Genomic DNA, 49432 nt, shown 5'->3' on the forward strand with positions numbered 1-49432 from the left:
TAAAAACCGCACGTTTTACGTGCGGATTGTTATTAGGCATAATTTGTATGCGTTATTGCGCTTTTACCGCAGCGATTGCCACCATATTAATAATACGGCGAACAGACGCGACTGAGGTTAAAATATGCGCTGATTTTTTCAAACCCATTAAGATAGGTCCAACGGTTGTCGGCGTTGCCGTACCTTGTAATAGATTTAGGCTGATACGTGCGGCTTCCATATTTGGCATTACCAACACGTTTGCCGCACCTTTGAGTGGGCTGTCCGGCATCACGTCATCACGGAGCTGTTGTGATAAGGCAACGTCACAGTGCATTTCGCCGTCAATAGTGAGTTCCGGTGCGCGTTCTTTCACTAAATGTAAAACGTTACGCATTTTGACCGCACTTGGGGTATTGTTGCTGCCGTAATTAGAATGTGAAATTAAGGCAATCTGTGGCTCAATACCAAATAGACTGACTTCTTTCGCTGTCATGAGCGTAATTTCTGCTAATTCTTCCGCTGTCGGATCGTTGTTCACGAAGGTATCGGCAAGGAATAGGTTGCCTGCCGGTAGCACTAAGCCGTTAACGGTCGCCGCCGTATGTACCCCTTCTTGCAAACCAATAACGTTTTTGAGGGTTTTTAAATGGTCGGCATAATGTCCCACTAAACCACATAACATGGCGTCGGCATGACCTAAATGTAACAACACGGCACCGATAGCCGTTGGGTTATTAAACATTTCCCGTTTAGCAATATCCGGCGTGACGCCTGCACGTTTGAGCATGTCATAGTAAGTTTTGCAACATTCTTGATAACGTGCGTCATTTTCGATGTTAATTAACTCAAAATCACGCCCCGCCTGAATATGTAACCCGAGTTTTTTAATGCGTTGTTCAATGACGCTTGGGCGACCGAGTAAAATCGGATAAGCGATGCCTAAGGTCGAGATTTCTTGCACGGCATGTAAAATTCGAGTTTCTTCACCGTCGGTTAATAGCACACGTTTCTTGTCTTGTTTGGCTTGAGCAAACACCGGTTTCATAAACAAGTTGGTTTTATAAACGAACTGGGTGAGTTGTTCGATGTATGCATCAAAATCTTTAATTGGACGGGTTGCAACACCGGAATCCATCGCGGCTTTTGCCACAGCAGGTGCGATACGCACGATTAAACGCGGATCGAATGGTTTTGGAATAATGTATTCCGGGCCAAACGTGAGTTCGGTATCACCATAAGCGGATGTCACCACATCGCTTTGCTCTGCCAAGGCTAAATCGGCAATGGCACGCACTGCGGCAAGTTTCATTTCTTCATTGATGGTGGTAGCGCTGACGTCTAATGCCCCGCGGAAAATGAACGGGAAGCAAAGTACGTTGTTGACTTGGTTCGGGTAATCGGAACGACCGGTGCACACAATGGCATCCGGACGGACGGCTTTTGCCAATGGCGGTAAAATTTCCGGTTCTGGGTTGGCGAGTGCCAAAATTAACGGATGTGCCGCCATGGTTTTAACCATGTCTTGTGTTAATGCGCCGGCAGCAGAACAACCCAAGAAAATATCTGCATTCGGAATCACTTCGGCTAACGTACGCTTGCCGTTATCGTCAATCGCATACAGCTTTTTGGTTTCATCCATGCGATCATCACGGTTTTTATAGATCACGCCTTTGGAGTCGCAGACGGTGATATTTTCCCGTTTCATACCGAGGGAAACTAATAAGTTTAAGCACGCAATCGATGCCGCACCGGCGCCGGAAGCCACCAGTTTTACATTTTCAATTTTTTTATTGACGATGCGTAAACCGTTGAGTACCGCCGCAGCAGAAATAATGGCTGTGCCGTGTTGGTCATCGTGGAAGACCGGGATTTTCATTCTTTCACGCAATTTACGTTCAATATAAAAACACTCCGGTGCTTTAATATCTTCCAAGTTAATGCCGCCGAAGGTGGGTTCAAGAGACGCAATAATATCGATGAGCTTATCTGGGTCGTGTTCATTCACTTCAATGTCGAAGACGTTGACGCCGGCGAATTTTTTAAACAATACGCCTTTCCCTTCCATCACCGGTTTACCTGCTAACGCCCCGATATTGCCTAAACCGAGCACCGCCGTACCGTTTGAAATCACCGCCACTAAGTTGCCACGAGAAGTATATTTATAAGAATCTGCCGGATCTGCTTGAATGGCCAAACAAGGTGCCGCTACCCCCGGAGAATACGCAAGCGCTAAGTCGCGTTGGGTTGCAAGCGATTTGGTGGGCGTCACTTCAATTTTTCCCGGAATCGGGAATTCGTGAAAATCTAATGCCGCTTTTTTAAGTTGTTCATCCATAAAAATATCCTCTTTTGAATAAATGCGTTGGAACAAGTTCGTTTTATTATAATGAAAATGGAAGAGAATTCTGTGATATTTCACACATTCTTAACAATTTTTACGCACCATGAAACTGTTGTCAGGCGCGATAATGTCTTTCGGTCAGTGAGGTGCAGTAAAGTGCGGTGACTTTTTCTGTTCTTTTTTACGAAAAAAATTGACCGCACTTTCTTCAAGTGCGGTCGGCAGTTTAACGCTTAGTAAAGCACGGCTTTTGCTTCTTCTGAATCAATATTGTCTTTGGTGACAAAAACAACACCGGTATCAATGAATTTATCTACTTTTTCGCCTTTGATAATTTTATTGATCGTATTGACGCCTTTATAACCCATTTGGTAGGAAGATTGCACAACAATGCCTTCCAAGGTGCCGTCACGGACGAAATTTTGTAGATCTTGGTTTCCATCAAAACCAACAGCGACTAATTTTCCGGCAAATCCACGTTCTTTAATGGCGCGTGCCATCCCTACCGCAGTGGGTTCGTTTGCACCAAAAATTGCAGTTAAATCCGGATTGGAAGTCAGGACATCAATGGTTTGATTTAATGCTGTAACCATGTCGGATTGAGAATAAAGCGGTTCCATCAATTTGATGTCATGTTGTTTTTTCACTTCATCCATAAATCCACCATTCGGTAAATGGTCGGTCCAATGGCGTTGACCTTGGAAACCGGCAGCAATCGCGTTGTGACCAAGTGCTTCTTCGCCAAAGTTTAATTTCGCCAATTTCGGATTTCCCACCATCAAGTCACGGGCGATAATGGTCATTTTCACCACATTTTCCCAAAGTTCGGCGCGTTCTTCCGGTGAGCGTTGATTTTCCGGGCTGTTGACGTCAATTCCGTCTTTGCAATATTGTTTCACCCAAGAAAGCGCTAAATCCACTTCTTCCTGATCGTAAATTTTGCGATCCAAGCGGCGTTTGATTTCGGTCATGTCCACATATTCGTTACGCATGCCGAGGTATTCTTGGAAGAATTGTTGATTGACGATAGAACCGGCGATCCCCATGGAAACAGACCCGATAGATAAATAGGATTTGCCACGAATGGTCGCAACAGCAAGACCGGCACGCGCGAAGCGTAACAATTTTTCTTTTACATCGGCAGGAATGCGGGTGTCGTTTGCTTCTTGCACTTCAGTGCCGTAGATGGAGAACGCCGGTAAGCCTAATTGAGAATGGCCGGCAAGGGCAGCGGCAAGATAAACTGCGCCTGGGCGTTCGGTGCCGTTAAAGCCCCAAATGGCTTTTGGCATGTGCGGATCCATATCAATGGTTTCAGAACCATAGCACCAACAAGGCGTAACAGTAATGGTTAACCCTACATTATTGAGTTTGAATTTTTCTGCACAGGCGGCTGCTTCTGCCACACCGCCAATACAGGTGTCTGCAATCACGCATTCTACGAAAGTGCCATCGGTATGACGAATATGACTTTGTAATAATTCTGCGACCGATTTCGCCATACGCATGGTTTGATCTTCAAGGGATTCACGCACGCCCAAACGACGACCATCAATGGTTGGGCGAATACCGATTTTGACTGGAATAGATTTGAATTGACTCATTTTTTAACCTCTTTAGTGAATTAAAAATAAAGTACAGCGATGTGACTAAATCTTGCTTAGCTTTATTTTTCATGAAAAAAAGAGATTCGCCTACCGTTTCTGAAATTTTGTGTGAAAAGCGTGAATAGGATCACAAAAGAACGGGCAATTTATCAGGGTAAAAATGACCGAATTGCTATTTTTATCTCTAAAACGGGCAAAACGGTCATTTTTCAGAAAAAATTAAACGGTAATCAGCACGTTATGTTCTTGGCAATAACGTTGCAAGTCTTCGGAAGGAAATTGATCAATAAATAAGATATCGATTTGCGCCAGTTCGGCGAGTTTAATCAGATTCTTGCGTTGCAGTTTAGAGGCGTCCGCTAATAAAAACCTCTTGTCGCAGGCATCCATCATTTTTCGTTTAACCGAGGCATTGAGTTCATTCGACTCCCAAATATTGCCTTCATTATCAATGCCATTGCAGGAGAATATACCGAAATCGATGTGTAGCCGTTTTAAAAGTTGTTCCGACAACGGCCCATAAAAGGCATCGTATTTCACGGAATACATGCCGCCGGTTGCGATGGTGGTGATGTTGCTTTTGTTCGTTAACGCCGTAATATTGTGCATGGAATTTGTCACTACCGTGCAAGGAATATCGGGCAACATTTGCGCAAAATGCCAGCTGGTGGAACTGGCATCTAATCCGACAATCGCACCCTCAAAAAGATATTCAAGGGCATTTTGTGCGATGGCTTTTTTGGCATCGGCGTTGTTTTTCTGCCGATATTGAAATGAACTGCCTAAGTCATTCGTTTTGCAAGTCACGGCAGCACCGTGAATGCGATGTAATAATCCTTTATTTTCCAGTGCGGTTAAATCACGGCGAATGGTTTCTACGGCAACGGAAAGCATTTCCGAGAGTTCCACCACACTGACTTTCCCTTTTTGATTGACATATTGCAGAATTAATTGATCTCTTTTTTGCATCATAAAAGTCCAATCGGGCAAATAGGGTGTTTGCATTATAGGCACTTTTAAATTATTGCAAAAGTAAAAATAACGAAGAAAGTGACCGCACTTTTAGCCATGAAATCTAAAAAAAAAGAATGCCATAAAAGCATTCTTTTGGAGACATTTGATGGGATTACTTATTAATTAAACTCAAAAATTCTTTTCGGGTTTCACGATCTTCCAAGAACACGCCGCCGAAAGCTGATGTTACCGTATAGCTGTTAGCATCTTTAATGCCGCGACATTTCACACAAAAATGCGTTGCTTTGACATAGACGGCGACATCTTCCGTTTCTAAGATCGTTTGAAATGCCAATAAAATTTGCTCCGTTAAGCGTTCCTGTACTTGCGGACGTTGAGCAAAAAATGCCACAACACGATTAATTTTTGATAACCCGATGACCCATTTTTTCGGGTAATACGCCACGGATACCATGCCATCAATGGTCACGAAATGATGCTCACAGGTGCTGGTTAACGTCACATCATTGACTAATACCATTTCGCTGACTTTCATACGATTGGCGATATTAGTGATTTTTGGAAAGTTGGCATAATCCAAACCACTGAAAATTTCATCAACGAACATTTTGGCAAGGCGGGCAGGGGTTTCTTCGATGCTATCGTCACGTAAATCCAAACCGATTAAACGCAACACTTCACGCATATGTTGTTCAATGTGTGTGCGACGTTCATCTTTGCTTTCGTCCAACACAATCATGGGGGTTTCGATTCCTTTCTGACGCAGCGCCTCACGCACTTTCGCTGCTTCAGGTGAAATGTGATTCATTTACTACTCTCAATTAAGGCCGGTCAAAATAATGCGGCATTCTAACAAACTCTCCGATAATAATAAAATGAGAATAATTTTAGCGGAGGATGAAAATCTCTCTCGGTGAGGGGCTGTTTGACTAAGCCGTATTCAGCGTGATGTTGATAAAAACACCTAGATTTACAACTCACAAATTTTATCACGCCCATTGTCGCACCGTGATATGATGGTTTCTCTCAATGCAGGTAACAGCTGATTTAATCGGTTGAGCCTAAAATAAATTCGCTATTTAATGAAAAGTGAGCCGCTATGCGTTATTCCATTCATGATTTTGTACAATTAATCGCTCGGCTACGGGATCCGGTGAACGGTTGTCCGTGGGATATTAAACAAAATTACACCTCAATGATTGCTTGCCTCAAAGAAGAAACTTACGAAGTGATTGAAGCCATTGAGCAACATAATACAGAAAATCTAAAAGAAGAACTGGGTGACTTGTTATTGCAAGTGGTCTTTCTTAGTCAATTGGCGACAGAAGATCATCACTTTACCTTTGATGAGGTTGTGCAAGCTGTGGCGGAAAAAATTGTACGGCGCCATCCTCATGTTTTCGGCAACACACAAGCCAACAACGAAGAAGAAGCCTTACAAAATTGGAATGCGATGAAAGCCTTGGAACATCAACATCAAGGGCATACGTCCTTATTGGATAATATTCCGCACGCATTTCCTGCCTTGATGCGTGCAGAAAAATTACAAAAACGTTGTAGCAAAGTTGGGTTTGACTGGACGGACGTTTCCCCTGTTTTTGCTAAAGTGGAAGAAGAATTGCAGGAAGTCAAACAAGAAATCGCACGTTCTCCACAAGATCCGGCAAAAATTGAAGAAGAAATCGGTGATCTCTTTTTTGCCACGGTGAACCTCAGCCGACACTTGAAATGCTCGGCAGAAGAAAGTTTGCGTAAAGCCAATCAAAAATTTGAGCAGCGCTTCCGCCGTGTTGAGGCCAAGCTTGGCGCGCAAAATCGGACGTTGGCGGAAGCTTCATTAGAGGAAATGGATAGATTGTGGGATGATGTGAAACGGGAAGAAAAACACCGTTAAAATCCACCGCACTTTACGATTAATTTGACGTTTATCTTTATTATATGAATATCCTGATTATTGGCCCGTCTTGGGTGGGCGACATGGTGATGTCGCACAGTTTGTATCAACAATTATGTCTTCAATACCCTCAATGCCACATTGATGTCATGGCGCCGAATTGGTGTAAACCTTTGCTGGCGCGTATGCCGGAAGTTCGCCAAGCAATCGAAATGCCACTGGGACACGGTAAGTTTGCGTTATGTGAACGTTATCGTTTAGGCAAAGCCTTACGCCAGCGTTATGATATGGCGATTGTTTTACCCAATTCATTAAAGTCCGCGCTGATTCCGCTGTTTGCACAGATTAAGCATCGTCGGGGATGGAAAGGTGAATCCCGTTATTTTCTGCTCAATGATTTACGTCATCATAAACAACGTTATCCCATGATGGTGCAACGTTATGTTGCGCTTGCGTTTGAGCGCAATGCGGTTCCCTCTGCAACCGAAATACCGATCTTAGCGCCGAAATTAACGGTAAATCCACAACAGCAAGCCGCCACTTTAAAACAATTTGAAAAACAAACCGCACTTTTAGGCACGCGCCCGTTGATTGGATTTTGTCCCGGCGCAGAATTTGGCCCGGCAAAACGTTGGCCGCATTATCACTATGCAAAACTGGCTGAAATGTTAATTGAACAGGGCTATGCCATTGTGTTATTCGGCTCGGCAAAAGATGTGGAGGTAGGTGAGCAGATTCGCAATACATTGCCGGAGGCGTTACAGCCGTTCTGTGTGAATTTAGCCGGACAGACCAGCTTGGATCAAGCAGTCGATCTGATTGCTCATTGCGCCGTGATTGTGAGTAATGACAGCGGATTAATGCATATTGCGGCGGCAACCTCACGCCCGCTGGTTGCCCTTTACGGTCCGACCAGTCCGACCTATACGCCACCGCTTTCCGACAAAGCCATTATTCTGCGGAAAATAGAAGGCGGCTTGCTTAAAGTACGTAAAAGCACGGATAGCGCGGAAGGTTATCATCAAAGTCTGATTGATCTTTCTCCACAAGATGTGATGGAGGCGGTACGTTCTTTACAAGCATAATCGTTGTTTTGATTAATAACTGAGAACTATTTGCATTTTATTTTCAATCTCCTAGAATGGCTTCGTTCATGCACAATTTAACCTTGTGCAGAACCTATCATTTATCTGAAATTATAAAAGGAGTTTTTTATGAAGATTCGTCATTTCCAACTTGCCACCCTCGCTGCGGCAATTGCCTTCTCCGGCATTGCAGCAGCCGATATCACGGTTTATAACGGTCAACACAAAGAAGCCGCCAAAGCGGTTACTGAAGCATTTACCAAAGAAACCGGCATTAAAGTCACGTTAAACAGTGCCAAAAGTGAACAACTTGCCGGCCAATTAAAAGAAGAGGGCGACAAAACCCCGGCAGATGTATTCTATTCTGAACAAACCGCGCCATTTGCGATGTTATCTGAAGCCGGTTTGCTTGAGCCGCTTTCTGCTGACACCATCAAACAAACACAACATAAAGGCGTGCCGGTTGCACCGAAAAAGGACTGGATTGCCTTAAGTGGTCGTTCTCGCGTGGTGGTTTATGATAAGAACAAACTTTCTGAAAAAGACATGGAAAAATCCGTGTTAGATTACGCGACACCAAAATGGAAAGATAAGATCGGTTATGTGCCGACTTCCGGTGCATTCTTAGAACAAGTCATTGCTATTACCAAATTAAAAGGCGAACAAGTGGCGTTAAACTGGCTAAAAGGCTTGAAAGAAAACGGCAAACTTTACGCGAAAAATAGCGTGGCATTACAAGCCGTTGAAAATGGTGAAGTGCCGGCAGCGTTAATTAACAACTATTATTGGTATGCGTTGGCAAAAGAAAAAGGCGAAGATAAATTAAACTCCCGTTTATACTTCATTCGCCACCAAGACCCGGGCGCATTAGTGACTTACTCTGGTGCAGCGGTGTTAAAAGGCTCCAAAAATAAAGAAGAAGCGAAAAAATTCGTCGAATTCTTAGCCAGCAAAAAAGGCCAAGAAGCGCTTGTGGCTGCTCGCGCAGAATACCCATTGCGCACTGATGTGGTTTCGCCGTTTAATATGGATCCTTACGCAAAATTAGAAGCACCTGAAGTGAGTGCGACAACGGCGAAAGATAAAGAAAACGCGAACAAATTAATTGAACAAGCCGGTTTGAAATAAGCTTGTTATCACGGCATCTCATGCGAAGAGATGCCGTGAGTTCACGCACAAAAGTGCGGTCATTTTGCTCTCTGTTTTTGACAAGCCGGAGAATCCAACTGATACAGGGAATGTGATTCTCAACAGGTAACGCATATTACGCGTTTGTGCTGTTGGAATGAGAGCCCTTATTCTTCAATTAAACGGCGCAATAAACTGCCGTCAAACAATGCACGTTTCACTAAGGCGAAAGCCCCTATCACATCTTCATTGCTAAGCTCTGATGCGACTAATGGCGTATTTTGGACAAATGCCGGTAAGGCATGGCTTTCCAAAGTACGACGAATAGCCGCAAATAAGACATTTTTCGCCTGCGTAATTTCACCGGAAATCACGATTTTTTCCGGGTTAAACATATTTACGCTCATCGCCAACACACGCCCGATTTGCGTACCAACGTGTTCGATGAGTTCTGTGGCCACCGCATCTTGCTTATTGCTGGCTTTACAAATAGCTTCAATGTCATGAGCTTCCAAAGAAAGCCATTTACTTTGGTAACCGTCTTCCAATAACTCCGACATTTTATTTTCAATCGCCGAGTTGCTGACCACCGTTTCCAAGCAGCCCACATTGCCGCACATACAACGTTTTCCTAACGGATCCACCTGAATATGCCCAATTTCGCCCACATTCTTTTTATAGCCGGAAAAGAGTTCGTGATTAATCACAATTCCCGCACCAACACCGCGATGAATACGCAATAGCAACGAATCGTAACAATCTTTGGTTACACCAAAATAGTGCTCCGCAAGGGCTAAACTACGCACATCATGTCCGATATAGGTAGGTAAATTGAAACGTTCGGCAACGTGATTTGCCAAGTCCCAAGGCGTAGTTAATTCAAAGTGCGGAACCTGTTCAATCATGTTGCTTTTCGTATCCACAAAGCCGGGAACCGTGATACCAATCGCAATAAATTCACTGCCACGTTTTTGGTTTTCTTGAATAAATTCATCCAAGCGTTGAAATAAAAACTGTTCAAATGCTTGTGGCGTTGGGTAATTCTCAAGCGTAAAGACGGATTTATTCACTAATTTAGCGGATAAATCCATAATGGCTAAGGTTAAATGTTCCCGCCCGATACCCACTAAAATCGCACGAAAATGTTTATGCTCTGCCACAATCGAGGTTGCCCGACGCCCACCGGTCGATTCTTGTTGTTCTACCTCTTTAATTAAACCGCGAGCAAGTAAATGGCGGGTAATTTTAGTCACACTGGCCGGAGCTAGTTGGCTCATTTCAGAAATTTGAATACGGGAAATCGGGCCTTTCTGATCGATAAGCTTATACACCACTGCGCTATTCATTTGTTTCACTAAATCAACGTTCGCGATTTGAGGACTTTCTCGCATTTTTTTCTCCCGCAAAAGTAAGTTGAGTGATGTTAAACGGCATTTAAATACCTTTGGAACGACTATTCATCGTCCATTCCCAAGGCTTTGGAAAAGGTTTGCAGCCCCACTGCATTACCGTTTTTTACCATGGTTTGCATGGCTTTTGTTGGCGCATGAATTAATTTATTCATTAATTTATAACTTAATTCTTGTAGCACTTGTTCTGCCTCTTCGCCTTGTTGTAAGGAAGCGATCGCTTTTTCCAGTAAATCTTGGCGAGTCAACTCCGCCTCTTCCCGATAGCGACGAATCAAATTAGAAAATTGATGGACTTTCAACCATGCAAAGAAATCCGCACATTCTGCCTGAATAATTTCCTTTGCCTGCTCAGAGGCTTGTTCCCGCTGGCTTAAATTATGTTGAATGATATTTTGTAAATCATCCACCGTATAATGATAAACACTGTCTAATTCCGCCGCACTTTCTTCAATGTCACGCGGCACAGCAATATCCACCAACAACATCGGACGATAGCGACGCATGATTTGCGCCTTTTCAACCATGTTGCGGCTCATCAGAATATGCGGGCTACCGGTAGAGCTAATCACAATATCCGCTTGATTTAAACCTTGCTGTAATTGTTCTAGCGGCAGGATTTGAATATTTGCCGTGGAATCCAATTTCTCCACGAGGGTTTCTGCGCGGGCTAAAGTGCGGTTGGAAATCACCATGTTTTTTACGCCATGGCGCAATAAATGACGGCACACCAATTCAATAGTTTCCCCTGCGCCCACTAATAAAATGGTTAATTCGCTCAGCGATTCAAAAATTTGGCGCGCTAAACTGCAAGCAGCGTATGCCACAGATACCGCACTTTCACCAATATTGGTTTCTGTACGCACGCGTTTTGCCGTGGAAAATGTTTTTTGAAATAAACGGGATAACTCACCGGAAATGGCTTGCTGTTCTTGTTGGTAGTGTTGCTCGCTCATTTGATAAGCTTGCTTCACCTGTCCCAAAATTTGTGGCTCGCCTAAAATCAATGAATCCAAACCACAAGCCACTTCCATCAAATGATTGACGGCCGGCAGGTTTTCATAAGTGTAAAGGCAACGCTGAAGCTCGGCTAAGTCCAGTTGATGAATTTCGGCAAACCATTGTATGGCTTGGCGAATCCAATGTTGCGTTTCTTGTGGCGGGACGGTTTTATTGTGCAGATAAACTTCAGTTCGGTTACAAGTGGATAAAATCACCGCACTTTCGGCTAATTCAATTTGCCGAATATGGCGCAAAGCAAAAGCACGTTTTTCGTCAGAAAAAGCAACTTTTTCCCGTAAGGCAACAGAGGCGGTTTTGTGATTAATACCAAGAACTAAAATCGTCATAAAAAATACATGAAAAATCACCGCACTTTATGATGTTGACACAACAAATACGGCAACATTTATCCCACTAAAATAGAAAAAATAGACATAAAAACGGGCTATATTCTAGCTGAATTGCCCCTACTTGGGCAAATTAGCGCAAGAAAAAAGCCATTAATCTGCAATTTTATTGCGAAGTATCAAATTTCTAAAACGTATCTTTTGCTTGGCGTAATTGCGTGAATTGCGCCAAGTTGGTTGCCGTTAAAAACGGATTAATGTGTTTTTCCAAGCCTATCGTGGTGGGTAGGCTTGGTTTATTTTCAGCCCGTAACTGCGTCACCCGAACGCGATGATTTTCCACCGCACTTTTGTTTGCCCAAACGTTTTGCACAAACGCTAAATTGCTTAACGTATATTCATGCCCCGGGCAAACAATGGTGTCATCAGGCAACGCCGCAAAACGCTGCATGGTAGCGAACATTTGCGCGTAATCACCGGTAAACACCCGTCCGCAACCGGCGGAAAATAACGCATCACCACAAAACAAATGCCCATCCACCGAATAACTCACATGCTGCTCCGTATGCCCGCCGCTAGGCAATACTTGAATTCGATAATGTTCGGTGATAAGGTCGCCTTCATTCACTACCTGCGTCAGTCCATGTTCAGCGCACTCTGCCGGACCATAAATCGGCACTTGCGGGAAACGTTGTTTAAACGCCGTAACACCGTTTGTGTGATCCGCATGGTTGTGCGTAAGCAACAATGCCTCAACGGAAAAATGTTGTTCTTCCAATAAGTGAAACAGCTTGTCGGTTTCGGGCAAATCAACAATGAGCAACGGTAAATTTTCCCGTGCATAAAGCCAAATATAATTATCGTTTAACGCAGGAATCGGAATTAACATAGAACCTCGGAGTTACCATGATGTGGCGTGCTAAATATGAAAAGTCACTGGCGATGCCCACCGGTTGGCAACAACTGCCAAATGGGCGCGCTTATTGTAACGCATTAAATGCGTATTTTGCCCCTTGGTTTACAAAAATTTGTGGTTATCAGATTCTGAAAATTGGCGGACTTAGCGCAGAAATTCAATGTAATTTGCCCTTGCGCCACCAAATTAGCCTCAGCGAAAAAATAACGGAAAATTTGACCGCACTTTTAGACGATCATCATTCTGTTGTACAAGCCAAGTTCACCGAACTCCCCTTTATTCAACAGCAGTTGGATGCTTGCGTGTTGGCCAACACGCTGAATTTTGTCCAAGATCCCCATCAAGTATTGCGCGAAACCCACCGCGTGCTCACCGATGACGGTTACCTGTTCCTCAGTGTGTTTAATCCGCTTAATGGCCTCTTTTTTAAATTAAAAACAGGTGACTTCCCTGCGCGTCATTATTGCATTTGGCGGATCATTGATTGGTTGGAATTACTCAACTTTGATATTTTGGAACAGCGGAATTTGGCGCTCTCCCATCAAACCGCCGGTTGGTTTGCCCCGTTGACGGTTATCGTGGCGCAAAAACGCACCTACCCGCTGACACTTAATCCACAAAAAGTGCGGTCAAAAATCCCAGCGTTTTTACAACCGGCAGAAGCGTTGAAACAAGCCGAAGATCTTTAGTCTTTGAAGAAAAAAATAACGGTCAGAAATACATTCATTTCTGACCGTTTAAATTATGCCGTAGGAAAATTTCCTTCTTGGCGAAAAGACTTAAAAAATTGACCGCACTTTGCGGAAAATCATTAAGCTTGTGGATTCATGATCTCATCGAAGGTTGCCGCTTTTTCAGTGACTTGCGCTTTCGCTAACACCGCCTCAACAGCTTGTTCTTCTAATACGACGTTACGAATGTTATTCATTAATTCGTTGTTTTTGCTGTAGTATTCAACCACGTCTGCCGGTTGTTCGTAAGCCGATGCAATATCCTCAATCATGGCTTTCACACGTTCTTCATCTGCTTTTAATTCATTTGAAGCAATCACTTGGGAAAGTAATAAGCCTACTAACACACGACGTTTAGCTTGTTCTTCAAACAATTCACGTGGTAATTGTGCAGCTTGTTGTGCATTACCGCCAAAGCGTTGTGCCGCTTGTTGACGTAATACCTCAATTTCTTGTTCAACCGCAGAACTTGGTACATCAATTTGATTTTGCTCTACTAAACCATCAATCACTTGAGTTTTCACACGAGTCACTAACGCATTTTTCAACTCACGTTGCATGTTTTTACGAATTTCATTGCGTAAATCTGCAACAGATTTTGTGTTCGGACCAAATTTTGCAACGAACTCATCGGTTAATTCCTGTAATACCATCACTTCAACTTTCTTCAACGTAATGTCAAATTTCGCTGCTTTACCTTTTAAGTTTTCAGCGTGATATTCTGCCGGGAAAGTGACATCAATAGTGAATTTTTCACCGGCTTTGTGGCCAACGATACCCTCTTCAAAGCCTGGGATCATACGACCTTGACCCATGAATAAAACGAAGTCTTCGGCTTTACCGCCTTCAAACTCCTCGCCGTCAACAGAACCCACGAAGTCAATCGTTACGCGATCTTCTGCTTTCGCTGCGTCTTGGCTTTCAGTCCAAGTAGCTTGTTGTTTGCGTAGCACTTCAACCATCTTGTCAATATCGGCTTCAGAGATTTCAACAACCGGTTTTTCTACTTTGATATTTTCCAAACCTTTTAATTCAACTTCAGGATACACTTCAAAAGTGGCGCTAAATTTTAAGTCTTTACCGTCTTCAAATTGTTCAACGGTGAAACTTGGGCGACCTGCGAGATTGATTTTATTTTCGATAACTGCTTGGAAGAAATGGTTTTGTAATAAATCGCCTAAAATATCTTGACGAACAGAAGCGCCGAAACGTTTTTCAATGATGTGTGGCGGGACTTTACCTTTACGGAAGCCGTCAATACGCGCATTTTTAGCAACGCGTTTTAATTCTTCGCGGATAGCCTGAACAACAGTTTCAGCCGGAACGGTGATGGTTACACGACGCTCTAAACCTTGAGTCGTTTCAATATTTAATGACATTATGATGTTACCTCAAATTGATGCACTCGGCGAATGCTCACACCGAACACGTTATTAATAGAAAATAAGACAATGAATTATAACGAGACAAAGGCTTTCCGTCGAGGAAATGCACGATAAAAGCGTATAATCGATTAAAAAACACTCGATTTATCTATGCAAAATTAACCACGCGGATGATAGCGTTCGTGTAACCGTTTCAAGCGCTCTTTTGCTACGTGTGTATAAATTTGTGTCGTGGATAAATCGCTATGTCCTAATAACATTTGCACTACACGCAAATCCGCCCCGTGATTCACCAAATGCGTAGCAAAGGCATGGCGCAAAACGTGAGGTGACAACATATCGCTATCAATTTCCGCCAACGCCGCATAATGTTTAACCCGATGCCAAAAAGTCTGCCGTGTCATTTGCGTACCGCGACGGCTAGGAAATAGCACGTCGGAACTTTGTCCATCCAATAAAATCGGACGGGCAAACAGCATAAATTGCTTCACCCAATGGGTTGCCTCCTCTCCCATCGGCACAATACGCTCTTTATTCCCTTTACCGATGACCCGCACGACGCCTTGATTTAAATTGATGCTATCGGTATGTAATGAAACTAATTCCGTCACCCGCAACCCCGTAGCATACAACAGCTCCAACATCGCTTTATCGCGTAGCTCAATCGGCTGCTCCAAACGTTGCACATTCAACAAATCCGTGACTTGTTGTTCGGTTAAATACTTCGGTAAACGGCTGGGTAATTTAGGCGAACTCAGCACCGCACTGGGATCATCGGTGCGGTATTTTTCTTGATACAAATATTGGAAAAGCTTTCGAATAGCACTCAATAATCGCGCCGTACTGGTGGCTTTATACCCTTGCTCTACCCGCTCACCGAGAAAAGTTTGAAGATCGACCGAATCCAAGCCGAGCAACGACAACTTGCGCTCACTAAGCCAATCACAAAGTGCGGTGAGATCTAAGCGATAAGATTGCACGGTATTGGGCGACAAGCCTTTGCCTATCCATAATTCATTCAAAAATAAATCGAGCAAAGTAAGATCATTCATGTTTAGCCCCGATGCAGTAAAAAGGCTTCCACTTTACGTGGCGTCACGACAAAAGCCAGCGCTGCAATGATGGCCATTAAGACAAAGGTCATTGAGGGGGAATACGGGTAAATCACACCGCTCAATGCAGTCAAAATCGCCACCATGGCGCTGTTTGAAATACCGTTATACAACGCTTGTAATTTGGAAATGTGCGACTGCGGTTGCGTGGTGATATAACGTACCATGCCGTAATGCGCCACAGCGTATGTTAGACTGTGAAGTAATTGCAAAAGCCCGATGAACCAAATCTCACTTGTGGCGGCAAGCCCCATCCAACGTACAATACACGCCAAGGTCGCCAAATGAAAAAGGGTGCTGACCTTCCAGTTTTGCAGTAAACGGCGAGAAAAGAAAAACAGCAAAATTTCGGCAATTACACCTAAGCCCCATAGCAAGCTGGTCTGCGAAACGGAAATTCCAAGACTTGTCCAATATAACACGCTATAAACATAATAGGCGGCATGTGAGCCCTGAATTAAAGAGGAAGCCAACAAAATCCGCAAGGTTGTTTTGTTTTTTAATAAATCCCAATAACCTACATTCGTGGTTGCCTGTTCCGAGAGTTCATCTTGCGGGGGAATTGTGGGTGTTACACACTGCATCACCGAATATGCCAATAAAAGTGCGGTCAAAATCCAGACAATATTTTGCTCACCGAAAAAGCCAATCACATTGCCAAATAAGGTTACGCCCACCACAAAGGCAAGGGAGCCAATGAGCCGAGCCTTACCGTAATCCAACTGAATTTGCCGCTGCCAAGTGGTAGCCAAGGAATCCGTAATCGGCATACCTGCTGCGTTGACCATCGCAAATAAGCCAATGGCAGAAAACAGCAGCCAAAAATTCTCCGCAACAACACTTAACCCGGCCATAATCAACGCGCCGGCAAGTGCCAACACTCGCAAAGAATTGATCAATTGTGAAGCGCGTTTAATTAAACCGGAAAAAAACAAACCACCGACAAATCGAAAGACATAGGCACTTGCCAACACCATGCCGATCAGTTCTTCGCCATACTGTTGTGATTTCAACCAAACCGGGAAAAACGGCACGAATACACCATAGGCGCAGTAGTAGCCGAAAAAGCTCAAGGCGAGCCAAGTAAAAGGACGAACAAGCATTAGAATAAGGTTTCCATTTCTTTAGAACGTGCGACACAAGCTTGCATGGCTTGTTGCACGATGTCATTAAATTGATGTTGATTTAACACATTCAGCGCCGCTGCGGTAGTGCCGCCTTTGGACGTTACATTTTGGCGCAATGTCGATAAATCTACCTGCGGATTTTCCACCACCATTTTGGCCGAACCTAACATTGCCTGTTGCACCAATTCTCGCGCGTTTTCAGCGGATAACCCCATTTCAATTAAGCCTTGTTGCATGGCTTCTAAAAATTGGAAGAAATACGCTGGGCTGCTGCCAGAAGCCGCTGTGACGGCATGCATCTGTTCTTCCGACGCCACCCAAAGGGTTTTGCCTACGGCGGACAACAAATCCTGCGCAAAAGTGCGGTCGTTTTCTGAGGTGTTTTTTGCTGCAAATAATCCTGCCATGCCCTCGCCCACTAAGGCCGGCGTATTTGGCATCACACGCACAACAGCTTGAGCGGTCGGTAAAAGCGCAATTAATCTTGCCACGGAAATACCTGCCGCAATCGAAATCAGTAATTTATCGGAAAAATCCACCGCACTTAAAGGCGTACAAACGTCGGCAAGTACTTGTGGTTTGACGGCTAACAATACGACCTCTGCCTGTGCGACGGCGGCGATATTATCCGTTGAGGTGCGTACTCTTTTCTGCGCAAATAAAGCACGTTTTTCTTCATTCGGATCGCACACAATAATTTTATCGGCAGGATAAGCTTGTTTTAACAAGCCGAACACGATGGCTTGTGCCATATTGCCGCCACCGATAAAGGCGATAAGTTTATGTTGCATAGCTATTTCTCGTTACTTCATATTGACATAAGGATTGGTTTGCTTTTCCTCGCCAATCGTGGTGTAAGGGCCATGACCGGCGACAATAATCATATCATCGCCTAAAGGATACAATTTTTCACGAATGGACGTAATGATGTCCTCGTAACTTCCTCCCGGAAAATCCGTCCGCCCAATACCGCTTTTAAAGAGTACATCACCGGTAAATGCGATACGTTTTTGGTGCTCAATAAAACCAATATGACCTGGCGTATGGCCGGGTAAATGTAACACTTCAAAAGCAAAATCGCCTATCGTCAACACTTCACCTTCCTGATCCAACCAACGATCCGGTTCAAAAGCGGCGACATCAAATAAAAGACCGAATTTTTCCGACTGTTGCGGCAAGCTTTTAAACCAATATTCATCTTTGGAATTGGAACCTAAAATTGGCACGTTGAAATGTTGTTTGACTTTTTCTGCCGCGCCCACATGATCCAAATGACCGTGCGTCAGCAAAATTGCCTGTAAATTTAATTCCAATGCTTCAATGCGCTTAATCAGTTTATCGGCTTCGCCACCCGGATCGATAATGGCGGCATTTTTATTTTCATCCCAAATTAACGAGCAGTTTTGCTGAAATGCCGTGACCGGAATAATTTCAATATTCATTGTCTCTCCTGTGATTTGAACAAAAAAACCGCAACAAAGTGCGGTTTAAAATTGCGTTGTTTTTACTAGCTACCATTCCACGTACGAACCGGGCCGGTATCCATGTGAATAAAATTACTGCGCGGATAATACCCAACGCCTCCATTTTGGAGCGATTGCACAGAATCACGTAGTGTTGCCAGTGGCACGCCATCAATACGAAAATCAATCGCCTGACCACGGATATGATAGCTGTTACTTGCGACGCCATGACTTTTGCGATGCATTGCCGCATTACTGGCGGCAGAGCGATAGCCACAAATAATTTGAATTTCCGTATTACGCAAACCTAGCTGTTGTTGAACGCGGTAGAATTTTGTAAACAACTGCGGATCCATTTTATGCACTTGATTGGTTCGTTTATCACGCAAGAAGTGATCGAGCAGTCGCAATGTATTGGCGCTAAAACCACGGCCAAGTGCAAATTCGGCACCTAATTTTTCGCCGGTATTGATATTACGGAAATTCAATATCCGTGGTTTAGGTGTGGAAACGGCAGCCAAAACGGTATTTGGTAATAGCGTTGCACCTAGCACAATGCCACCTAAAGATAACCATTTACGGCGACCGTGGTTGATATGATTCATTTTTTCTTCCTACCTTTGTTCAACATTTTACCCTTTGACTATGATCGTCTGTGTTAGTTCGACAAAAGATTACTGAACATAGTGTTTTAACACGTTCCAGTCAATATAACTTAAATTTGCCGCTTTGTCATAACCGTAAATATCTGGCAACGTATGCACTTGGTCTTTATCAACCCAAGCGGTGACGTAATATAAAAACACCGGATTGTCAGATTTAATGCTGGCGGATGTTGTTTTTCGGCTTTTCAGCACATTTTGTTTTCGTTCATCGCTCCAACCGGCTTCTTTCAACAAAATAGTTGCCAACTGATCGGACTTCTCAACACGCACACAGCCGGAACTTAAATCCCGTTTTTTATTGGCAAATAAATTACGTTTTGGCGTGTCATGCAAATAAATGGCATCAGAACTTGGCATATTAAATTTGTAGTTCCCCAACGCACTGTTGTCGCTTGGTGCTTGACGTAAATGATATGGGAATTTATTCGCTGTCATATTTTCCCAATCAATTGTGTAAGGATCGATGGTATTGCCTTTGCTATCAATAATCGTATAACCATTACGATAAATGTAGCTCGGATCTTTTCGTACTTTTGGAATAATATCCTCGTTAATTAAACGCGTTGGCGCATTCCATGGTGGGTTGACAACCACATTGCTTAAACGGCTAAACATAACCGGCGTTTTACGCTCAGGTTTCCCCACAATCACGCGAGAGATTAATACCGCTTCGCCGTTACGATAATACGTGAGCTGATAACTTGGAATATTAACAAAGATCCCATTTTCAAATGCCGGCAGAATTCGTAAACGTTGCGCATTAATTGCGAAACGGTGTAATTCGGTTGTTTTATTTTTTTCTACCCCTTTTGCAATGAGTGCCTTCACACGATCCAATGTCTGTTGAAACAAAGGATTATCACTGGAGAGGTTTTTAACGAATGCCAAATGATCGTTATTTTTGACCGCACTTAACCACGCAGCAATCTGATTTTCATCGGGTTTACCGGCTTTATAACTATTTTCTGAATACAACCATTTTTGCGCTGAACGTTGTACGTTGTTGGCGTAATATAAATAGTCTAAAAACGCATCGGTTAACAAAATATCTTCGATTAATGCACCATTGCCCGCAACACGATGCGCTGCATTGAGTGCCTCGGCGGAACGTTTGGAAATTCCTGCAGCAACCATCAGCGCATAATCATGGAGAAATTGTTGCTTTGCCTGAACATCCGTCCAAAGTGGAGCGAAATTATTCTCGGCATAAATTTTTGCAATGAGCGATTTAAATTGCAACGGAGTCTCGCCAATACGATCTGCTAGCGCTTGTTCTACTTGTTGCTGTCTTTCCTCGGCTAGGCGCATTTCTTCAGAACCAGTTTCAAGCTCTAACTGTTGTGTAGCTAAGTCTGCTTCATTTTTATCCAGTTCCGTTGATAAATTTTGCGTAACCTGTGATTCAACCATTGCTGATGTGTCGGCCTGAAGCAAGCCGCTGTACGACAACATCCCAAGAAAAAAGAGGCTTGGCTTAACGCATTTCCGATTCATTCTTAACGATTCCTAAAATAAATAACGATAATCACCACACATTGTGGTACAAAAAAGCGCCTTATTCTAACAAAACATCGCGTGTGAAGGAATGCTTTACCTGCGCCTTTACACTTTTTCCCATGTTCTGCTCAAGGTCATAATAGCCACAATGACATTCACCGCCTCTTTCATGCCTTCAAGCGTAATTAATTCATGCTTACTGTGAAAGTTATACCCCCCGGTGAAAAGATTCGGGCAAGCTAATCCTTTTTCCGCTAACCAAGCGCCATCAGTACCGCCGCGAATGACTTTGTGATTTGGCGTAATTCCGCAGTGTTTCATGGCAAGATCCGCTAATTCGATGGATTGCGGCACGTTTTTTACCGTTTCGTACATATTCTTATAGCTGTCGGTCAGCACCAGTTCAATCGGTTTTAGTAGGCGTTTTTGCTGATTAAATTGCGCCACTAAATCACGAATAAACTGTTTCCGCTTTTCAAATTCTGTTCCATCAAAATCACGAATGAGATAATGCAACTCTGCTTTCTCAATGTCGCCGGAAAAATGATTTAAATGGAAAAAGCCTTCTCGCTGTGCAGTGTTTTCAGGGGTTTCTGCCTGTGGAAAAGCGTGCTGAAATTCACAAGCCATGGCTAGGGCGTTAATCAGTTTATTTTTTGCCGAACCGGGGTGAATATGGCGCCCGTAAAATGTGACTTTGGCAGAGGCAGCATTAAAGTTTTCATATTCCAATTCCCCCACGGCGCCACCATCGATGGTATAAGCCCAATCGCATGGAAAATCCTCAGAAGGGAAAAATTGCATACCCAGCCCGATTTCCTCATCCGGCGTGAAGGCCACTCGAATATTGCCATGAGGGAGATTTTCTGTTTTTAGGCGATAAAGTGCGGTCATAATTTCTGCAATTCCGGCTTTATTGTCTGCGCCCAACAAGGTATTTCCATCCGTTACAATCAGGGTTTTACCAATGAATTGATGTAAGAAAGGATAATGGACGGGGCTGAGAAATTCCTCGCCGACACCTAACGCAATATCGCCACCTCGATAATTTTCAATCACTTCAGGCTGCACGTTTTTGCCACTGCAATCAGGCGACGTATCTAGATGGGAAATAAAGCCAATCGTCGGTGCATTGGAATCCACGTTAGCCGGTAAATATGCCGTGAGAACACCGTGTTGACTCAACACAATGTCTTGCAACCCTAATGCCACCAGTTCCTGTTGCAGGTGTTTGGCAAGGGCAAGTTGACCGGCAGAACTCGGCGAAGTTTTTGCGCCCGGTTTAGATTGGGTGTCATACGTCACATAATTTAAAAAACGTTCCAATACAGGTTCTTGAGAGAATAAATCTTGCATGCGTGATGTTCTTCTTTTTTATTTTTACTAACAGAAACCAAGTCGTGTGTTTATTTGGCCATCAATGGCATAAAGCACCGGCAATAAACACCTTTTGCTTTCTATTTTAAAGCGGTCCACGCTACCACGCAAAACCTTTACATCGCACAATACTTAAGCCGACGCAGGATGAACCAAAATCACAGGAAAGCAGCGCCATTATGCACTGCGCCCTATTGCCTTTTCATTGAGAAAAAAACGACTTTCCGCTACAATACGCCACTATTTTTATTCACGTAAACAGACTATGTCAGAAATTAAGTTAATTGTTGGACTTGGCAATCCCGGCGATAAATACGCAGACACCCGCCACAATGCCGGGGAATGGTTAATTGCGCGTTTAGCACGGCGGTTTAATGTCATATTAAATGCGGAAAATAAGTTTTTCGGGAATGTGGGAAAAACGCTGATGAACGGCAAAGAAATCCGTTTTTTGGTGCCGACAACCTTTATGAATTTAAGCGGCAAAGCAGTAGGCGCATTGGCGAATTTTTATCGTATCAAACCCGAAGAAATTTTAGTCCTGCATGATGAGTTAGATTTACCACCCGGCAGCGTTAAACTGAAATTAGGTGGCGGACATGGCGGGCACAACGGCTTAAAAGACATTGTCGCCGCATTGGGCAATAACAACAATTTTTATCGTCTGCGCATTGGGATCGGTCACCCGGGACACCGTGATTTAGTGGCGGGTTATGTGTTAAACAAACCCTCCCCCAGTGAGCGTGAAGCGCTTGAAAAAGCCCTGGATGAAGCGGCAAATTGTGTGGAACTGCTTTTCAAAGACGGCATCGTCAAAGCCACTAATCGACTAAATAGCTTTAAAATTTAACCGAAAAGTGCGGTCAAAAAACACGGTAAATTTCAACCGTACTTTTCTTCACCAATAAGGAAAAATTATGGGATTCAAATGTGGTATCGTGGGCCTGCCGAATGTGGGCAAATCCACCCTTTTCAACGCCTTAACCAAAGCCGGCATTGAGGCGGCAAACTATCCGTTTTGCACCATCGAGCCAAATACCGGCGTGGTGCCAATGCCGGATCCGCGTTTAGACGCCTTAGCGGAAATCGTCAAACCTGAACGCGTATTACCCACCACCATGGAATTTGTGGATATCGCAGGTTTGGTTGCCGGTGCGAGTAAAGGTGAAGGCTTGGGTAACAAATTCTTAGCCAATATCCGTGAAACCGATGCTATCGGCCATGTCGTACGTTGTTTTGAAAACGATGACATCGTACACGTTGCGGGTAAAATCGATCCGTTAAGCGATATTGAAACCATCAACACCGAACTGGCGTTAGCCGATTTAGACAGCTGTGAACGCGCCATTCAACGTTTGCAAAAACGTGCTAAAGGTGGTGACAAAGATGCGAAATTCGAACTTTCCGTGATGGAAAAAATCTTACCGGTACTTTCTGAAGCGGGCATGATTCGTTCTGTACCGCTAGACAAAGACGAATTACTAGCAATCAAAAGCTATAATTTCTTAACCTTAAAACCGACCATGTACATTGCCAACGTGAATGAAGACGGTTTTGAAAATAATCCTTATCTCGATAAAGTCCGCGAATTTGCTGAAAAAGAAGGCTCTGTCGTGGTGCCGGTGTGTGCCGCAATCGAAGCGGAAATCGCCGAACTGGATGATGATGAAAAACTCGAGTTCTTACAAGATCTCGGCATTGAAGAACCGGGCTTAAATCGTGTCATTCGTGCAGGCTACGCGCTTTTAAACTTACAAACTTACTTTACCGCCGGCGTAAAAGAAGTCCGCGCATGGACGGTTTCCGTGGGCGCCACTGCACCAAAAGCCGCGGCTGTCATCCATACCGATTTTGAAAAAGGCTTTATCCGTGCCGAAGTCATTGCCTATGAGGATTTCATCCAATTTAAAGGTGAAAACGGCGCCAAAGATGCCGGTAAATGGCGTTTAGAAGGGAAAGATTACATCGTACAAGACGGTGATGTCATGCACTTCCGTTTCAACGTGTAAAACAGTCTAAAAATGAACCGCACTTTAAGACACTAAAGTGCGGTTTTTTTATCCCTTATTATAAAGAAAATAACAGGTTGGCAAGACAAGCCACAAGATTGCGCTGATGATCACTATCAAGCTGAAATACCAGCGTTGCGTTTTATGGCGAAAATGTTGTCTGCCTAAATGAATCCCGATAAACCCACCCAGCAAGCTCAATAGCAACAATGTGCGCTCAGGAATGCGCCATTGTTGACGGATGGCGCGTTGTTTATCTTGCCACATCAAAAAATAAGCGGCGATATTCACCGCCGCTAAGACTATGACCAAAAATGAAATTGGCATTAAGCGTAAACCGGAAGACGTTTACAGATTGCCAAGACTTTTTCTTTTGTCGCCGCAATCACTTGTTCTTCATTGTCTTTACCAAGTGCGTCTAACACATCACACATCCAGCCGGCAAGTTCACGACAGTCTTGCTCGTTAAAACCACGACGGGTCACAGAAGGTGTTCCCACACGGATACCGGAAGTCACAAAGGGTTTTTGTGGGTCATTCGGTACAGAGTTTTTATTCACGGTAATGTTTGCTTTACCAAGTGCCGCATCCGCCGCTTTACCGGTTAAACCTTGTTGAACTAAATCCACTAAGAATAAGTGATTTTCGGTACTGTTTGAAACCACTTTGTAACCGCGTTGTTTAAACACTTCCACCATGGCTTTTGCATTTTTCAAGACATTTTGTTGGTAGATTTTGTATTCCGGCTCTAACGCTTCTTTGAAACATACCGCTTTTGCCGCAATGATGTGAACTAATGGACCACCTTGACCTGCCGGGAAAACAGCAGATTGAAGTTTTTTATACATCTCTTCATCGCCGCTGGCAGATAAAATTAAACCACCACGTGGACCACCTAAGGTTTTATGCGTTGTTGTGGTAACAACATGGGCATACGGAAGTGGATTCGGATAGACGCCCGCCGCAATTAAACCGGCAACGTGAGCCATATCCACGAATAAATAGGCGCCCACTTCATCTGCGATCTCACGCATTTTTTTCCAATCAACCACTTGAGAATAAGCAGAGAAACCGCCCACAATCATTTTTGGTTTCACTTCATGCGCTTGTTTACGCAACGCATCGTAGTCAATCAAACCATCATCAGTAATGCCATATTGTTCTGCATGATAGATTTTACCGGAGAAACTCACGGAAGCACCGTGGGTTAAGTGGCCACCATGTGCCAAGCTCATGCCTAGAATGGTGTCGCCCGGATTCAATAATGCCATATAAACGGCCGCATTCGCTTGTGAACCGGAGTGCGGTTGCACGTTCACATAATCTGCGCCAAATAATTCTTTCGCACGATCAATCGCCAACTGTTCCACAATGTCAGCGTACTCACAACCACCATAATAGCGTTTGCCGGGATAGCCTTCCGCGTATTTATTGGTGAATTGAGAACCTTGCGCTTGCATTACGCGCGGGCTGGCATAGTTTTCAGAAGCGATTAATTCAATATGTTCTTCTTGACGACGATTCTCATCTTGAATGGCTTGCCATAAAACCGGATCGTAATCAGCGATGTTCATGCTCTTTTTAAACATTGTGTTTTCCTCGTTGTTTGCATTATTTGTGTATAGTTTACCTGTTTACAGGCAAAAACTTAACCAAAAATTTCGACCATATTTTTCATTATTACAATGAAAAACATTCATTTATCTAAATCGAACCTTTTTCTTTCACTAATTTTTCAATTAATTTAACTTCTTTTGTTTTCTCACCAGCACCAAGTTTGCGGCATTGGCTGGTTTCTTTCGTATAAGTATTAAAATTTGTCATCCTTGTTGGGCTTTTCATTTTAATCTTCATATCCAAATGATCACCACAACGATCACAGGGTGAAACAAATTCCTTCTCATAGTCTTTAAATTCTGGAACTTGCTCTATGATTTTCGCGACTTGTGGCGAATGGGCGGTTTTAAATAGACGAACGGTAAAATCATAACTCAATTTACCATCACCTGCCTGCCATTTGGCTTTGGCTTGCAATAAATAACGCATCCAGCCTTATTTTGTATCAATCTGAGAGATACCACGCATCAGCACGGTTTGATCCGCTCGATAAGTGACATAATCAAAATGCTCAACGGGTAAAGGGGCTTTTGTAGCAGGTTTAACATAGCAAATCCAATCGCCCACCAACGCTTTTTCCTATTCAGTTTACTGATGTGCTGTTGCACATCCCGATAGTAATAAGGCGACAAAACTACCCAATATTAATTTTCTCATGAGATACTCCTTTTATTGATAGTCGGGATAACATTGATCACAACAAAATAGGGAAATTTTCGTTTAATCAGGAATATGTAAAAGGCGGCAGTTACATAAATCATCACTCTCAAATTCTGATATTTCACCTGCAACCTTATTCGGAATTGGAAATAAACGCACAGTGAGTGGTTTATTTAAGCGAAATGCCATCGTTCCTGTGTCGCGCATAATAGCTGCTATGCTTTCTGCCTTAACATTTCCCGCCACTGGAACCGTGTCTAAACCGATACCACATACGGCGCTATAAGTCAGTAAAGCACGGATATCAAAATAATGTTTTTGTGTACCTTCGGCTAAACCTAAATCTTCTGTCACCACCAACATTAATCCGGAAAACCCAACCAATGGCACACGTTGGATTGATTTAAACACTTTTGTCAGTAACGCAGAAACCTCTACTGAACCAGCTGCACCAAAATAAGGTAATCCCATTAATTCATAGATTTTTGTCATGGATGAACAATTTTTTGATGGTGCTGCCGAACTATCAATACCTGCAAATTCAAATTCACCTGATAATTTGACCGCACTTAACATCTCTAATACTTGATCTACATGATATTGCAACGCTTGCGACATCGCTTGATAACAATCCGCATAAAATTGATTATGAGGTGATTTTGGTACAGATTTTAATACTTCGACTAATAAATCAGGCGTTTCTAAACCAATGACAAAACTATTTGGTAAATGACTTAGATGATAACCGGCGGGGAAATAAGGAATAAATGGCTTGCAGTTAAAATTCACAGTAAAGTTAAAGTTACCTTCGCCACGTGGTGTGATATTTGCAATCCGTTGTACCGCATAAACAGATTGCTCAATAAGTTCATTATCTAACACGCCATTTTCATCTAATGGCACATTAACACAGGCATTACACAAGTCACCATAAGCTGCGATTAACTCTGGCAATAACGCTATTTCCTCTTTATTTCTCGCCGCGCCTATTGCAAATCGAAGACGAATTCCACTTTCATTAAATTTATTCAGTAACTCCGTTAAATACTGCAAATCTGCTTTTGCCGTCTGTAAATTGGTTAAATCCAAATATTCACCAAAGGGATTGGTAATCACTCGAATCGATTGCAAGGTATAACCTGCTTTCTGCACAGCTGGCAATAACAAATCTACATCACGTTTGACTGAATAAAGGGCGTCTTCCCATTGAGCTTTATTTTTATGTAACGTTAGAAAAAAACTTATGGTACGAAGACGACATAATTCTTTATTTTTATAATCCATTCGATCCCTTAACATTAAATGTAGTTATTTTTGCTGCTCACGTTCAACAGCACGATAACCAATGTCTCGACGATAAAAACGTCCAGACCATTGAATTTGTTCAGCGAGTTTTAAGGCTTTTTGTTGTGCTTCAAATACACTTTCGCCTAATGCAGTAACACAAAGCACGCGACCGCCGTTCGTGACTAACTTGCCTTCTTGTTCTGCAACGCCCGCTAAGAAAACTTTCTCATTTTCGACCGCACTTTGTGACAAACCGGTGATTTCATCGCCCTTGCGATAATCGCCTGGATAGCCTTCAGCCGCCAAAACAATCCCTAAGGAAGATTTTGGATTCCATTGGGATTTCACTTCGTTCAATTTACCATCGCAAGCTTTAAGACAAAATCCTACCAGATCTGATTCAAGACGTAGCATAATTGGCTGGGTTTCTGGATCGCCAAAACGACAGTTAAATTCAATCACTTTTGGCTGCCCGTTCGGCATAATCATTAATCCTGCGTATAGGAAACCTGTGTAAACATTACCTTCCGCTGCCATGCCATTGACTGTTGGATAAATCACTTCACGCATAATACGATCATGAATTTCTTGTGTCACCACTGGCGCAGGCGAATACGCACCCATACCGCCAGTATTTAAGCCTGTATCATTTTCGCCCACGCGTTTATGATCTTGACTAGTCGCCATAGGCTCGACATTTTTGCCGTCTACCATGACGATAAAGCTCGCCTCTTCGCCATCTAAAAATTCTTCAATGACCACCCGACTGCCGGCCTCACCAAAGGCATTGCCGGAAAGCATATCGCGCACTGCGTCTTCGGCTTCCTGCAACGTCATCGCCACAATCACGCCTTTGCCTGCCGCCAAACCATCTGCTTTTACGACAATGGGTGCACCTTTTTCACGTAAGTACGCCAATGCCGGTTCGACCTCAGTGAAGTTTTGATATTCTGCCGTTGGGATTTTGTGACGAGCGAGGAAATCTTTGGTGAATGCTTTTGAACCTTCCAATTGTGCAGCTGCTTTAGTTGGACCAAAAATTTTCAATCCAGCTTCACGAAATGCATCAACTACCCCAATCACTAGCGGTGCTTCAGGGCCAACAATGGTTAATCCAATTTGCTTATCTTGAGCAAATTTCACTAATGCGGGAATATCTGTTGTAGAAATATTCACGTTTTCTACTTTGTGTTCCAATGCGGTACCCGCATTGCCTGGTGCGACAAAAACTTTATCTGCTAGTGGAGATTGTGCAGCTTTCCAAGCCAAGGCGTGTTCACGACCGCCATTTCCGATGATGAGGATGTTCATGTTGTAGTCCTTGTATCTTTTTGAATTTAATCCCCTCTTTAGCAAAGAGGGGTAGGGGAGATTTGGCAGAAGTTATTTCAACCTCATAGTACATTTAGCATCGTTTAAATCTCCCCCCATCCCCCTCTTTACAAAAGAGGGGGAATAAGTAAGTCGCTCATTGAGCGAAGTTGCTGCATAAATTAATGTCTAAAATGCCGCATTCCGGTCAATACCATCACCATATTATGCTCATCTGCCGCATCAATCACTTCTTGATCACGCATTGAACCACCCGGATGAATCACACATTGAATGCCCACTTTTGCTGCCGCATCAATGCCATCACGGAATGGGAAGAAGGCATCAGATGCCATCACACAACCGGCTACAGTTAAACCTTCATCCTGAGCCTTAATACCCGCAATCTTCGCAGAATACACGCGGCTCATTTGACCTGCACCAATACCAATAGTTTGGTTATCTTTGGCATAAACAATGGCATTCGATTTCACAAATTTCGCCACTTTCCAGCAGAATAATAAATCTTTCAGTTCTTGTTCGGTCGGTTGACGTTTGCTGACCACTTTTAAGTCATCCAAGCCCACCATGCCTAAATCTGCCTCTTGCACCAACAAGCCACCATTCACGCGTTTGAAATCTAAACGTTGGGTACGGGCTTGCCATTCTCCACATTCAAGCAAACGGACATTTTTCTTACGTTTCACCACTTCAACAGCTTCCGCAGACACTTTCGGTGCGATAATCACTTCCACAAATTGACGTTCTACAATTTCATTTGCCGTTTTTTCGTCTAATTCACGGTTAAAAGCAATGATGCCGCCAAAGGCTGAGGTTGGGTCTGTTTGATAGGCACGGTTGTAGGCCTCTAAAATATCTTTGCCTAAGGCCACGCCGCATGGATTGGCGTGTTTCACAATCACACAGGCCGGTTCATCAAATTCTTTTACACATTCAAGGGCTGCGTCGGTATCGGCAATATTGTTATAAGACAAAGCCTTACCTTGCAGTTGGTTTGCCGTCGCCACACTCGCTTCTTTTACATTGAGATCCACATAAAATGCGGCATTTTGATGAGCATTTTCGCCGTAACGCATGGTTTGTTTACGCACGAAATTCAAATTTAAAGTCCGCGGGAATTGACCGCACTTCGCCTCCGCATCTTCTTCAGCAGCAACATGATAAGGTTTCACCAACTGACCGAAATAGTTCGCGATCATGGAATCGTATTGGGCAGTGTGTTCAAATGCTTTGATAGCAAGATTAAAACGGGTTTCTAGGGTTAAGCTGTTTTGATGTTGATCCATTTCGGCAAGAATGGCATCAAAATCCTGATTGTTCACAACAATCGCCACATCTTTATGGTTTTTCGCCGCAGAACGCACCATGGTTGGGCCGCCGATATCAATATTTTCCACGGCATCTTCTAACGTGCAATTTGGTTTTGCCACGGTTGCGGCGAAAGGATATAAATTCACCACCACCATATCAATACCTTCAATACCGTGTTGCTGCATGATGGCATCATCCGTACCACGACGACCTAAAATCCCACCGTGCACTTTGGGGTGTAAGGTTTTCACGCGACCGTCCATCATTTCCGGAAAACCGGTGTAATCGGACACTTCGGTTACCGGCAAGCCGTTTTGTTCTAACAGTTTTGCCGTACCGCCGGTAGAAAGCAGCTTAACACCACGTTTTACGAGGCCTTGGGCAAATTCCACAATACCGGATTTATCGGACACGCTAAGCAATGCTTGGCGAATGGGACGAGTTGATTGCATGAATAATTTCCTTTGATTTATGAAGTAAAATTTAAGGTGGCGTATTATAGCGCAAACGTTTGCGTTTAGGTAATCCGTTTTAAGCATTGCAATGGATTGCTTGTTTTTTATTCGTTTTAGAAACCTACTGAGGTAAATACGCCCAATGGCAATCTTGATGATAAAAGTTTTTGGTTAACGCCAACTTTAACGGTAAAGTGCGGTATAATTCGGCGCAATTTTAATGCTAATGAACAACACATACCCATGACAGACTTCACTCAATTTGCCGATTTTGATCTCGCACCTGAATTACTCAACGCCCTCCAGAAAAAAGGCTACCAACGTCCTACCGCCATCCAACAGGAAACCATTCCTGCCGCGATGGAAGCCTTTGATGTCCTCGGGTCGGCACCGACCGGCACCGGAAAAACCGCTGCGTTTTTGCTACCGGCGATTCAACACTTATTGGATTATCCACGCCGTAAACCGGGCGCACCGCGTGTGTTGATTCTTACACCAACCCGTGAACTTGCCATGCAGGTGGCGGAACAGGCGGAAGAACTTGCCTGCTTCACCAAACTCAGCATTGCAACCATCACCGGTGGTGTGGCGTATCAAAATCACGGCGAGATTTTCAATAAAAATCAGGACATCGTGGTGGCGACCCCGGGGCGTTTGTTGCAATACATTAAAGAAGAAAATTTTGATTGCCGCGCAGTAGAAATTCTGATTTTTGACGAAGCGGACAGAATGTTGCAAATGGGCTTTGGGCAAGATGCAGAGAAAATCTCGGCAGAAACCCGTTGGCGTAAACAAACTCTATTGTTCTCGGCAACCCTTGAAGGCGATTTATTGGAAGATTTTGCCGACCGCACGTTAAACGAGCCGGTAAAAATTGATGCGGAACCGAGCCGTCGCGAGCGGAAGAAAATTCAGCAATGGTATTATCACGCCGACAGCAATGAACATAAATTCAAATTATTGGTGCGTTTTATTGAGCAAGAGCAAGTCAGTAAGGGCATTGTATTCGTACGCCGTCGCGAAGATGTGCGCGAACTGGCGGAAAATCTGCGCAAACGTGGCATTCGCAGCACGTATTTGGAAGGCGAAATGGCGCAAACCCAACGCAATAACGCGATTGATAAACTGAAAAATGGCATAGTAACAGTGTTGGTCTCCACGGATGTCTCCGCGCGTGGTATCGATATTGATGACGTTAGCCACATTATGAATTTTGATTTGCCGTACAGCGCCGATACTTATTTGCACCGCATTGGGCGTACCGCACGTGCCGGCAAAAAAGGCACCGCTGTGTCTTTCGTGGAAGCACACGATTATCGTCTGCTGGGCAAAATTAAGCGTTATACCCAGGAAATGCTGAAAGCCCGTGTGATTGAAGGTTTAGAACCACGTACTAAAGCGCCGAAAGACGGCGAAATCAAAACCGTCAGCAAAAAACAAAAAGCGAAAAAATTAGAAAAACGCGAAGCGCAAAAGAAAGTGGCTAAGAAAGCCAAACAACGTCATCAGGATCGTAAAAATATCGGTAAACGCCGTAAACCAAGTGGGGCGGCTCACCATGACGTCGGGGAAAAATAACCCTGTTCTATCAAAAGTGCGGTCATTTAAAAGCCTATTTTTTGGCTGTCAAGAGGCGCAAGGCGGTTGACTGACTTGCGCCAGTTTTCCGTTATTTTTTCATTTCACTGTATTTGTCAATTCGCTTTTACGCCAAAATGATCCTGCCCATGTCTAAAAAGAGATGACGCAAACGTTTTCGTCTCCTTGATTTTCCTTTATAATAGCCCGCAATTTTTGTTTCCATTCAACCTTAAAGGTAATCTTCATGTTTCAAATTTTCCGTGGCTCACCTGCCCTTTCCGAATTCCGTATTCATGGCTTAATGCAAAAATTCCAACAGCAACAATTACCGGTGAAATCCGTGTATGCGGAGTATGTGCATTTTGTGGCATTAAACGCCACTCTTTCTGCTGAACAGGAAGCCAAACTGAAAGCCTTGTTGCATTACGGACCGACCCTTGCCGAACATGAAGCCAAAGGGGAAAGTTTTATTGTGATTCCGCGGGTCGGCACCATTTCCTCTTGGTCGTCTAAAGCCACCGACATTGCCCATAACTGCGGCTTAAATGAAGTGGAACGCATTGAGCGTGGTTTGGCATATTACTTTGAATTGACACAGCCGTTAGATGAAAAAACAACGGAAAAACTGACCGCACTTTTACATGACCGTATGATGGAAACTGTGGTGCGCAAGGCAGACGAGGCGGAAGTGTTGTTCCGTCAACAAGAACCAAAACCGTTCAAAACCGTGGATATTTTAAACGGTGGACGCAGTGCTTTAGAAAGTGCCAACGTGGAGCTTGGCTTGGCATTGGCGGAAGATGAAATCGATTATTTGATGGAAAATTTCACCGCACTTGGACGCAACCCGCACGACATTGAGCTGTATATGTTCGCGCAAGCCAACTCGGAACATTGCCGCCACAAAATTTTTAACGCCGACTGGATTATCGATGGCAAAAAACAGGATAAATCCCTGTTCAAAATGATCAAAAATACCTTTGAGAAAACCCCTGATTTTGTGCTTTCTGCGTACAAAGACAATGCCGCAGTGATGGAAGGCTCCAAAGCGGGACGCTTCTTCCCGGATCAAGACGGCATTTACCGTTATCACAATGAAGACACCCACATTTTGATGAAAGTGGAAACCCACAACCACCCGACCGCTATTTCCCCGTTCCCGGGCGCAGCAACGGGCTCCGGTGGCGAAATCCGTGACGAAGGCGCAACCGGTCGTGGCGCAAAACCGAAAGCGGGTTTGGTGGGCTTCTCTGTATCCAACTTATGCATTCCAAACTTTGAACAACCTTGGGAAGCCCCGCTTGCCAAACCGAATCGTATCGCTTCCGCCTTAGACATTATGTTGGAAGGCCCCTTAGGTGGCGCGGCGTTTAACAACGAATTCGGTCGCCCTGCATTGCTCGGCTATTTCCGTACTTACGAACAAAAAGTGAATAGCTTCAACGGTGAAGAAGTGCGCGGCTACCACAAACCAATCATGTTGGCGGGCGGTATCGGCAACATTCGTGCCGAACACGTGCAAAAAGGCGACATTCCGGTGGGCGCAAAACTGGTTGTGCTTGGCGGCCCGGCGATGAACATCGGTTTGGGCGGTGGTGCAGCGTCTTCTATGGCATCCGGCAAATCTAAAGAAAACTTGGATTTCGCCTCCGTACAACGGGATAACCCGGAAATGGAACGTCGCTGCCAAGAAGTGATCGACCGTTGCTGGCAGTTGGGCGACGACAACCCGATTGCCTTTATTCATGATGTAGGCGCGGGCGGTTTATCTAACGCTATGCCGGAATTGGTGCATGACGGCGGTCGTGGCGGTAAATTTGAACTTCGTAAAATCTTAAGCGACGAGCGCGAAATGAGCCCGTTGGAAATTTGGTGTAACGAATCTCAAGAGCGTTATGTGCTTGCAATTCATCCGGAAAAACTACCGCACTTTGAGGAACTTTGCCATCGTGAACGCGCGCCTTATGCGGTGATCGGCGAAGCCACGGAAGAAGAACATTTAACCTTACATGACGAGCATTTCAACAACAATCCGATCGATTTACCAATGGGCGTGTTACTCGGCAAAACCCCGAAAATGACCCGCGATGTGCAAACCGCTAGCGTTAACGGCGAACCCCTTGAACAAAGCCAGATTCAATTAAAAGAGGCATTGCATCGCGTGCTTCGTTTACCAGCAGTGGCGGAAAAAACCTTCTTAATTACCATCGGTGACCGTACTGTGACCGGCATGGTGGCGCGTGATCAAATGGTCGGTCCGTGGCAAGTACCGGTAGCTGACTGCGCGGTGACCACAGCGACCTTAGACAGCTACTACGGCGAAGCCATGTCCATGGGCGAACGCACGCCGGTGGCATTGCTCGATTTCGCCGCGTCTGCCCGTTTAGCCGTGGCAGAATCCCTCACTAACATTGCCGCCACGAATATTGGCGACATTAAACGCATTAAATTGTCTGCCAACTGGATGTCCGCTGCAGGTCATAAAGGCGAAGATGCCGGCTTATACGCTGCGGTGAAAGCCGTGGGTGAAGAGCTTTGCCCGCAATTAGGCTTAACCATTCCGGTGGGTAAAGATTCCATGTCCATGAAAACCACTTGGCAGGAAAACGGCGAGCAAAAAACCGTGACGTCGCCGCTTTCTTTGATTATTAGCGCTTTTGCCCGAGTGGAAGACGTGCGTAAAACCGTCACCCCGCAATTACGTACCGACAAAGGACAATCCCGCTTGTTGTTGGTGGATTTGGGCGAAGGCAACAACCGCTTAGGCGCTACGGCGTTAGCGCAGGTGTATGCCCAACTTGGCGACAAACCGGCGGATGTGGTCAACGCAGACACATTGAAAAACTTCTTTAACGCCATGCAGGAATTGGTGGCGCAAGAAAAATTATTGGCATATCACGATCGCTCCGATGGTGGTTTAATCGTTACCTTGGCGGAAATGGCCTTTGCCGGACATTGTGGCGTGGCCGTGGATATCAGTGCCTTGGGCGACAACGATTTAGCCGTGTTATTTAACGAAGAATTGGGCGCGGTGGTCCAAGTGCGCGACAGCGATTTGAGTTTCGTACGCGATGTCTTCGCCAAACACAATGTGTTGCATTTGGTGAAAGAATTAGGCGCTGTTACCGAAGACGATGAAATCGAAATCACCCGCGGCAACAAAGTGTTGCTCAATGAAAAACGCTCAGAATTACGCGGCATTTGGGCGGAATTGACTCATCAAATGCAACGCTTACGCGACAATCCGGAATGTGCCGACCAAGAGTTCGCAGCGAAGAAAAATCCGCAGGACAAAGGTTTCTCCGCCCATTTAACCTACGACCCAAGCGAAGACATTGCCGCGCCTTACATTGCTACCGGAAAACGCCCGAAAGTGGCGGTATTACGTGAACAAGGTGTCAACAGCCATGTTGAAATGGCGGCAGCATTTGACCGCGCCGGCTTTGAGGCTATCGACATTCACATGAGCGACTTGCACAACCGCCGTTATGACTTGCAACACTTTAATGCGTTGGTGGCGTGCGGTGGCTTCTCTTACGGCGACGTGCTCGGTGCTGGTGGCGGTTGGGCGAAATCCATTTTATTTAACCCGCACTTACGGGATCAATTCAGCCAATTCTTTGAACGTGAAGACACGCTCGCACTTGGCATTTGTAACGGTTGCCAAATGCTTTCCACCTTGGCAGAAATCATTCCGGGCACGGAAAACTGGCCGCGTTTCGTGCGCAATAAATCCGAACGTTTTGAAGCCCGCGCTGCCTTGGTTCGCATTAACGAAAGCAACTCCCTGTGGTTCCAAGGTATGGCAGGCTCCCACATGCCAATTGCCGTTTCCCACGGTGAGGGCAGAGTGGAATTTAAAACGCCTGAAAATTTAACCGCACTTCAAGCGCAAAACTTGATTGTGGCGCAATACATCGACAACAACCTCAACCCAACAGAAGTGTACCCGGCGAACCCGAACGGCTCCGCTCTTGGCATCACTGCGCTTTCTAACACCAACGGCCGCGTCGCCATCATGATGCCACACCCGGAACGTGTTTTCCGCACCGTAAGCAACTCATGGCATCCGGAAGAGTGGGGAGAAGATGGGGCTTGGATGCGGGTGTTTAGGAATGCAAGGGTGGTGTTTGAGTAGATAAATAATGAAGTGGCAGATAAATCAGTTTATCTGCCATTTTCATATTTGATTTTATAGAAGTTATAAGAGATTTTATGTTGAGTTACTATAAATTTAGAAAGATTAGTAATTACTTTTTTGAAAGCCTTCCAAAATTAACCTTTTTTTTCACTGTTTTTGGATTTGCTTTTCTTTGGTGTTATTTAAAGAATATAGAAAAATTAGATTTTTTTGTTCAAATGAATATATCTTCATATGGATTATTTTCAATATTGCTATTTTTTATGATTTTCGGAATTTATATGTGCCTCCCTTTTTTTAGTATTGATTTCTTCTTAAATGTATATAGAACGGGAAAAGGGAATGAGTTTCTATACTCTATAAATCAATCCATGATGATATTATTCTTTTTAGTCTTATTATTTCTATATGATTTCGATGTATATGATAGAGAAACAAAATCCCTAACAGTTATTTTAATTTTTATATTAATAATTCTTTTTATGATTTCATTTATATTTAATATAGAAAATAAGAATAAAAAAGAGTTTTTAATGTTAACTATTAATTCTTTGTTCTTTAGTGTATTGTTTGTAGCTCCGTTATTGTTTATTACAAGGGTTGTAAATGATGATATGGGATTATTTATATTTATTATTTTATACTTAGCATTTCTTATAATAAGTAATTTCTTATCATTAAAGGAAAAGCATGCATTTACGAAATTTATTATGTGTGTATTGTTTATTATAGCTATCTCTCTGATTAGTGACGGATTTAAATTACAAAGAATAGTTTTGAAACCAATAGGTATCGCTCAATATCCTGAGCAAAGTGGGTGGTATGCGGTCAAGAATAAATATTTTTTAAATTATATGAATAGAAATTACTCTATAAAATATCAGAAGAATTCTGATGGTTCTGAGAATTATATTTATGGATATTTAATTTTAAATATTGGTAATGTAAGAGTAATTTGCCCAGATAATTTAGAGGATAGCAGTGAATCTCAGGATAAAATTGATTTTTCTCAATGTCTGACATTGACATCGGAAGACATTAAATTTATGGGAAAAAAGGAACCTTTTGGTGAGATTCAACAATAATCCCATGATAACGCAAGCATCCATGCTTGTGCTTTTTTCATTTTAGTTACAAGCACAAGCGTGGACGCTTGCGCCATCGTAGGGTAACTAAGTAAAATTATTATTTTATATCTTTTTTTCTATTTTGCTTCCTTTTCATTAGCTTCTTGCGTCCAATTTGGAAACCATACATGTCAATGATTTTTGCCTTTGAATAGTAGTAATTTGTTATTTCTCCATTAAAATTAATAACCCTATGTTCTTTGCTTAATTGATCAATTTCTTCTTTATTTTCCTTATAAAATTTAGAAATAGCCATTAAAGAAGATTCATCAAATTTAATAAAACTACATTTATTACCTGAGATTTCCTTAAAAGTGTCCTTAAAGAAACGGTCATAAGCAGGAGTAATAGCAAAAACACCTAGTAATATTTTAGTTACTAATGTAGTTGTGCCTCTTAAAAGAAATTTATTAATTTGGTTATATAAATTTAGGATTTCTTTACTTTTCTTTTCATAATCCTCAACATCTATTTCCCAAGTACTTTTAGGTTGTTCATAAATCCATTCTACTAAACCTTTTAAGTAGGCTGGATTTTTTGATAGTAAAAAACTAGAACCACGTAACATTCCCCAGCTACCTAAATAGCTCCATAGTACCTGACAGCTTTGTTCTATATTAATATCTTCTCCTCTCTCTTTTGAAGAGCGAAAATGAAAATAACAAAAGTCAAAACTATAATAACGGTGTTCAAGCTCTTGAGCTTCAGTCTTAAGTTCAGCAATAGTTTCTTGTACATTTTTTTTCATAAAATGATCTTGTCCTTTACAAATTTTAAAGAATTGGATGATTAGGCTTTGCTCATGCTAGCATAATTTAAAATATAGATCCCATGATAGCGCAAGCGTCCACGCTTGTGCTTTTTTCATTTTAGTTACGGGCACAAGCGTAGACGCTTGCGCCATCGTAGAGGATTGTTAATTTTAGGCTTATGACATCTCCTTGATATTACCTTGCTGCGTGGTGAACAAGGCATACCATACAATCGTGAGGAAAAAGTAAAATAAATTCCCTGAATTATGGGCGAAGAAGCTTTGGCTTAGGCAGTAAATCATCACGGCGAGCACATGAAGGGTGCCTAATGTGGCAATTAATTTTGTTTCTGCGGAGTCGCTTTTTAAGCCTGGCATAAAACGGCGTAGCGGTATAACAAAGATTGCTAAAAAGGCGACTAATCCAACGATGCCACGCTTAGAAAGATCATCTAAATATTGATTGTGTGCATGCGTAAATTGCCCGGCGTATTGGCTGATGATGCCTTGTTCAGCTAACTGGTGGCGTTTTTGAGGCGCACCTTGTATTCCCCAGCCCAATATCGGCTTTTCTTGTACCATGATAAAGACGGATTGCCACATATCAAAACGTGCGCCGACAGAGGTAGAACCATTGCCCTGTTCTAAATATTGTTGAATATCATCTTGCGCTGCTGCAAAACGCTCACTCATACGATTATTTGGCATTTGCGCAATACCAATGATGGCTATAGCAAACAAGCCAATCAACGTAATAAAGAAGGTTTTTGATAAATTACGGCGATATATCCAAAGTAATGCAATCAAGAGAATAGGCAATGCCGGCCAACCGCCACGCGCGGTAGAAAGAATACTGCCCAAAATGCCAAATAAGGCGGCTAAAATGCAAAGTGCGGACTGTTTTCGTTGTGTTTTTTGCCAAAAATACAGCGCAATAGCCATGCTAAATAACCCCAATGACATGGCAATGTCACCGCCTTGAATATACATGATTCGTGAACTAAACGCGGCTTCACTTTGTAATATAAACTTATCATAGATTGCCATGAAACCTGCCAATACACTGCCTAAAGGAACGCTCCATAAAAAGGTCGAAAGTTTAGGTGGTGTCTTAAGCAAAAGAAGAAAAGCAGGAATCAGCAATATTGCCCGGCTTGGATTATCTAATTCGCGTATTTTTCCATCATGAATTAACCAAGAAAGCACAAAAACAGAAAAATAAAAGAGTAACGTCCAAATCAGCCATTTTGTCTCTTTCGTGAGAGCAAAAGGCATTTTTTTGAATAAGCAATAAACGCTATAGCCAAGCCCTAATAGCATCAGCGCCATCGGTGCAACATTGTAGCCGCCTTGGAACGTTAAGGCGGATAAAAAGAAAAAACCGACACAGACGTTGATAAATAGGGCGAGCTTATCATGTTTTAAATCAAACATAAGCTTCTCTTAAAAAAAGAAATAAATAAAAAACCGCACTAAAAAGTGCGGTTACATTTTAATGTGTTTTTTTCAATTATAAAACGTCAACGCAGTTTAAGTCTTCGAAAGATTGTTCTAAGCGTTTAGACATAGATTCTTCCATTTTGCGTAACCAAACGCGTGGATCGTAGTATTTTTTGTTTGGTGCATCAGGACCTTCCGGGTTGCCTAACTGACCTTGCAAATAGGCTTCGTTCGCTTTGTAGAAGTTGAGAATACCATTCCAAGACGCCCATTGGGTGTCGGTGTCGATATTCATTTTAATTGCGCCGTAGCTAATCGCTTCACGAATTTCTTCACGGGAAGAACCGGAACCACCATGGAACACGAAATTGATTGGTTTTGCCGGAAGGTTGCGTTCTTTTGCCACGAATTCTTGGCTTGCACCTAAGATAGATGGTTTTAATTTTACGTTACCCGGTTTGTACACGCCGTGTACGTTACCGAATGCGGCTGCAACGGTAAAGTTCGGGCTGACCGGATTTAATTGGTCGTAAACATAAAGCACATCAGATGGTTGGGTGTAAAGACGAGATTCATCTGCGCCGGAGTTGTCCACACCATCTTCTTCGCCACCGGTAATACCGATTTCGATTTCAAGGGTCATCCCCATTTTGTCCATACGGGCAAGGTATTCACGGCAGATTGCCATGTTTTCTTCCATTGGCTCTTCGGAAAGGTCAAGCATGTGGGAAGAGAATAATGGACGACCGGTTTCAGCGAAGTGTTTTTCACCGGCTTCAAGTAAGCCGTCGATCCATGGAAGTAATTTTTTCGCCGCATGGTCGGTGTGTAAAATCACCGGTACGCCGTATTCTTTGGCTAAAGTATGAACGTGTTTTGCACCTGCAATCGCACCTAAAACGTCTGGACGTGCACCGCTGGTCGGTTTGATGCCTTTGCCTGCGTAGAATGCGGCACCGCCATTAGAGAATTGAATAATTACAGGCGCTTTCACGCGGGCAGCCGTTTCTAATACGGCATTCACGGAGTCGGAGCCAACGCAGTTTACGGCAGGAAGTGCGAAGCCGTGTTCTTTTGCGTATGCGAATACTTTTTGAACATCTTCACCGGTAAGCACGCCCGGTTTGACGATATCTAATAATTTAGCCATTTTCGTTTTTCCTTTTGTGTTGGGTGGGTTGCTCCCACCATTTGAAGAATTTGTTTTACGTTTTTGATTGATAGCACGCATCAGCAGACACGTGCTATGACGATCTTATGCAGAAAAAGTGCGGTTAGTTTTTCGCACGTTTTTCGAGGATTTCTACTGCCGGTAACACTTTACCTTCAACGAATTCTAAGAAAGCGCCGCCGCCGGTTGAGATATAGGAAATTTTATCTGCGATACCAAACAGGTCGATAGCAGCAAGCGTATCACCACCGCCCGCAATGGAGAACGCATCGCTGTTGGCAATGGCGTGAGAAATGATTTCTGTTCCTTTGCGGAAGTTCGGGAATTCAAATACGCCCACCGGGCCGTTCCATAAAACGGTTTTCGCATTTTTGATAATTTCGGCAAGTTGTTCCGCAGATTTATCGCCGATGTCGAAAATAGATTCGTCATCTTTCACTTCGGTCACGGATTTTTCTGTCGCAGGTGCGGTTTCAGAGAATTCAGTCCCTACGCGAACATCTACTGGCACAGGAATGTCTGTGCTTGCCGCTAATTCTTTAGCCACCGGGATTAAATCGGCTTCGTATAAGGATTTACCCACGTTATGGCCGGCTGCGGCAATGAAGGTGTTGGCGATACCGCCACCCACGATAATTTGGTCGGCAATTTTGGAAAGTGAGTTTAACACTTCTAATTTAGTGGAGACTTTAGAACCACCTACGATAGCCACCATTGGACGTGCTGGTTCTTTTAATGCTTTACCAAGCGCATCAAGTTCTGCGGCAAGCAATGGACCTGCGCAGGCAACCGGTGCAAATTCTGCAACGCCGTAAGTTGATGCTTGCGCACGGTGAGCTGTACCAAAGGCATCCATCACGAAAACATCACAAAGTGCGGCGTATTTTTTGCCTAATTCCGGATCGTTTTTCTTTTCGCCTTTGTTGATACGTACGTTTTCTAATACCACGATTTCACCGACGTTCACGTCAACACCGTTAAGGTAATCGCGTACTAAGCGTACCGGGACATCAAGATGTTCGTTTAAATAATCAACAACAGGTTGGAGGGAATCTTCAGGGGTGAATTCACCTTCGGTCGGACGACCTAAGTGAGAGGTAACCATCACTTTTGCGCCTTTTTCTAAGGCTAATTTTAAGGTTGGGATGGTGGCACGAATACGCGCATCGGATGTGACTTTACCGTCTTTTACCGGCACGTTTAAATCGGCACGGATAAATACGCGTTTACCCTTTAAGTCTAAATCGGTCATTTTAATTACTGACATAATTTACCTCTCTTTAGTGGTTAAAATTAAAAATAGGAACTGTTGGCATTATACCTGTAACTGAGTAGCTTGTAACCTGAATTCAAGGGTTCAACTTTAGGATTACACATTTCATTGATCCATGTCGAATTATTGAATTAATAGCCGGTTCGACTACTTGGGCAATCCATAATTTGCCAGTCTAAATCGTAACAAATAAAAAGTTCATTACGTGCGGCACCGAGGTAAACATCCTTTAATTGCGGGTTGTTTTTTCGCATCCATTTAAACAGTTCGGTACGGCTTAATTCATAGTTCGGTAGCTTCAAAGTGCGGTATAAATTTTTGATCTTTTCAAAATAATCTTGCGCATTGTTAAACATACACGCGCCGTGTTTTTCCCACTCGCCTTGTAATAAGCCGGCGCTCGGCACTTCAGGCAAATAGCGTTCAATAAGGTCTTGCGGTAATTGCGGTAAATCGCCCTGACAAAAACGCGGGTGATCGGAGACTCTTCTGGCTTGTTTGTTTTGTGACCACAACCCATGCACAATCCAACCAAATTGTTGGGTTAAGCCGCATTGATATTGCAAAGAGGTCGGCAAATTATCGCCGTATTGTTGACGTTGTCGTTCACAAAATGCCGGCGACCAAGATAACACGAGGGTGTAATAATCGGTTTGTGCCTGTTTATTTTGCCCGATAGGATCGTTTTTCATGATGTAATCGTAATTACGATCAACAACCACCTCCGCCGCTTGTTTCTGTTGCGAAAAATAATACCAACCGGCAAGTAAAAACATTAAAAATGCCACCACAAAAAAAGACAGTAGCAACATACGTTTCTCGTTCATAAAATTCCTTTCACTTTGTTAACGTATTGATTATAATCCGACCCTTTCATTTTCCCCGAGGACGCTATGGCTCTACTCATCACTGACAAATGCACGAATTGCGATATGTGCTTGCCGGAATGCCCGAATGAAGCAATTTCAATCGGCGATGAGATCTATGTCATTGATCCCGAACTGTGCACCGAATGTGTCGGTCACTATGACACGCCCACCTGCCAAAAAGTTTGCCCTATCAGCAAATGTATTATCACTGACCCTGATCACGTGGAAAGCGAAGAACAGCTATGGGAGCGCTTTGTGTTAATTCACCACGGAGACAAACTGTAACGCGTTTGAAAGTGCGGTGAAAAAAGAGGGCGTTTTTACCCGCCCTAACTTTTCTCGTTTTATCTAAAATACCATTTCGCCAGTAAAATGCCGGCATTGACCGATACGTTTAACCCATTTTTCACTGGGCTGGCAAACGCCAAACGAACCTGCTCATCGTTTTTCTCTGATAAAGCCTCTGTTGAGCTTTCACTCAGCACAAAAACCGTTTTATTTTTTAACCGCACTTTATCTAATGCGGTTGCATTTTCATCGCCGCTCACGTGAAGGATTTGATAACCGGCTTGGCGTAATTGGGCAAGCGCATTGCGCGAGTCATTGGTTTCCAATACGCGCACATATTCCGCGCCGCCTTCTGCAACGCGTAAGGTCACGGCAGAATTAAGGCTTTCAGCGTTTTCTACCACAATATTTTTCACCCCGAAAAAGGCGCAAGTACGTAAAATACCGCCAATGTTTTGTGCGTTGTTCACATTATCTAACAATACCAAGCAATCTTCTTGATGCGGCACATCGAGATAGCCTTGCAAGGTAAACGGATGCGCTTTTTTCACCAACATACAAATGCCACCGTGGTGTTCTGTGCCGCTGACTTTGATCATCTCGTCGTTGTCCACAATGTGATACACCTTTTTATTAGTGGCTAAATAACTGCAAATATCCCCAATTTTATGCGCCATTTGTACGGTTGCCCACAAGCGCACAATGCTTCCCGGGCGTTGTTGGAATAAGGCTAAACACGCATTTTCACCATACACTTTCATTTCTTCTGCGCGATTCTTTTTGATTTTTTCCGGTGCGCGTGGTGACAATGGGCCGGTCTTTTTCTCTCTCGGCTTATCATCGAAACGACTGCTTTTGACGGTGACTTTCACGTTACCTTCCGCACCACCGGCTTTTTTCATGGTGCTTTCGGCAATGTGTAAAGTTTTTTCTTGGCTTTCAGCACGTTTAAATTTTGGTTTAGTATTTCTGTCGTTCTCTCTCTCTCTGCGAAATTCTTGGCGAGAATCGCTTTTTGAGGAGGCAAAGTGCGGTCGATTTTTATCGCGTTTTTGACGGTCGTCACCGACACTGCGTTCGGAAAAAGTACGGTTGTTTGATTTGAAAGTCGGTTTGTTTGAATTTTGGTTCATAGTTGTGTTGCCGATAGGGTGGATGAATGGAATAAATTTGCGCTGTTGGCAATAAATTTGTGAGCATTATAACGAAAACCAGCCTTTTTTCTACCAAGGGGGGCGATAAATATTGTAAACTATCGCCCCAATTAGGTTCCGACTCATTGAGTACAACAGAGAATAAATTTTATGTTTAGAGATAAGACAAAACAGGCTCAAAAGCGTCTTGAAAGCCTGCCATGTTTAGCTTTACAGGCGGAACAAGTTGAATTTATTTATAGCCCAATGGCATTCAAAAATGAAATTATTCAACTGATCAGACAGGCGAAAACACGTATTTTTGTGACCGCACTTTACTGGCAAAATGACGAAGCCGGGCAAGAAATTCTCGATGAAATTTACCGTGCGAAACAAGATAAGCCTGAACTTGAAATTAAAATTTTAATTGACTGGCATCGTGCACAGCGCAATTTATTAGGTGCAGAAAAAAGTGCGACCAATGCCGATTGGTATTGCGAACAACGCCAAAAATATCAACTTGCCGATGATCCAAATCTATTTTTCGGTGTGCCGATTAATACGCGCGAAGTGTTCGGTGTGTTGCATATTAAAGGTTTTGTTTTTGATGATACCGTGCTTTACAGTGGCGCCAGTATCAATAACGTGTATTTACAACAAAATGAAAAATACCGTTACGACCGTTATCAAAAAATTACCCATCCGCAATTAGCCGACAGCATGGTGGCTTTTATTCGCGACTTTTTGTTGAATAGCGATGTGGTGTTGCCGTTGGATAGCGTTAATCGTCCGAAAACCAAAGAAATTCGACAAAATATCCGCCATTTTAGAAAAAATCTTGCACTTAATGGGCAATATAAGCTGTCAAGTGCGGTCGATTTTGGCAACGAATTAACTGTAACGCCGTTGTTTGGTTTAGGTGGCGCGGGCAATGTATTGAATTGCACGATCGAAGATTTATTCCAGCTGGTCGATGAAAAGCTCACTATTTGTACGCCGTATTTTAATTTCCCACGGACATTGCAACAAAAAATCCGCCATTTGCTACGTAAAGGCAAAAAAATTGAAATTATTGTGGGCGATAAAGTGGCGAATGATTTCTATATTCCGCCGGAACAACCGTTCAAAATGGCCGGGGCGTTGCCGTATTTGTATGAAAACAATCTTCGCCGCTTTAGCAAAAAGTTCCAACGTGAAATGGAACAAGGTCAGCTGATTATTCGCACCTGGAAAGACGGTACAAACACCTATCATCTGAAAGGCGTTTGGGTTGACGATAATTATATTTTGTTGACCGGCAATAATTTGAATCCGCGGGCGTGGCGCTTGGATGCGGAGAATGGCCTATTTATCCATGATCCAAAACAACAACTTTTGCCTCAAGTCATTCAGGAGTTAGCCTATATTCGCCAACATACCACGTTGCTTCAACATTACACGGAGTTGGAAGAAATGGCGCAATATCCGGCGCCGGTGCAAAAATTATTGAAAAAATTTGCCCGTATTAAAGCGGATAAGTTAGTGAAGATGATTTTGTAATCTGTCGTTCCGTTCGTTTTGTGGAACATTTCATCACCGGTGGGGAAGAAGTGAAAATCTTCTTCCCCATTTTGTTTTTATCTTTGATGAGGACACCGCCATGCAACAAGAATATTATCTCGGCATCATGTCCGGCACCAGTTTGGACGGTGTGGATATCGCGCTGATGACATTTGGCGAAAAAACGCAATTTATCGCGGCAGAATTCACACCGATGCCGGCAGATTTGCGCCAAGATTTATTGCAATTAATTTCACAAGGCAGCGCCACCTTGCAAAAGCTAGGCGAATTAGATCAGCGTTTAGCCTTACTCTACGCCGAAGCGGTCAATCATTTTCTCACCCGTCACCAACTGCAACCGCAGCAAATTCGCGCGATTGGCTGTCACGGACAAACTATTTGGCATGCGCCTCAAGGCAATTTTCCGTTCACCATGCAATTAGGCGACATGAATCTCCTGGCTGCCCGCACCGGCATTGATGTGGTCGGGGATTTCCGTCGTAAAGATATGGCATTTGGCGGGCAAGGCGCGCCGTTAGTGCCGGCGTTTCATCAAGCGTGGTTTTATGATGACGACTGGGCAACCGTGGTACTGAACATCGGTGGCATCAGCAATATTTCCGTCCTCTTTCCTCATCAGCCGATTATTGGTTACGACACCGGCACAGGCAATGCGCTGATGGACGTTTGGATCGAGCGCCATCTCGGAAAATCTTATGACGCTGACGGGCAATGGGCACGTAGTGGCAAAGTGCGGTCAGAATTATTGACGGAAATGCTGAAAGATCCTTATTTCCAACAGCCACCACCGAAAAGCACCGGGCGCGAATTGTTCAATCTGGCATGGCTTGAAAAAACATTAGAAAAAACCACCGCACTTTTAGGTGAGATACCACCACAAGACGTACAGGCGACCTTATTGGAATTTACCGCACAAAGCATTGCACTCGCATTAAATCAACTTGAAACGCCATTACCACGCCGGTTGTTAGTCTGCGGCGGTGGTGCAAAAAATGGCTTGTTGATGACGCGATTACAAGCGCTATTACCACAATGGCAATGCCGCCCGACCAATGATGAAGGATTGGATGCAGACTATGTGGAAGCCGCTGCTTTTGCTTGGCTTGCCTATCGTCGTTTACACAACCTACCGTCTAATTTGCCAAGTGTGACCGGTGCCCAATGTGCGGTCAGTTTAGGCGCAATTTTCCCTGCGGAGAAACAGGCATGAGTGAACACAATTTATTAAAAACGCTTGAAACGATGTTAAGCGAACAACGCAATCCAAACACCCTGCACATTGATGCTTTGTCGTCGTTAGAGATTGTCACGCTGTTAAATCATGAAGACAAACAAGTGGCCTTCGCCGTGGAGAAAAATCTGCCACAAATCGCACAGGCAGTAGAACACATCGTGGCGGCATTTCAGTCTGGCGGACGTTTGGTTTACATGGGTGCCGGCACCAGCGGCCGCCTTGGCGTACTCGATGCATCTGAATGTCCGCCAACGTTTGGCGTGCCATCAAGCATGGTCGTGGGATTAATTGCCGGTGGCGAAACCGCCTTGCGCAACGCCGTAGAAGGGGCGGAAGATAATCGTGAAGCAGGCGAACAGGATTTACGTCACATTCATTTTAGTCGCAAAGATGTGTTAGTCGGGATTGCAGCCAGTGGTCGCACGCCTTATGTCATCGGCGGCTTAACCTATGCCAAACAACTCGGTGCTATCACGGTTTCTTTGATCAGCAACCCAAACGCTATCATGAGTGACATTGCCGATATTGCCATCACTACTGCTGTCGGTCCCGAAGCGCTCACCGGTTCCAGCCGTTTAAAATCCGGCACCGCACAAAAAATGGTGCTGAATATGCTCACCACCGCTGCCATGATTCGTCTCGGCAAGTGCTATCAAAACCTGATGGTGGATGTACAAGCCACCAATCAAAAACTCAAAGCACGCGCTATCCGAATTGTCATGCAAGCTACCGAGTGCGACCAAACCACGGCAGAACAAACCCTCTTCACGACGCATGGCAATGCCAAATTGGCCATTATGATGCTGTTGAGCGGATTAGATAAAGACCAAGCAGAAGCCGTTTTAACACAGAACAAAGGACGATTACAGGACGCGTTGGCAGGGTAAAATGCCAATGCCTCCTGCATAACTTTTACTTAAAACCATATTTTTTGAGTAAAAACACCGGAATGCCGGAAAATAGTACGAGCATGATGGCATAAGGCGTGGCAGCAGCATATTGGGCATCGCTGGTGTATTCCCAAACGGCAATGGATAAGGTTTTGATGTCATTCGGGGTGAGTAATAAGGTGGCGGTGAGCTCTTTCATCAGGTTTAGAAACACCAACGCAAAGGCAGCGGCAATACCCGGCAACATGGCGGGAATGGTGAGCGTGCGGAAAATATAAAAATGGCTACGCCCAAGGCTTTGTCCCACTTTTTCGACATTGTCGGAAATTTGTTCCAAAGAGCTACGCAACGTGGTTTGCGCCATCGGCAAATACAACATGAAATAGGCTACGACCACCATAAAGAACGTTTGGTAGAAAGAATACGCATAGTTAATGGTGAAATACACCAGCGACAGCGCGATAACCAAGCCCGGCACGGCGTGCAATAAATACGGCAGGCGATCAATCCACAGGGTAAGGCGGCTACGATAGCGTACGGCGCTCCAAACGAGTGGCAAAGCGCAAAGCACGGTGAGACCAGCCCCTAAACTGGAAACTAACAAAGAGTTGCTGAAGGCTTCAAAAAAGGCGGAAAAATCTACCGCACTTTCAAGAGAGGTTCCTACGATCATCCAGTAAATCAACATGGTGAGCGGTACGCCGATGCTGAGGACAAAAATCGTTAGGAAAAAAATGACAGCCAAGAATTGCTTGCCGGCCGTTAAATTTTTTACCGGATAAGGGCGGCTCACGCCTTTGCCGCTGTTGTACAGGGTTTGTTGCCCACGAAAGAAAATTTCGCCGAATACAATCAGGGCACAAATCGCCATTAATACGGCGGACAACAATGCCGCCGTATTGTTGTTAAAGGCCATTTCATATTCTTGAAAAATCGCGGTGGTAAAGGTTTGATAATTCAAAATCGACACGGCGCCGAATTCCACTAACATATGTAACGCGATTAATAAAACACTGCTGCCGATAGCCGGTTTTAACTGCGGAAATATGGCGTGCCAAAAGGTGTTGCGACGACTTTTGCCGAGAGAAAGGCTAACTTCTTCTAATGAGCGATCCAGTCGTTTTAAGGTGGCGGCAACCGGCAAATAGGCAAGCGGAAAGGAGCTTAAGGTCATAATGCCGATCGTGCCCCAAAAGCCTTCGACGCGAAAAGTCAGGCTAATCCAAGTGAAACAACTGACGAAGGCAGGAATACACAGAG

The 49432-nt window shown here is 43.8% G+C and carries 41 protein-coding genes; 13 read left to right on the plus strand and 28 right to left on the minus strand.

The window, feature by feature from the left end; all coding sequences use genetic code 11:
• Positions 1–52: 52 nt before the first annotated feature.
• The 4 genes from HMPREF9065_RS02240 to folE form a co-directional block, all read right to left on the minus strand.
• A complete protein-coding gene (locus HMPREF9065_RS02240; protein ID WP_021616659.1) occupies positions 53–2317 on the minus strand; it encodes an NADP-dependent malic enzyme in 2265 nt (754 codons plus the stop codon).
• Positions 2318–2556: 239 nt separating this feature from the next.
• A complete protein-coding gene (locus HMPREF9065_RS0109550; protein WP_021616661.1) occupies positions 2557–3927 on the minus strand; it encodes a substrate-binding domain-containing protein in 1371 nt (456 codons plus the stop codon).
• A 222-nt stretch (positions 3928–4149) separates the two neighbouring features.
• Positions 4150–4899 carry a DeoR/GlpR family DNA-binding transcription regulator gene (locus tag HMPREF9065_RS02235; protein WP_033002676.1) on the minus strand — a complete coding sequence of 250 codons (750 nt, stop codon included), beginning with the start codon at positions 4897–4899 and terminating at the stop codon, positions 4150–4152.
• Positions 4900–5056: 157 nt separating this feature from the next.
• Entirely contained in the window at positions 5057–5713 is a 657-nt protein-coding gene (gene folE / locus HMPREF9065_RS02230) for a GTP cyclohydrolase I FolE (protein WP_021616663.1), read from the minus strand.
• Positions 5714–6004: 291 nt separating this feature from the next.
• Between folE and mazG the strand changes: the two genes are divergently transcribed.
• From mazG to HMPREF9065_RS02215, 3 genes are all read left to right on the plus strand, one after another.
• The gene (mazG, locus tag HMPREF9065_RS02225; RefSeq protein WP_021616665.1) at positions 6005–6799 is read left to right on the plus strand and encodes a nucleoside triphosphate pyrophosphohydrolase; all 795 of its coding nucleotides are present in this window, start codon (positions 6005–6007) and stop codon (positions 6797–6799) included.
• A gap of 44 nt (positions 6800–6843) precedes the next feature.
• On the plus strand, positions 6844–7884 hold the full coding sequence (gene waaF, locus HMPREF9065_RS02220; protein ID WP_021616666.1) for a lipopolysaccharide heptosyltransferase II: 1041 nt from the start codon (positions 6844–6846) through the stop codon (positions 7882–7884).
• A 129-nt stretch (positions 7885–8013) separates the two neighbouring features.
• Positions 8014–9012, plus strand: a complete 999-nt coding sequence (locus HMPREF9065_RS02215; RefSeq protein ID WP_021616667.1) for an iron ABC transporter substrate-binding protein — start codon at positions 8014–8016, stop codon at positions 9010–9012.
• A gap of 167 nt (positions 9013–9179) precedes the next feature.
• Here HMPREF9065_RS02215 and HMPREF9065_RS02210 read toward each other — a convergent pair whose 3' ends face one another.
• The 3 genes from HMPREF9065_RS02210 to gloB form a co-directional block, all read right to left on the minus strand.
• Positions 9180–10403 carry an ROK family protein gene (locus tag HMPREF9065_RS02210; protein WP_021616668.1) on the minus strand — a complete coding sequence of 408 codons (1224 nt, stop codon included), beginning with the start codon at positions 10401–10403 and terminating at the stop codon, positions 9180–9182.
• 62 nt (positions 10404–10465) lie between these two features.
• A complete protein-coding gene (hemA, locus tag HMPREF9065_RS02205) occupies positions 10466–11770 on the minus strand; it encodes a glutamyl-tRNA reductase (protein ID WP_021616669.1) in 1305 nt (434 codons plus the stop codon).
• A gap of 187 nt (positions 11771–11957) precedes the next feature.
• Positions 11958–12659 carry a hydroxyacylglutathione hydrolase gene (gloB, locus tag HMPREF9065_RS02200; RefSeq protein ID WP_021616670.1) on the minus strand — a complete coding sequence of 234 codons (702 nt, stop codon included), beginning with the start codon at positions 12657–12659 and terminating at the stop codon, positions 11958–11960.
• A gap of 20 nt (positions 12660–12679) precedes the next feature.
• On the opposite strand from gloB, the gene HMPREF9065_RS02195 reads away from it, so the two are divergent.
• Positions 12680–13375, plus strand: coding sequence for a class I SAM-dependent methyltransferase (locus HMPREF9065_RS02195; RefSeq protein WP_033002678.1), 696 nt, complete (start codon positions 12680–12682; stop codon positions 13373–13375).
• Between the two features lie 122 nt (positions 13376–13497).
• Here HMPREF9065_RS02195 and tig read toward each other — a convergent pair whose 3' ends face one another.
• From tig to pepT, 8 genes are all read right to left on the minus strand, one after another.
• On the minus strand, positions 13498–14796 hold the full coding sequence (gene tig, locus HMPREF9065_RS02190) for a trigger factor (RefSeq protein WP_021616672.1): 1299 nt from the start codon (positions 14794–14796) through the stop codon (positions 13498–13500).
• 164 nt (positions 14797–14960) lie between these two features.
• Complete coding sequence (gene xerD / locus HMPREF9065_RS02185; RefSeq protein WP_021616673.1) at positions 14961–15854, minus strand: site-specific tyrosine recombinase XerD; 894 nt, start codon at positions 15852–15854, stop codon at positions 14961–14963.
• A 2-nt stretch (positions 15855–15856) separates the two neighbouring features.
• On the minus strand, positions 15857–17017 hold the full coding sequence (locus HMPREF9065_RS02180; RefSeq protein WP_021616674.1) for a 3-phenylpropionate MFS transporter: 1161 nt from the start codon (positions 17015–17017) through the stop codon (positions 15857–15859).
• Entirely contained in the window at positions 17017–17832 is an 816-nt protein-coding gene (proC, locus tag HMPREF9065_RS02175) for a pyrroline-5-carboxylate reductase (protein ID WP_021616675.1), read from the minus strand. The genes HMPREF9065_RS02180 and proC overlap by 1 nt, the downstream gene beginning before the upstream one ends.
• A 12-nt stretch (positions 17833–17844) precedes the next feature.
• The gene (locus tag HMPREF9065_RS02170) at positions 17845–18483 is read right to left on the minus strand and encodes an MBL fold metallo-hydrolase (RefSeq protein ID WP_021616676.1); all 639 of its coding nucleotides are present in this window, start codon (positions 18481–18483) and stop codon (positions 17845–17847) included.
• Between the two features lie 65 nt (positions 18484–18548).
• Positions 18549–19109: a YcbK family protein gene (locus HMPREF9065_RS02165; protein ID WP_021616677.1), complete on the minus strand. Its 561-nt coding sequence runs from the start codon at positions 19107–19109 to the stop codon at positions 18549–18551.
• Positions 19110–19178: 69 nt separating this feature from the next.
• A complete protein-coding gene (locus HMPREF9065_RS02160) occupies positions 19179–20663 on the minus strand; it encodes a L,D-transpeptidase family protein (protein ID WP_021616678.1) in 1485 nt (494 codons plus the stop codon).
• 108 nt (positions 20664–20771) lie between these two features.
• Entirely contained in the window at positions 20772–22022 is a 1251-nt protein-coding gene (gene pepT, locus HMPREF9065_RS02155; RefSeq protein WP_021616679.1) for a peptidase T, read from the minus strand.
• Between the two features lie 286 nt (positions 22023–22308).
• On the opposite strand from pepT, the gene pth reads away from it, so the two are divergent.
• Positions 22309–22893, plus strand: coding sequence for an aminoacyl-tRNA hydrolase (gene pth, locus HMPREF9065_RS02150; protein WP_021616680.1), 585 nt, complete (start codon positions 22309–22311; stop codon positions 22891–22893).
• Between the two features lie 67 nt (positions 22894–22960).
• Positions 22961–24052 (plus strand): redox-regulated ATPase YchF, encoded by a 1092-nt coding sequence (gene ychF, locus HMPREF9065_RS02145; protein ID WP_021616681.1) that lies wholly within the window; start codon positions 22961–22963, stop codon positions 24050–24052.
• 48 nt (positions 24053–24100) lie between these two features.
• Here the strand turns inward: ychF and HMPREF9065_RS02140 are convergent, their stop codons facing one another.
• The 6 genes from HMPREF9065_RS02140 to purH all read right to left on the minus strand — a co-directional run bounded on the left by HMPREF9065_RS02140 (position 24101) and on the right by purH (position 30711).
• A complete protein-coding gene (locus tag HMPREF9065_RS02140) occupies positions 24101–24319 on the minus strand; it encodes a DUF1294 domain-containing protein (RefSeq protein ID WP_369751037.1) in 219 nt (72 codons plus the stop codon).
• A gap of 59 nt (positions 24320–24378) precedes the next feature.
• Positions 24379–25641 (minus strand): serine hydroxymethyltransferase, encoded by a 1263-nt coding sequence (gene glyA, locus HMPREF9065_RS02135; protein WP_021616683.1) that lies wholly within the window; start codon positions 25639–25641, stop codon positions 24379–24381.
• A gap of 115 nt (positions 25642–25756) precedes the next feature.
• On the minus strand, positions 25757–26098 hold the full coding sequence (locus tag HMPREF9065_RS10370; RefSeq protein ID WP_021616684.1) for a hypothetical protein: 342 nt from the start codon (positions 26096–26098) through the stop codon (positions 25757–25759).
• 291 nt (positions 26099–26389) lie between these two features.
• On the minus strand, positions 26390–27613 hold the full coding sequence (locus tag HMPREF9065_RS02130) for a DUF711 family protein (protein WP_033002668.1): 1224 nt from the start codon (positions 27611–27613) through the stop codon (positions 26390–26392).
• Positions 27614–27637: 24 nt separating this feature from the next.
• Positions 27638–28927, minus strand: coding sequence for a phosphoribosylamine--glycine ligase (gene purD, locus HMPREF9065_RS02125; RefSeq protein ID WP_021616687.1), 1290 nt, complete (start codon positions 28925–28927; stop codon positions 27638–27640).
• A 182-nt stretch (positions 28928–29109) separates the two neighbouring features.
• Positions 29110–30711, minus strand: coding sequence for a bifunctional phosphoribosylaminoimidazolecarboxamide formyltransferase/IMP cyclohydrolase (gene purH, locus HMPREF9065_RS02120; protein WP_033002669.1), 1602 nt, complete (start codon positions 30709–30711; stop codon positions 29110–29112).
• A gap of 246 nt (positions 30712–30957) precedes the next feature.
• On the opposite strand from purH, the gene srmB reads away from it, so the two are divergent.
• The 3 genes from srmB to HMPREF9065_RS02105 all read left to right on the plus strand — a co-directional run bounded on the left by srmB (position 30958) and on the right by HMPREF9065_RS02105 (position 37521).
• Positions 30958–32292 carry an ATP-dependent RNA helicase SrmB gene (gene srmB / locus HMPREF9065_RS02115; RefSeq protein WP_021616690.1) on the plus strand — a complete coding sequence of 445 codons (1335 nt, stop codon included), beginning with the start codon at positions 30958–30960 and terminating at the stop codon, positions 32290–32292.
• A 247-nt stretch (positions 32293–32539) separates the two neighbouring features.
• Positions 32540–36433 (plus strand): phosphoribosylformylglycinamidine synthase, encoded by a 3894-nt coding sequence (gene purL, locus HMPREF9065_RS02110; RefSeq protein WP_021616691.1) that lies wholly within the window; start codon positions 32540–32542, stop codon positions 36431–36433.
• Positions 36434–36510: 77 nt separating this feature from the next.
• Entirely contained in the window at positions 36511–37521 is a 1011-nt protein-coding gene (locus HMPREF9065_RS02105; RefSeq protein WP_021616692.1) for a hypothetical protein, read from the plus strand.
• A gap of 100 nt (positions 37522–37621) precedes the next feature.
• On the opposite strand, the gene HMPREF9065_RS02100 is transcribed toward HMPREF9065_RS02105, so the two are convergent.
• From HMPREF9065_RS02100 to HMPREF9065_RS02080, 5 genes are all read right to left on the minus strand, one after another.
• Positions 37622–38311: a hypothetical protein gene (locus tag HMPREF9065_RS02100; protein WP_021616693.1), complete on the minus strand. Its 690-nt coding sequence runs from the start codon at positions 38309–38311 to the stop codon at positions 37622–37624.
• A gap of 180 nt (positions 38312–38491) precedes the next feature.
• Entirely contained in the window at positions 38492–39748 is a 1257-nt protein-coding gene (locus HMPREF9065_RS02095) for an O-antigen ligase family protein (protein ID WP_021616694.1), read from the minus strand.
• Between the two features lie 76 nt (positions 39749–39824).
• Positions 39825–40904: a class II fructose-bisphosphate aldolase gene (gene fbaA, locus HMPREF9065_RS02090; protein ID WP_033002671.1), complete on the minus strand. Its 1080-nt coding sequence runs from the start codon at positions 40902–40904 to the stop codon at positions 39825–39827.
• Positions 40905–41028: 124 nt separating this feature from the next.
• The gene (gene pgk, locus HMPREF9065_RS02085) at positions 41029–42192 is read right to left on the minus strand and encodes a phosphoglycerate kinase (RefSeq protein ID WP_021616696.1); all 1164 of its coding nucleotides are present in this window, start codon (positions 42190–42192) and stop codon (positions 41029–41031) included.
• A 137-nt stretch (positions 42193–42329) separates the two neighbouring features.
• Complete coding sequence (locus HMPREF9065_RS02080; RefSeq protein ID WP_021616697.1) at positions 42330–43025, minus strand: ribonuclease T2 family protein; 696 nt, start codon at positions 43023–43025, stop codon at positions 42330–42332.
• A 66-nt stretch (positions 43026–43091) separates the two neighbouring features.
• Between HMPREF9065_RS02080 and HMPREF9065_RS02075 the strand changes: the two genes are divergently transcribed.
• Positions 43092–43352 carry a YfhL family 4Fe-4S dicluster ferredoxin gene (locus tag HMPREF9065_RS02075; protein ID WP_032997744.1) on the plus strand — a complete coding sequence of 87 codons (261 nt, stop codon included), beginning with the start codon at positions 43092–43094 and terminating at the stop codon, positions 43350–43352.
• Between the two features lie 59 nt (positions 43353–43411).
• Here the strand turns inward: HMPREF9065_RS02075 and HMPREF9065_RS02070 are convergent, their stop codons facing one another.
• A complete protein-coding gene (locus tag HMPREF9065_RS02070) occupies positions 43412–44488 on the minus strand; it encodes a tRNA/rRNA methyltransferase (protein ID WP_021616698.1) in 1077 nt (358 codons plus the stop codon).
• 171 nt (positions 44489–44659) lie between these two features.
• Here HMPREF9065_RS02070 and pssA point away from each other — a divergent pair, with 171 nt between their 5' ends.
• The 3 genes from pssA (at position 44660) to murQ (ending at position 48169) form a co-directional block, all read left to right on the plus strand.
• Complete coding sequence (pssA, locus tag HMPREF9065_RS02065; RefSeq protein WP_021616699.1) at positions 44660–46027, plus strand: CDP-diacylglycerol--serine O-phosphatidyltransferase; 1368 nt, start codon at positions 44660–44662, stop codon at positions 46025–46027.
• A gap of 100 nt (positions 46028–46127) precedes the next feature.
• Positions 46128–47258: an anhydro-N-acetylmuramic acid kinase gene (locus tag HMPREF9065_RS02060; RefSeq protein ID WP_021616700.1), complete on the plus strand. Its 1131-nt coding sequence runs from the start codon at positions 46128–46130 to the stop codon at positions 47256–47258.
• Positions 47255–48169, plus strand: coding sequence for an N-acetylmuramic acid 6-phosphate etherase (gene murQ / locus HMPREF9065_RS02055; RefSeq protein ID WP_021616701.1), 915 nt, complete (start codon positions 47255–47257; stop codon positions 48167–48169). The genes HMPREF9065_RS02060 and murQ overlap by 4 nt, the downstream gene beginning before the upstream one ends.
• 25 nt (positions 48170–48194) lie before the next feature.
• Here the strand turns inward: murQ and HMPREF9065_RS02050 are convergent.
• Positions 48195–49432 (minus strand): ABC transporter permease (locus HMPREF9065_RS02050; protein WP_033002673.1); only part of this gene is annotated, 1238 nt, incomplete at its 5' end.

The sequence above is a fragment of the Aggregatibacter sp. oral taxon 458 str. W10330 genome (assembly GCF_000466335.1).
Lineage (GTDB): Bacteria > Pseudomonadota > Gammaproteobacteria > Enterobacterales > Pasteurellaceae > Aggregatibacter.

What these genes read in the sequence shown, in the direction of transcription:
- HMPREF9065_RS02240 (WP_021616659.1), bottom strand. Translation starts at nt 2,317, where the DNA reads ATGGATGAACAACTTAAAAAAGCGGCATTAGATTTTCACGAATTCCCG.
- HMPREF9065_RS0109550 (WP_021616661.1), bottom strand. Translation starts at nt 3,927, where the DNA reads ATGAGTCAATTCAAATCTATTCCAGTCAAAATCGGTATTCGCCCAACC.
- HMPREF9065_RS02235 (WP_033002676.1), bottom strand. Translation starts at nt 4,899, where the DNA reads ATGCAAAAAAGAGATCAATTAATTCTGCAATATGTCAATCAAAAAGGG.
- folE (WP_021616663.1), bottom strand. Translation starts at nt 5,713, where the DNA reads ATGAATCACATTTCACCTGAAGCAGCGAAAGTGCGTGAGGCGCTGCGT.
- mazG (WP_021616665.1), top strand. Translation starts at nt 6,005, where the DNA reads ATGCGTTATTCCATTCATGATTTTGTACAATTAATCGCTCGGCTACGG.
- waaF (WP_021616666.1), top strand. Translation starts at nt 6,844, where the DNA reads ATGAATATCCTGATTATTGGCCCGTCTTGGGTGGGCGACATGGTGATG.
- HMPREF9065_RS02215 (WP_021616667.1), top strand. Translation starts at nt 8,014, where the DNA reads ATGAAGATTCGTCATTTCCAACTTGCCACCCTCGCTGCGGCAATTGCC.
- HMPREF9065_RS02210 (WP_021616668.1), bottom strand. Translation starts at nt 10,403, where the DNA reads ATGCGAGAAAGTCCTCAAATCGCGAACGTTGATTTAGTGAAACAAATG.
- hemA (WP_021616669.1), bottom strand. Translation starts at nt 11,770, where the DNA reads ATGACGATTTTAGTTCTTGGTATTAATCACAAAACCGCCTCTGTTGCC.
- gloB (WP_021616670.1), bottom strand. Translation starts at nt 12,659, where the DNA reads ATGTTAATTCCGATTCCTGCGTTAAACGATAATTATATTTGGCTTTAT.
- HMPREF9065_RS02195 (WP_033002678.1), top strand. Translation starts at nt 12,680, where the DNA reads ATGTGGCGTGCTAAATATGAAAAGTCACTGGCGATGCCCACCGGTTGG.
- tig (WP_021616672.1), bottom strand. Translation starts at nt 14,796, where the DNA reads ATGTCATTAAATATTGAAACGACTCAAGGTTTAGAGCGTCGTGTAACC.
- xerD (WP_021616673.1), bottom strand. Translation starts at nt 15,854, where the DNA reads ATGAATGATCTTACTTTGCTCGATTTATTTTTGAATGAATTATGGATA.
- HMPREF9065_RS02180 (WP_021616674.1), bottom strand. Translation starts at nt 17,017, where the DNA reads ATGCTTGTTCGTCCTTTTACTTGGCTCGCCTTGAGCTTTTTCGGCTAC.
- proC (WP_021616675.1), bottom strand. Translation starts at nt 17,832, where the DNA reads ATGCAACATAAACTTATCGCCTTTATCGGTGGCGGCAATATGGCACAA.
- HMPREF9065_RS02170 (WP_021616676.1), bottom strand. Translation starts at nt 18,483, where the DNA reads ATGAATATTGAAATTATTCCGGTCACGGCATTTCAGCAAAACTGCTCG.
- HMPREF9065_RS02165 (WP_021616677.1), bottom strand. Translation starts at nt 19,109, where the DNA reads ATGAATCATATCAACCACGGTCGCCGTAAATGGTTATCTTTAGGTGGC.
- HMPREF9065_RS02160 (WP_021616678.1), bottom strand. Translation starts at nt 20,663, where the DNA reads ATGAATCGGAAATGCGTTAAGCCAAGCCTCTTTTTTCTTGGGATGTTG.
- pepT (WP_021616679.1), bottom strand. Translation starts at nt 22,022, where the DNA reads ATGCAAGATTTATTCTCTCAAGAACCTGTATTGGAACGTTTTTTAAAT.
- pth (WP_021616680.1), top strand. Translation starts at nt 22,309, where the DNA reads ATGTCAGAAATTAAGTTAATTGTTGGACTTGGCAATCCCGGCGATAAA.
- ychF (WP_021616681.1), top strand. Translation starts at nt 22,961, where the DNA reads ATGGGATTCAAATGTGGTATCGTGGGCCTGCCGAATGTGGGCAAATCC.
- HMPREF9065_RS02140 (WP_369751037.1), bottom strand. Translation starts at nt 24,319, where the DNA reads ATGTGGCAAGATAAACAACGCGCCATCCGTCAACAATGGCGCATTCCT.
- glyA (WP_021616683.1), bottom strand. Translation starts at nt 25,641, where the DNA reads ATGTTTAAAAAGAGCATGAACATCGCTGATTACGATCCGGTTTTATGG.
- HMPREF9065_RS10370 (WP_021616684.1), bottom strand. Translation starts at nt 26,098, where the DNA reads ATGCGTTATTTATTGCAAGCCAAAGCCAAATGGCAGGCAGGTGATGGT.
- HMPREF9065_RS02130 (WP_033002668.1), bottom strand. Translation starts at nt 27,613, where the DNA reads ATGGATTATAAAAATAAAGAATTATGTCGTCTTCGTACCATAAGTTTT.
- purD (WP_021616687.1), bottom strand. Translation starts at nt 28,927, where the DNA reads ATGAACATCCTCATCATCGGAAATGGCGGTCGTGAACACGCCTTGGCT.
- purH (WP_033002669.1), bottom strand. Translation starts at nt 30,711, where the DNA reads ATGCAATCAACTCGTCCCATTCGCCAAGCATTGCTTAGCGTGTCCGAT.
- srmB (WP_021616690.1), top strand. Translation starts at nt 30,958, where the DNA reads ATGACAGACTTCACTCAATTTGCCGATTTTGATCTCGCACCTGAATTA.
- purL (WP_021616691.1), top strand. Translation starts at nt 32,540, where the DNA reads ATGTTTCAAATTTTCCGTGGCTCACCTGCCCTTTCCGAATTCCGTATT.
- HMPREF9065_RS02105 (WP_021616692.1), top strand. Translation starts at nt 36,511, where the DNA reads ATGTTGAGTTACTATAAATTTAGAAAGATTAGTAATTACTTTTTTGAA.
- HMPREF9065_RS02100 (WP_021616693.1), bottom strand. Translation starts at nt 38,311, where the DNA reads ATGAAAAAAAATGTACAAGAAACTATTGCTGAACTTAAGACTGAAGCT.
- HMPREF9065_RS02095 (WP_021616694.1), bottom strand. Translation starts at nt 39,748, where the DNA reads ATGTTTGATTTAAAACATGATAAGCTCGCCCTATTTATCAACGTCTGT.
- fbaA (WP_033002671.1), bottom strand. Translation starts at nt 40,904, where the DNA reads ATGGCTAAATTATTAGATATCGTCAAACCGGGCGTGCTTACCGGTGAA.
- pgk (WP_021616696.1), bottom strand. Translation starts at nt 42,192, where the DNA reads ATGTCAGTAATTAAAATGACCGATTTAGACTTAAAGGGTAAACGCGTA.
- HMPREF9065_RS02080 (WP_021616697.1), bottom strand. Translation starts at nt 43,025, where the DNA reads ATGAACGAGAAACGTATGTTGCTACTGTCTTTTTTTGTGGTGGCATTT.
- HMPREF9065_RS02075 (WP_032997744.1), top strand. Translation starts at nt 43,092, where the DNA reads ATGGCTCTACTCATCACTGACAAATGCACGAATTGCGATATGTGCTTG.
- HMPREF9065_RS02070 (WP_021616698.1), bottom strand. Translation starts at nt 44,488, where the DNA reads ATGAACCAAAATTCAAACAAACCGACTTTCAAATCAAACAACCGTACT.
- pssA (WP_021616699.1), top strand. Translation starts at nt 44,660, where the DNA reads ATGTTTAGAGATAAGACAAAACAGGCTCAAAAGCGTCTTGAAAGCCTG.
- HMPREF9065_RS02060 (WP_021616700.1), top strand. Translation starts at nt 46,128, where the DNA reads ATGCAACAAGAATATTATCTCGGCATCATGTCCGGCACCAGTTTGGAC.
- murQ (WP_021616701.1), top strand. Translation starts at nt 47,255, where the DNA reads ATGAGTGAACACAATTTATTAAAAACGCTTGAAACGATGTTAAGCGAA.